Genomic DNA, 54,518 nt, shown 5'->3' with positions numbered 1-54,518 from the left:
ACTTGAAATATACAAGAACAAAAAAAGAGAATATTACAACACCTATAATGAAGCCGCTGACGAATTTTTCGCGAAAAAAATCCGAGAAAAAATAAAAAGGGAAAAAGAAGAAACATGGGAAGACAAAATAAAAAAATACGAAAAGAGGCTGAAAATACAAGAGGAAACCCTTAAAAATTACAAAAGGAAAGCCAAAGAATCCTCCCTAAAGGGCGACCTAATCTACTCAAATTATAAACTAATCCAAAACCTACTCAAAACCATATCAAAGGCCAGAAAAGAATACCCATACGAGGAAATACTTAAAAGACTGAAAAAGGGTAAAAAAGAGGGCATACCAGAAGCCCGGCTAATAGAATCACTCGACAGAAAAGGCAAGATCACAATAAGAATAGAAGACAAGACAATAACCCTAGACGCGACAAAAAGCCTCGAAGAGAACGCCGAATCATACTATGAAAAGGCCAAAAAGGCCAAGAAGAAAATAGGCGGAGTCGAGGATGCTATCCGCCAAACTAAGGATAAAATAGAGGAGATCAAGGAAAAGAGGGAGATAACACTCAAGAAGATAAGCCTACCAGAAAAGAGAGTGAAAAAGAAACTTAAATGGTTTGAAAAATTCAGATGGTTCATCTCATCCCAAGGATTCCTAGTATTGGCTGGTAGAGACGCCACAACCAATGAGATACTCGTGAAAAAATACATGGAAGACAAGGACCTCTACCTCCACTCAGACATCCACGGCGCCCCATCAGTCATAATAAAAAGCAAAGGCGAGAAAATACCGGAAAATACGATAAAAGAAGCAGCAATATTCGCAGCATCATTTTCTAACGCGTGGAAACAAGGCTACAGTCACCTTGACGTTTATTGGGTTCACCCCAATCAAGTGACAAAGACACCACCACCAGGAGAATACGTACCAAAGGGGGCCTTCGTAATAAAAGGTCGACGAAACTATATAAGGAGCGTCCCACTTGAAATAGCAGTTGGCATAATAGACTATGAAGGTCCAAGGATCATGAGCGGCCCTATAAACGCCCTTAAAAAACACACTAGAAGATATGTTATAATAAAACCCGGTTACACTAAAAAAGAGGCCATAGCCAGGGAGATACTTAAAAGGATAGACCCTGATCAGCTTTTCACCCTTGAGGATATTATGAGGGTTCTCCCACCTGGGAAGTGCGATCTCGTCTAGGATCTTTTTTTCAAGTGCTTTTTCAGGAGGAAATTTAAGTCTATAACATATTTTCCTTCTTCATCTGATACTATTATGGAATCGTCCTCGAGCAGAGGCGTCAAATTAACCTCGTAGATGCCATTTTCATGTATCATTATAGTTTCTATGGAACCGTCTGGACTTTTATTCTCCTGCCTCTTCTTGTGGGTGTACTTGAAGTATCTGCCACCACACTTGGGGCATCCATCTGAGAGCTCTGCAACATTTTTATACTTGGCACCGCAGTTAATGCACTGATGCACTAGAATCACCAATCTTCGCAATCATGGAAAGGAAATTAGACCTCTTTTTCACTGTTTTCATGACATTGGCTGGGCCGATTATGGTGAGTCCGACTGTCTTCTTCTTTGAGAAGCCAAAGAGTGTCTTTTCATCCTTTTCCAGAGTGTGTATATCTATTCCCACGAAGTTTTCTATGTCTATTTCCCTCATTGTAGTTTCGATGAGCTCAGCCTCTTCTGAGGGTGTGAGGCTCCCTTCTAGTACGAGGATGTCACCATCCTTCACTCGTTCTATGATCATTGAAACCTTTTCAATGCTACTTTTATCCTCAAGGGCCTTTGATGATAAAAAATCCATCCTTAAGCCTTCCATTTTTTTAACCTCTACCTAAATTTTTTCACCATTTCCATGTATAATTCCTCTATGTTTTCCTTGTGTAATGCTGATATTGGCACGACGGTATGTTGTGGGAAAACTGCTGATATTCTATCTGCTGATGATTCTGGCAAGTCTATCTTATTTGCTATTATAAGGAATGGTATCTTCCTCGCCTCCAAGTTCCCTATTATTGTTATGTTCGCTTGTGTTAGCGGATCCTCTGTGGAGTCCATAACTAGAAGAACCCCTGTAACGTCGTCCAACCATTTTATGGCCTCTATTATACCCTTCGTGGCCTCTTTAGCCCTTTCTTTGGCTTCTCTCTCTGACAGTCCATATTTTAGGAAATTCTTGTAGTCGACTTTTGTAGCCACTCCTGGAGTGTCTATAATGTCAAAGTATAATTTGGCCCCGTCTTTTTCGATTACGACTTCCTCCTGTTTATAGACAGACCTTGTCTCATGTGGTATGTCCGATATCACCCCTAGGGGTCTTCCAATCCAATCTTCACAGATTGTATTTGCTAGTGTAGTTTTGCCTGAGTTGGGATGCCCGTATAAGCCTATTTTAACTTTCCTCTTCCTTCGAAGCAGCTTGTCTAATAATCTTCTGAAAAAAGTATTCATCATACTCAACTCTATTTTTTGTATGTTTCACCAGGCTTTAATATTATAACTTTTATGGGTGTTTCCTCTTCTAGAATTTCCTTGAATATGCTAGGGTCCTGTTCTATGACTGGGAAGGTATTATAGTGCATTGGGATGACCTCCTTGGGGGATATCCATTTGGCTGCTATTATAGCATCCTCTGGTCCCATGGTATAGCGGTCGCCTATTGGTAGGAGTGCAATATCTGGCTTGTAGATTTCTCCGATAACTGTTTTCATGTCGGTGAATAGGCCCGTGTCCCCTGCATGGTATATTTTTTGACCGTCTTCTAATTGGAATATGAACCCGCAAGCGCTGCCCCCTGGGATTATTTCATCCGTGAAGTCTATGTCAGAGGTGTGTTTGGCATCTACCATGGTTACTTTAATGTTATCGAATTTTAGGGATCCTCCAATGTTCATGCCTTCACTTTCGAGTCCCTGTTTCGAGAAGAAGACTGAGATTTCGTGCGTGCCTACGAGCAGCGCCTTACTTCGGTTGGCTATCTCCATGGCATCGCCTAGGTGGTCTAAGTGTCCATGTGTTACAAAGATTAGGTCAGCTTCTAAATCCTCTACTGGTATGTCGCAGTTTGGGTTGTTGCTTATGAATGGGTCTATGAGTATTTTGGTTCCTTCTTCCGATACTATCTCAAATGCTGAATGGCCAAACCATCTAAGTTTCATTGGTTACCCCCCTTATTGGTATTTGTTTGGAGAGGCTCCAAGCCTTTTCGAATAACTTTTCTATTTCTTTGATTGATCTTTTATCATTGTATATTACACCCACTTCAAAGCTGTCATATATGGGGTCTGTGGAGATTATAAGACCTTTTTTATCATCTACGACAGCTGCGACGGTATGGACGTGTGGCATTGTCCTCACATCCACGTTATTGTCCATTAGGAGTTTTATGAGTTCTACTGAGGCTTCATCGTCTAGGCTGGCCTCTTGGATTATCAGTTTGCTTTTTGTGTCCATACATTTCTTTAATATTGAGACGTCTAGGTTGCGGATCCAAGGGTACATTAGGATTATGCTTTCTTTGGCTCCTGTTAGTATATCCTGCATGGTGTTTTGGACGTCAAGGGCATCGAATGACCATATTATGGTACTTCTCATTTTGCCAAGAACTCCTTTAATTGGGGTTAGACGCTCTTCTATAACTTCATCAATGCCCTCAATATCTCCTACATACTTTCTTTTAAGGGATTGTAGGCGTTTTATAACAAAATCAGAATCCTTACCTTTTGGCTTTTTAGGGGGTTTTTCATCGGTTTTTTCGCTGGATGGCTCCTTTTTTGGTTTTATTTCGGTTTTCGGTTTTTCTGTGGGCTGGGGCTTCTTTATGGGTTTGATTGGAGTTGGTGCTTTAGTGGGCTTGCTTGGGGTTTCCTTCTCTTTTTCGGTTTTTAGCTTTTCTCCCATGCTTGGACGCGGCTTTCTAGCAGTTTTTTGTGTTTTGTCTTTTTTTGGTTCTTTGGGCAGTTCTTGGGTGGGGGTCTCTACTTTTTTAAGTTTTGGTTTGGTGGGAGGTTCTTCAACCACTTTTTCGGGTTCTATTTCAGTTTTTAGTTTTTCCATGATGCCCTTTCGAGGCCTCCTCACGGACTTTGGAATTGCTTTCGTCTTTTTGGATGTTTTTCTTTTAGGGATTGGGGCTGTTTCGACTTTTAGTGATTGTAGGTCTATGCTCCCTGCGAATAGCACTATCATAAGCATTCCAGTGACGAATAAGCATAATCCCAAAAAGAACAAACCAAAACTAGGAGGTATGCCAAAGCCAAAGGTCATAAGATAAACTCCAATAATCAACAGGCCCATTCCTCCAAGGGTAATTAAGAAATAAATCAATTCGAATAACCTCCCCATAACATTTTATTCTACCCTATAATTATCCTTGATAATAAATTTATACTCTATCTAGTAATTAAACTCTAATATATCTGGAGGTTTTTGATTATGATATTTGATGAGAAGGGTCAGGGTGCAGCGGAATATGTTTTATTATTTGCGGCCGTTATAGTCTTCGCAATCTTAGCATTATGGATCTATTATTCATATTTCCAAGATCAGAATATTTTTTCAACTTCTGAGGACTTAAACAGTGTAAGAGAGAATCTCTCAGCCGAAAACTAGTAATGATCTCTCACCTTGAAATAATTTACAAGATCCTTGAATTCATCTAGTGAACCTTTTTCATTGCTTAGTGCCCAGGACAATCTCCTAATTATTTTCTCTTTATTCTTAGGATCTAAGAGGAATATTTCATGTATCATCCTGTCAAAAAGGGTATAATCTTTTATGCCTGCGACCACCATCTTCGCCTTGAAGAGCGCTTTAAGCTTCTTATACGCCCTCTCAGCTCCCACAACATCCTCAGAGTCTATCCTCTTAAACAACATAAATATCTCAAACGGATCCTTTTTCACGAGACTAAAAACTATACCATCAGATTTTATGGATTGTATCCTTTTAACATCATTATAAACACTAAGATCATAATCTACGACTTGTATCCTCCTATCTTCTAGGAGTTTCATCAACGCCTCATTAATGCTCTTATCAGATACCGGCCTATTCAAGGTTTCCCTGATCTTCTCAGCTATATCCTGCCTTGAAAGATCATGATCAGCGAGTAATCTGAGTATGATCTGGTCGATATTGTATTTCCTCGGCACCCTAGACCCCCTATCGTTATGTGAAAATATACACAATACACTATAAATATATTGTGAAAAAACTTTCATGTTAGAAAAGTTTTTATAATGAAACAAACTGTATTAATAGTTAGTAATATGGGAGGTGTAATTTGATGAGATTCTTAAAGGATGAGAAAGGACAAGGAGCAGCAGAATACATACTACTATTCGGTGGCGTAATCGTCATAGCAATAGTAGCACTAATATTATACAGAAGCTACTTCCAAGGTCAAAACCTCAGTAGTAAAGAAGACATACAAAAGGTAAGAACCAACCTCAGCGGCGGTACAGTATAATTATTAAGAGCATAGGGAAATGTTAGAGGAAGAGGCCCAGGTCAGCGCTGAGATGATATTGATCATCGGTGCACTACTGATCATAGTAATAGTTGTAGGTGTGTACGTCAGAGGTATTGCTGGTTCTATCGCCGGTAACATCACTGATGTAATTAACGGGGCCCGTGATTCCACCATCCAAAAACTATAATTAACATTTTTTCTTTCTTTTTTTTGACTTTATCTGAGTGATAATGGGTTTTATGTGGTAGTATATGTTGTTGGGATGTTCAGCTTAGTTTCTTTACTTTTTGTCGGTTGCTCTTGCAGTATCTGTAACTGAATAGTGTCCCCCCTATACTGATAGGATTTTCCCAGGTTTCATTTTATTTCACGGCCCAGATTGTGGTGGAGTTGTTTTTGTAGATCGGTTTGATGTGTTTTGTCTCTTCTTTGAGTATTACAAGTTTTACAAAGAGTGAATCTTGAAAACTTCTATCTAATATTATAGCCCAATTCTTATCTAAGAGTACTATTATGGAAAAATTACTTTTATCATCACCGGCTATTATCCTCTTGGAGTCTCCATTTTTTATTATGGTATTGTATGGTTTCTTGTTTTGCCATAACCCACCATCCTCTAGGTTTAGTGTAACATTATTGGTGTAGTGTCTTATTTGGCCAGTATCATTTGATAAACCTACAGAATAGGTATAGTTGTAACCTTGGGATTTGTTAAAGTCCCAGAAGCCATAATAGACGCACCACTTTCCGGCTAATATCATATCATCACATGTTAGTATGATGAATGGTTTATTGGTGGGGTGGGTATATGAGAGAAGTTCCTTGGTGAAGTTTGGATCCATTTTATATTTTTCTTGGAGTATTTTTTCTGCTTCTTTTTTGTCAACACCAAGTATATCATCTAGGATAGTTACTGTTAAGCTTGTGTTCTTGGTTTTCTTGTCGAGTAATTCTATGGCTTTGTTTCCACTTGTAGATAGCATGCTGAAGATGCCGATGGATAAACTTTCATTGTCTACTGCAAATGCATGATCAACCCAATAACTTCTAGGATTGCCTTGCCTCGTGTTATCGATAAGTACTGGTCTTTGGGAAAGCGCCGCAAGTGGGCTTCCATAACTCCATTCTGTAATTACAACAGTGGATGGAGATGTCTCATTTTTTATCCAAGCACATGCAAGTAGAAAATCATCATCTAAACAAGGTTTGAAGCAGGTCCCAGATACTTGTAAAATGGAAAGTGTGAATAATAAAATTACCACAAAAGATATAAGAACCTTTCTATACTGATTTAATCGCCTAAATGGCGAATGTTTAAGGTAGGAATTCATGATTCCAATGAGTAATCCGACAAGTATCATGGCTGGTGGTATGGCCAGTAATGCGAAACGTGCGCTTAAAAAATATGCTATACTACCCAAAATAATCCATGTTAGGATCAAAATGAAGAAATACCAGCTAAAATGTGGAAGATGAACCCTTCTGACCTTTTCTCTTAACATGATGCTCCCAAGGATTATGGCCCCAAATAATCCAAGGCCAATATTCAATAACCCCTCAAAGCCTGGAGCTTGTAACTCCGACACTGATTTATAAGCGTTTGGCCAATTACCAACATATTCCGGTTTAAAGACCATGTTGAAGAAACCTTGGAAAATTGGGATATAATCTGGTGGTCTAAGCAATGTCGTGAAAAGAGTAGAGATTATAATAAAAGCCATTACTTTTTTGGCGAAACCTACTATTTCTTCTCCCTTGATTTTGAGGAATATCATGTAGAATATGCTTGATATGATTATGATGCAGAATATGTATGGCCAGCCGTTCCATGCGAGTGAGAATATTGCAAGTGAGATAGATGATAAAATAATCGGCCCTATATAGTTTTTGTTTGTTTCGGTGGCTTTGCAAAAGAAGAAAACGATAAGAACTGGGAATAGGATGTTGAACATGTCGGTATCAAAAAATCCTGGTAATGTTCTGGAGAAATAGAATGGCGCCAAAACCAATAATATTCCCGCCAGCAAACCTGGAAGGTCACCAACATATCTTCTAACTATGAAGAAGGTTGGGATTCCAGCTAGGGGTCCTATGATCGCGGGTAGCCAAAAACAAGCTTCCATAAAATCAATGGAGGTGAATATGTTCAGTAATTTGTAGAATATGATCGAGATCCATAGTATTAGTGGGGGATAATCGACTGGCCCTCCTGGAGGGTAGCATGAATGGAGGTCCCATGGTTCGCCGTTTATTATCTTGTCCCCGGGGTGTCCGTGGTTTAATATGTTGGCCGCGAGGCGGTAGTTGTAGTAGGAGTCTGGTTCGTACATGTATGGTAGGCCTTTTTCGTCTGTGAAGTGCGCCTTTTCTGTGCTGTTCATACACTTAAGTTCTACTGTTTCCAAACGCGTGAAGAAACCCGTGAAAAATATTATTAGGATTATTGTGTAGATTTTCAGCCTTTCATCCACGATTTCACCCTATCTTGTAGAGTTTTGGGTTTAGGCGGGGTATCATGGCCATTAGTATACATTGTTCTGTGTTTTCTGTCCGGTCTAGTAGGCCCTTGGTGAGGTGGTATATTGCGCCTGTTTTTTCTCCAAGGTTTTGTATTCCTGTGATTTTGTCCATTATATCTCCTACTTCTTTTCCCCCTTCTAGTACTTCTTTTATGACCTTTGGTGGGTACTCAAATCCTGCGCTTACTCCTAATGTGATTGTTTTGCCATTGTAGGTTGCACACCATTGTAGGTCAATGTAACCGGTGAGAGTGTAAGGTGCTTCGAGCAGTCCGGATTCTATTCCTATACTCAAGTCACAGTCCTGGTATGCTCTCCGGGCCCTGTTTATGGCACCTTTTATTGTCTGTTCTAATCCTATTGGTTGGCTTGGGACTCCTGGGTCTACTTTCACTCCTTCGACTTGGACTTTTGTGTAGATTTTTTCTAGGACATTTTTTGTTGCTTTTATTTTAACTGGGTTTTGTGACCCGACTTTGACCTTCATCTTATCACTTGAGTATTTTGCCTTTTTTGTCTATTTCTCCTCTTCTAATCCTTGTGGATGATATTGGTTGGCCGTCTTCTGCTTTTACCATTTTTATTGTTATTATGTCCATTGGGGGTAGGTTTTTTTCTTCTCGGATTTTGTTTATTTTCTCTGCTCGTGGTTGTGTTTCTTCACTTACTATTATGGCTTCGAATTTTTTGTCATTGATGGTGGGCCCGTAGGGGTCTTCTAGTTTTTCTATGTAGAAGTTTTCGTATCCTTTCTTTTCAAGGTATTTTTTCAGGTTTTCTATTCTGGTTTGGCAAGGTTCTATTGGGTCTTTTTGGGCTGCGAATTTGTCTGATGTTACTCCTATGGCTACTGTCTCCGCTACTTTGAATGCTTTTTCTAGTAGGGTCTGGTGGCCTTTGTGGAATTTGTCGAATGTCCCCCCTACTGCTACTAGTTTATATTTTTTTGTCAAGGTTTCCACCCTATAGGTTAATTAGGGTTGTGGTGATATAATAGGTTTTGATATGTTGCGTGAGTATAATGTTGTTGTGAAGGATCCGCGTTTTGTGGATGTGCGGGTGGCTAGTGTCTATCCTAGTTTTTATAGGGTGGCTATGTCATCGTTGGGTTATCATATTATCTATGATTTTTTGAATTCTCGGGAGGATGTTTGGTGTGAGAGGTTTATTTACCCTTATCGTGGGAGTTTTGAATCTTCTAGTCTTCTCGGGGATTTTGATATTATAAGTTTTTCGATACATTATGAGGAGGATTATTTTAGGGTTCTTGAGATGTTGCATCAGGGTGGTTTAGAACCTCGTAAGAGTAGGAGGCGTGGGGGGCCTTTGGTGGTTGTTGGGGGTCCGACCGTAACTGCTAATCCTCTTCCTTTGGCGGATTTTGTTGATCTTTTTGTTATTGGGGAGGCCGAGCCTGTTTTGGATGAGCTGGTGGATACTTTCATTGGCTTGGATGATCCTCGCGGAGAATTGGATGAGTTCAAGGATATAAAGGGCGTTTACGTGCCTGATAATCCTGTTGAGCGTGTCATAGTTGAGGATATGGATAATGCTTGTCATCCGATTCGTCAGATTGTCTCCGAATCTGATGATCCTAGTTTTGAGCCGGCTCTTGGCCGTTCATTCCTCTTGGGGGTTTCTAGGGGTTGTGTTCGTGGTTGCAGGTTTTGCATGTCAGGGTACCTTTATCGTCCGAAGCGTGAAACATCCCTTGGTAAACTTTTTGATGTTGCAAAGCGTGGCAAGAGGGCCACCGGCCTTGATAGCGTATCATTGATAGGTGCTGCTGCATCTGATTATTCTAGGATAGATGATTTGTGTGAGGGATTAGTTGATATGGGTTTCAGGGTTAGTATGCCATCTCTCAGGATAGAGTCTGTGACAGAGAATCTCCTGGAAGTTCTTGCAAGAAGCGGCTTAAAGACTGTGACTTTAGCCCCAGAATCTACCTGGAAGATTAGGAGGAGGTTGAACAAGCCCATCAGGGATGATAAGGTTTTTGAGGTTACCAGGATGGCTATTGAGAAGGGTTTGTCTGTTAAAATGTATTTTTTGATCGGGACCCCTGGGGAAACCTTGGAGGATCTTAAGGAGCTTGCAAATTTTATAAGAGGATTGTCTAGGTTGGGGCCTGTTAAATTTAGTATAAACCCCCTTGTACCTAAACCTCACACGCCACTCCAGTGGGAGGCTTTCAACCTAGATGATATAAAGAATAGGATGAGTTTTTTGAAATCAGAACTGCGGGGTTTACCTGTTAAAATGGGGAGCCCAAGGTTGGCCCTTATACAACATGTGCTCTCTACTGGCGGACATGAAGTTTCAAAGTTGATAGAGGCGGGTTGGCAGGGTAAAACAAGATTGAGGGATTGGATGTTAAAATCTCGGGGTCGTGAACTTGGAGAGGAATTGCCATGGAGTAAAATAGATGTTGGTCTTAGGGATGATCTTATAATGGAAGAATATTTAAAAATGAAGGAAGATAAGTTAACATCCTATTGTGAATCGGGCTCATGTTATAAGTGCCTTAAGAGGCCATGTGAGAGTTGATACTAATGTATGCTAGGAGATTGAAGGGTGTAAGTTTGTCAAGGATCCGTAAAATGTTCGAAGTCAAAGGAGAGGATATGATAAACCTTGGAATCGGAGAACCGGACTTCAACATCCCAGAAGATTCTAAGAAGGCTATAATGGACGCTTTGGAAGAAGGATTCACACACTACACCCCCAATAAGGGCATATTAGAGCTTAGGGAGGCTATAGCAGAAAAATTAAGGGTTGAAAATAATATCAATAGGGATCCTGAGGATATCATAGTAACTGTAGGGGCGAGTGAAGCACTCTACATGTGCACCCAAGCCCTAATAGATAAAGGAGACGAGGTCCTAATACCAGATCCAGGTTTTCTCTCATATGACGCTTGTGTGAAACTTGCAGAAGGCAAACCCATACCCGTACCCCTAGAAGGAAAAAACTTCAGGATGAACCCTGAAAGAGTGGAATCCTTAATAGGTGAGAATACAAAGGCCATAATATTAAATTCACCATCCAATCCCACAGGCGCGGTCATGGAAAAGGATGACACCAAGGCCATAGCAGAATTGGCAGAAGAAAAAAACATTATAATAATCTCAGATGAAGTCTATGAGAAGATAATCTATGAAAAGAAACATTACAGTCCAGGACAATTCACAGAAAATGCCATAATAGTGAATGGTTTCTCCAAAACATATGCAATGACAGGCTTGCGCATAGGCTATCTCACAGCCCCAACCGAGATCATAGAAGAACTCCTAAAAATCCACCAATATAACACCGCCTGCGCTCCATCAATATCCCAAGCAGCAGCCCTAGCAGCCCTAAAAGGCCCACAGGGGGCTGTTGATCGTATGGTGGCAGAATTCAGGAGACGTAGAGACTTAATGTTCAAGAGATTGAATAGCATGGGCATAGAATGTAACAAGCCAAGTGGGGCATTCTACATGTTCCCCCATGTAGGTGACGAGATAAAGTTTACAAATAAAGCCCTAAAAGCGGGTGTTGTTGTCGTCCCAGGGAGCGCATTCGGCCCTAATGGCAAAAACCATATAAGATTTTCATATGCAACATCCTATGAGAAGATAAAAGAGGCTATGGACAGAATCGAAAAAATATGGATGTGACTCCACATTGGATGATAAAAGAGCCGAACTCGGTAAAAAAGCAGCATACACTGGTATAATAGGTAACATCCTCCTTACCGTGTTAAATTTCATAGTTGGAATCATGGCTGGGAGTGTAGCCCTCATCGCAGAAGCCGCCCACACACTCTCCGACATACTAACATCCATCATAACATTCATAGGTTTCAGAATCGGTTTGAAGCCAGCTGACATCGAGCACCCTTATGGTCATGGGAGAGCAGAAGCACTAGCAGGCCTAGTCGTTGTACTCTTCCTAGGGATAGTAGCCTATGAGATACTATCAGAAGCTTACAAGAAATTGTTCATTGTATCAACACCACCTGATTATATTGCTGCGGTGATGGCACTGGTTGGTATAATCGCGAATTCTATCATGACACATTATATGATGAGTATAGGTAAAAAGATTAACAGTCCCGCTATTATAGCCGATGCACAGCACCAAAAGATCGATATATTCTCATGTACACTTATACTAGTAGGTGTCATAGGATCCAATCTTGGATTAAAATTCCTAGATCCGCTTGTAGCCATCCTAATAGCATTCATAGTTCTGAAAACGGCCTTTGATGTTGGACGTGAAAACATAAATAATATCATGGGTAAGGTCCCCTCAAGGAATATCATGGCGGAAATTAGGCGATCCGCAATGTCCATAAAGGGTGTTATGGGCATACACAACGTCCGTATAAACTATTTCGGACCCTATGCCGCTGTAGATCTTCACATAGAAGTTGATGGTGACATGAACCTCAGAGAAGCCCACTGCATATCCCACAAGGTCGAAAAAAAGATAATCGAGGACATAGACCTCATAAGGATAGTGAATGTCCATGCCTGCCCATTCAATGAAAAAAACCACTAAAAAGCTTATTTCTTTGTCAATTTGTAAGCTGCCAGAAGCCCTAATAACAGTATGGGTAATATTATATCAAAGTATAAAGGGGCTCCAACATTTCCAGGAGCATAATTTCCCCTGAACATATCCTGGATGTGTATATAGGCCGCGCCAAGATAAAAGACTGAAAAGCCTACTATGGTCGCAGTCCAAAAATCATCCCTAAACTTCAAGCATAAAAGTCCAAGAATCCCATAAGACAGGTTAGCTACTGCAACTTCTAATTGGAATGGACTACCAGCCGGCCAACCTATATAGGCCGCTATCTGACCCCCCATGAACGCATGGCCCATGAAAGCCCAGATAGAAGATAATCCAACCATTACCATGAGTAATGCTAAAAGTAGAGATTCTATAATATAATTTTTTGTCCTTGGTTTCCTATAGATTAAAATCAGAGCCAATATCAGGGTTAAAATTGGCCATATATACATTGTGTCCACTATAAGACCTCCCAGACAATTTTAAGATTTTTTTGAGCGCCGGGGACGGGATTTGAACCCGCGCGATCCCAAGGATCATTGGCTTAGCAGGCCAACGCCATACCAGACTAGGCGACCCCGGCAAGATGGGGTGGGCTTGTCCAAGAGTGGACAGTCCTCCTAGTTACTAGTGATCCAAGTGCCCAGCTCCACCCCGCTGACCCACAAGCATCAGCTGTCCACGGTAGGGCTGCTCCTTTCCAGGCCTGACCCGGTTCCCGTGGTTAAGATAGTTAACCCCAGCCCTCCAGCCGGGGCCCTATCACCGCTGATCCTGTGGGACGAGGCTTCTGCACTGAACACTTGGGCTAGTAGCTAGTTGGTCTGCCGCCTCTTGGACTTCGACCGCGCCATATAGGGGATTTGCGCTTACAGAGGACCCCTAACCCTCCGGTCTAGCCCATGTATATTATTGTTTTGATCTGATATTTTAAGCTTACCATTTTATAAACACTATGGTGGATAATATTATATATGGATTCTCTCCTCTTGGTAAGTGTCATTTTGGGTTTGTATTTTGCCTTTAATATAGCGGCTAATGATATTGGTAATTCTGTCGGTACTGCTGTGGGTAGCGGTGCTTTGAGTATGAGGAGGGCTCTTTTTTTAGGTGCTTTTTTCGCTTTCCTAGGGGCTCTATTCTTTGGTGGTAATGTTATAAGGACTATTGGTGAGGGTATAATACCCTCTGATAGTTTTAGTGTGATTGCAGGTTTTGCTGTTATTTTGACTGCTGCTCTTTGGATAACTGTGACATTGTTGCGTGGTATACCCATTTCTGGTTCTGATGCTATGGTTAGTGCTGTTATTGGTGTTGGTCTTGTGAGTGTTGGTTGGAGCAAATTGAACTTTAACACTGTAATTTATATAATTTTAAGCTGGATTCTCTCTCCTATGATAGGCTTTTTCTCGGGCTTTTTAACATATTCTGTTATAAAAGTAGGGGTTATCAGGCGTGTGAAGAGAATTTCTGTCAGGGACAGGTTGGAAAAGCTTTTCGCATACCTTCAAATGCTTAGTTCGTCTTTTTCCGCGTTTAATGTTGGCGCGCTAGATTTTGGCGTGGCTATGGGCGTTATTTTCACCCTATCAGGTGGGAGTTCAAGTTTTCTGAAGATTGTTGGGGCTCTGGGACTTGTTATGGGTATAATTTTTGTTGGCGATCGCGTGACCGAAACTATAGGTAGGCGCATTACTGAACTCGTACCCACCAGGGGTTTCTCGGCCCAGGTAGCAGCTTCTATTGTCTCTTTTGTCTTCATATCATATGGGATGCCAATCTCACCAACCCAGACCCTTGTCGGTTCTGTGATAGGGGTTGGCTTGGCCCGTGGGACTTCCACGTTAAAATTTGATGTTATAAAGGATATAGGGTATACTTGGATTTTAACGATACCAGCATGTCTAATATTAGGGGTGGTAACCTATTCTGTCCTTAGAGTTCTTTCAGGACTTTTATGATGTCACCATCAGAGATTATGCCAACGATTTTATCATCTTCTAATACTACCAGTTGATTTATGATGCCCTCGTCTTCACCATATTCGGACATTTTCTCTATAGCATCCTTTAGGGTTTCATTGGGGGATATGGTGGCAACATCCTTTACCATGACTTCTTCTACCCTTGTGCCTAGCCTGTAATTGTCTAGTATGAGGTTGTGGCCTAGGTCTGTTGCTGTCACTATACCTAGGAGTTTTCCTTGGTCTTCAACTGGTAGTGCGCTTATTTTATGTTTCATCAGTTTTTCGAATGCGAAAACCACGTCCTCTGAGGGTTTGACTGTTATGGGATCTGGTGTCATGACATCTTTGATTTTTATTTTATCCAATTTCTTCGGCAACTTCTTTGCCTCCTTTGACTGTTGTCTTAGTAAGGGATTTTATGATTGAATCGATTGTGGTTACAACGTCAATGTTTTCGATGACGGGCACGTTATATTTCCTGGCCTGGGCCTCGAAGTACTTGTGGATCCTCCTTATAGCCCAGAAGTAGCTTATGTACCTTTTTAGGGGTCTTCTGGCCCATGTTTGTCTGCATCTTGAATAGAATCTCCCTTTGTGGATGTTTTCATCTGGTACTGTTAGAACGAACATGGCAACATTTTCTTTGTTCACGAGGTCTTCGCGTATGAATCCCGGTACGATGTGAACGCCCTCGATCACGATACTTATACCCTCTTTGAGGGCTCTCTCGATTACGGCTTCCACGCCAACGCTAACTGTATCTACATGGTCTCGGAATCCTATTAGAACCTCGTCGAGTTCTGGTGGGGGTGGTATTCTAAGTGATTGGTATGCTGTGTAACTTGACTCATATAGTGATGGGAGGAGATCCCTAGATACTATTTTACGCATTACTTCCCTTATCATGTCTGTGCTTATCATGTTCCTTATACCGAGGCGGTTGGCGACCTCGAATGCTATTGATGATGTGCCGACACCTGACGCCCCGCCTATGAGTATTATTAGGGGTTCTTTATGTTCCCTTATACGCCTCCATAGCATGTATTTTTCCGCTATCTCCTTGTCTTCTTTTTTAAGTTTATTGAACACTATCTCTACTAGTTCATCTATTGTTATAAGGTCTATGTTCTTTTTTTTAAGGTAAGCTTCTATCTTTGATGCGAAAGTATAAGCCTTGTTCGGGTCCATTTCGGCTCTGGTTAATGATCTTGCAAGAACTCCCTTAGAGAATGGTTCTGTATATTTTTTACCACTCACTTCTCCTTGGACCATTATCATATGATTTCACCCCTAATAATAAGAAAAAGGTACCCATATTCTGTGTGTGGGGATTTGAGATCCCCCCTCCTTCTTTATCCTCACAAGATTCTTTCCTGGTGGGATCATCCTAGTTTTATGAATTTTGTATCTATTTTATCATCTATTTTTATTAGGCATGCTTCTCCCTTGGAGGTTTCTCCAGGGTTTATTATGATGGTGTCCCCTATCCTGTCTTCTCCCCTGCCCTCGTGGATGTGGCCGCAGATGTTAAGTTTTGGTTGGTGTTCTTCTATTATCCTTCTTATGCTTTTGCTGCCTACATGTTCTCCATTTGGTAGTTTGTCTGCTTGTGTCCCATATGGGGGTGCGTGTGTTATGAGGATTGTTATATCATCTTTTATTGTGCCTTTGAGGATTTGGTATATTTCATCTTCTTCAAATTCTAGTGGGGTGTTGAATGGTGTTGGATTCGACCCTCCCAGGCCACAGAATGAGAGTCCTTTTATATTGGTGGTTTTGGCGTGGATGTTCAGTGCCTTGGAATTTTCTATATGGGAGTGTATACCATGGGGGTCGCAGTTTCCTGGTACTGCTAGTACTGGTATCTTATGGGCTGCTATGTCATCTAGGATGTCTCTTGCAAGTTCTGGTGGTCCGAAGTGTGTTATGTCCCCTGCTATTATTATCAGGTCTACTCTGTTTTCTTGGAGGTATTGGTGGAGCGTCTCTGGGTTTATTCCATGGAGGTCGCTAAGTGCAAGTATATTCATCTCGTTATCACCCCATAGAATTTTTATAAAGGTAAAATTGAAGCCCCCTAGGAGGTGTTCACTTGTGGAAGAAGGAGCCTATCTCCTTGAGAGCCTTCTTTATATTCTCTTTTTCTCCGTAGACTGCTATTAGGTCGTCTTCTTCGAATTCTATTATGAGTTTGTATTCTTCTGCTATTTCTTGGATTCTGTCCTCTGCTAGTGGCTCTTGGAGGTGGACCCTTGCAAGTGAGAATCCTGGTGGCGCCCCGATTATGAAGCGTGCTCTCGGCTCTGGCACCTTATATATTTCTTCCCCTAGTGAGGCCCTTTTAAGTTTTTCGATCCATTGTCCTTGGTAGTCTTTGTCGACAGATTCTGCGATCTCTAGTAGGGTCTCCTGGATCTCGTTTAGCATCTCGTTTATTCTTTTTAATTCTTTTATCATCTTGGGATTGGTCGTGTCTGTCTTATAAAAGTTTATTGATGCTTTTACTAGTCGCATTTCCTCGTTTATACTCTTAGGTACCTCCAATCCCCTCTTTTTCAAATCTGTTAATAATCCTAGGAGTACCATCCAGGTTTGTTCTACTGGTAGGGTCATATGTGTCCTTCCAGTATCTTTAATGTGGTGTAGTTTATCTTGGCACCTGCCTCTTTAAGTTCTTCTTTGATCTCATCTAGGCTATTATAAGATTCTAGGAATAGTACGTGGTAGCTGTTGGTGCCTACTATGTTGAGTACCGCTATTTCATCATCTTCTTTAATCTTCTTCTTTTTTAGTGCTGCGTGGAAGTCTGCAAATTTAACGTATTCTTCGGGCAATTCTGAGTATTTATAGATTCCGCGCAATGTTGCTATGAACAATATGGATACACCTCAAATTTAAAGTTTATATAAAAACTAGGAGTGTTTGTTATATAAGTAATTTTCTAAGAAAAAAATGGGAGAAAAAGATAAGATGGGGGATTTTCTATTCTCCCCCTATTGTGATATCTTTCTCGGCTAAAGATTCCTCTATCTTCCTTATCACTGGATCCACTTCAACGTTGTGAGCGTCTATGACTATGTCTCTTATGTCAAGATCCATTGCAAGTCCTAGCAGTTGCGCAAGGTGAAGTACTGGCATGTTATATTCTTCTCCGAATTTCTCCTTAATCTCTATCTGGCCCCTGTCGAATTGTAGGTGGCAGAATGGGCACACATTAACTATTACATCGGCTCCTGCTTCTTGCATGTTTATTATCTTTTCTCTTGTGAAGTCTAATGCCACTTCTAGGTCTCGTGATCTTACACCTCCACCTGCGCCGCAGCACATCATCTTATCCTTGTATGGTATTGATTTCGCGCCTGTAACCTCCACTAGCTCGTCTAAGATGGTTGGATTTTCTGGGTTGTCAATACCGATCTCTTCACTTGGTTTTAGGAAGTGGCAACCATAGTGTACTGCCACGTTTAAATTAAGAGGTTTTTTGATGAGTTCTGATAATTTGTCGAGTCCAACGTCATTATATAATACTTCAGCGAAGTGTCTTACGTTGACAGTTCCCTTGTATTCTCTGCCAACTTCTTTGAGTACTTCATTGACCTTGTTTCTCATTTCCTCGTTTTCTTTGAGTAAGTGGTTCGCCTCAAATAGTGAACCGAAGCACCCGTTACATTCTGTCATGAGGTCTGCGTCCATTCCCTCTGCGATTGTTATGTTCCTTGCTGCGATGGATGCCCATGTTGTCCTGTCGAATGATCCGAAGACTCCAGGGGCTGGGCAGCAGGATGCTCCTTCCATGTCCTTTAATTCTATTCCTAGTTTGTCGAATAATACGCGTGTTGCTTTTTCTATCCCAGGGTACCTGTTGTTCATTATGCAACCTAAAAAGTATGCGAATGCCATCTTTCTAGCCTCCCCCATTTTATTCTATTTCACCTGTTTCCCAATTGTATCCTATAAGTGAATCGAATCCTGTCGTTTTTATGATTTTCTGAACTTCTTCGAGGGCTTCTGGGAATGAATGTGTTGTTGGTGGCAGTTCTCCCAAGCCTACAGCGTCCCTTAATTGTTTTGTGGTGTCATCTATTGGCACTCCGTGGCCTGTTTTTATAACGAATGAGCCGACGGCCTTGTGTACTGGGGACATGTATCCTGCTTTGGCTGCTTCGTTTCTTATTAGTTTTACAACGTCAACTATTTTGACTTTCCTTGGGCATCTTTCCTGGCAGGAATAGCAGGTTGTGCACATCCATAGTGCTGGGTCTGATAAGAGCTGGTCTTTCAGTCCCATGTTTGCTTTTCTGATTATCTGCCGTACTTTGTAGGGTGTTCTCCTACCTGATGGGCAGGATCCTGTGCATGTTCCGCATTGGAAGCAGTATTCAAGGCTTTCTCCGCCAGCTGCTTTAACTTTTTCGGAGAATTCCATGTCTACATCACTTCTTCTTATAAGTTCTTCTTCTCCTTTTAACAGAGTCATTATATCACTCCTTTCAGGTTTTTCTTCTTTTTCAACTTTCTCTTCCTCGGTTTCTTCACTGACTTCCTCTTCTTTAACCTCTTCAGGTTTTTCTGGTTCTTCCTTAGCAACCTCTTCTTTAACCTCTTCAGGTTTTTCTGGTTCTTCCTTAGCAACCTCTTCTTTGGTTTCCTTTTCCTCTTTGGCTTTAACCTCTTCTTTCGCTGGTTTCTCTGTTTCTTTTTCTTCGGGTTTTTCTTCACCTATTAATAATCTTTTTAGGCGTTCTAGTATGGACATTGTTTTCACGCCCTACCATTAGGGGGGGTTGTCACTGGTTCCCGTATTTCGGGTCTGGAAGTGATCAGTATATATAGGTTACTAAAAATCACAAAAGTGTAACCTTTTAGGTTACACCCTTTGAGGTTATATGCCACTAAAAAAGATAAAAAAAATTATGGGGGGTTTATAGAGGATGAGAAAAATGAAAAAGTTTGAGATAAAAATCCATGATGGACCTGCCCGTCTAGGTATAATAGATGGAATAGAGACCCCAACAATCATAGACTATAGAAAAATAGACTTTGCAAGGGATCAGCCCACCCCCTATAATGTGCCCATTGAAATAGCCAAGTGGAGTGTGAAGGAAACAATAAAAAATGCCCAGCCTTCAAGGAACGAATATGCTGTAATCCATGGTGCGAAATACTTAGATTTGAGGGTTAAATGTGCGATGGAACTTGAAAACATAGGCTTTAAAAAGCTGATAATAGCAAATGGGGACGAATTACTCACAAAACCAATGGACCTTGTAAGATTAGTGGTTAAAATCCGTGAAAGCATAAAACCAGACACCATATTATGTTTTCCCTATGCAGAACCCCCATTCATACCAATATTAGTCTATATGGGTGTTGATCTTTTTACAGATGCAATATGCAGATTCTACAGTTACCTTAACATTCTAATGACACCTAACCACTCTTACCAATTAGACAAATATAAAATATATGAATTAGATGAGAGTGAACTCTACAACTACAATAAGGAAACCCTAGATTTTGTTATAAGGGAAGTAAGAGAGCACATAAAAATGGGAACCCTCAGGAACCTTGTAGAGGAAAAAGCAGCAACTTCACCAGCTAACATGACGGCCCTGCGCATACTAGATGATGAATTCCAAGAATATCTTCAAAAGTATACACGATTATACTGATCTCCTTGCCAATAGAAGATAATGGTATGGTCCAACATCCTCTAATTTTAACGTGTAAAAACCATAAACTTTTATAATATCAGAGGTTTCATCAGGATCTAGTCTTAAAGAGGGATGGGGTCCAACTCTGCTTCTTTTTTTGAATTCCACAATGGCTAGTGCACCATCAGGTTTCAGCACCCTCCTTATCTCCATCATAGCTGGTCTAATTCTCTTATTAGCTACTAAACCGTGTAGTACGTTAGCCATGAGATATATGTCTACAGTAGCCTCTGGGATTGGTAGTTTACCTGTTATATCCCCGACTATCGCCTCTATGTTTTCTATGTTTTTATCTTTTATTGTCTTTTTTAGGATGTTAATGGATTTTTCATAGATGTCAATGGCATAGATTTTACCGGTGCCAATGGCCTTTGAAGCTTCAATTGATATGAAACCGTCACCACAACCTGCGTCAACTAATATCATCCCATCTTTTATTTTCAAGGCTTCTATGACATTCTTTGCGTTTAGTATGTCCCTTGTTGTTTTACCAGCGTCTTGGTGTTTCATTTTATCACTTCAGTATGTCTGGTGGTGCTCCCCCTATTTCTATAAGATATTCTGCTTCAAGGAAGTGTAAAGTTGATGGGATGATCAGACAATGCAATGGTCTTCCAAAATCCTCCACTATTAACCTTTTTATCAAGTCGGCTCTTATCAACGGATCAGATGATCCTACCCTGGCTAATACAACAGCAAGGGTGTTCAAGTCGATTATGTTCTCTTTTCTCTCTTTTTCAACTCTTAGAAGATATTCTAGGCCCTCGTTTGCACTCATATACCTGTTTTCCTCAGCTTTTATATCTAAGAGTATGAGGGTGTGAGCGTTATATTCCAGATTATCTTTGATTGTGAGGTATGGTGAGTGTGGAAAATAGTTTTTTTCTGGGAATGGTATTGTTGTTGTTTTACCGAATTTGTATATTTGTAGGCCTGCTAGACCCGGGGCTGCTGAGAAAATGGATGATGAGTGTATGATCCTTGTTTTAATGTTCTTTTTACGCGCCTCTAATATGAGGTTGGAATGTGTTGTGGCGACTAGCGGATCCCCTGGCACTAATAATGCCACGTCTTCTCCTTGGGCGTATTTTAGTGGTGTCATATCCTCCTCTATCTCTTCCCTTGCAAGTATCTTAACATCCTTCCCGGTTTTCTCTCTTATTGTTGATAGTTTCTGATCTTTTAATTTTGCAGTGTAGAATTCTGCGAATATCCTATCGCATCTTTTTAGTGTTTTCATGCCCTTGATTGAAATGTCATCTTCATCATAGAGTCCTAGGCCTATAATATAGAGCATATGGGACCCGCCCTCCTGGTACAAGTTTAAATCCTATATTATATATTATTTGTAAGATTTAAGTTTGGGGAGGTTAATTATTTTGAAGGCTCTTAGGGTTCCTAAAAGGCACGCAAATACCATAATAAAAAGACTTGTCAAGGATTCTCTTATAAATACTAATTTTAAGATTAAAAGGGATGAAAAGTTCGTTTTCATACCACTAAAGGGACCCGTAGATCCTAAAATGATACATGATAGCGCTTCAATCATTGAAACGGAATTCAAAGAGAAGGAAAAGCGCCCACGAGACTTTAAGGAAATCTTAAAGGATAAAATAGAGGATGAACTCCTTGCGGATATAAGAAGATCATTCGATATTATAGGTGACATTGTAATTTTGGAAATCCCAGAAGAATTGGAAGAATACAAACACTTGATAGGAGAGGCCGCTTTAAAATTCACGAAAAAGCGAGGAGTATTCAGGAAAAAAAGCAAAGTTAAAGGCATTAAACGTATAAGGGAGTTCGAACATCTTGCAGGTGAACATTCAACTGAAACAATCCATGTGGAATACTCCACAAGGATAAAACTAGACATAAAGAAAGTCTATTTCAACCCTAGGCTCGCCAATGAAAGAGAAAGAATCGCAAGGCAAGTAAAAGAAGGAGAAATAGTACTTGACATGTTTGCAGGTGTCGGACCATTTTCCCTCGCCATCGCAAGATACAAAAAAGCCTCCAAGATCTATGCTGTTGATATCAATCCCACAGCAATAGAATACCTAAAAGAGAATATCAGATTAAACAAGGCCCATGAAATCATACCATGCCATGGTGACATAAGAGAGGTTGCAGAGAAAATCCCCGAGAAAGTTGATAGAATCATAATGAATCTCCCAGCAAGTGCAAAGGAATTCCTAGACCTAGCATTAAAACTGGTAAAAGATGGTGGAATAATACATTACTATGAATTTGCAAGGGACTTCGAAACCCCAATAAAAAATCTATTAGAGGCTGCGCAGCCATTTAAGGTTAAAATACTCCACAAAAGAATGGTCAAGTCAAAGAGTCCTGGGGTTTGGCAAATCGCAATCGATGCAAAAATCCAGAAAACCTAGAGGGGGTCTATTATACCATCCTCTGTGATTATAGCAGTTATAAGATCAGATGGTACAATATCAAATGCAGGATTAAAAACCTCAGTATCCTTTGGGGCTATCCTACAACCACCATAATATAATACCTCATCAGAGCCCCTCTCCTCAATGATAGTATCATATATACTATTTTCCTCATCAAAGGTACTCATAGGAGCCGCAACATAAAATGGCACCTTAAACCTTTTAGCAGCTAATGCAACCATCAATGAGCCTATCTTATTAACAACACCACCCTTGGCGATCCTATCAGCTCCAATAATCACCTTATCGATTTCTCCTTGTTGCATAAGGTAACCAGAGGCACTATCCACTATAAGCTTTACAGGGATGTTCTCCATTTGAAGCTCCCATACACTTAAACGGGCTCCTTGGCCCAATGGCCTTGTTTCATTACAAAATACTTTCACGCGTTTACCCTTGTTATGGGCTGCCCTTATAACTCCAAGGGCTGTTCCATAATCTACGCATGCAAGGGCTCCGGCGTTACAATGTGTGAGAATAGTATCTCCATCATCGATTAAAGCAGCCCCGTGCTCCCCAATAGCCCTTGTAGTCTCCATATCCTCCCTGTATATTCTGAGGGCTTCTTCTAGTGGGGAATCAGAGGATAGTGTTCTTTTAACTGCCCATTGGAGGTTTATTGCTGTTGGCCGTGAATTTCTAATCTCCTGGGCGGCCTTTTCAAGGTCTTCATTGGCGAGGTCTGCTAGTGCGACTGCGAAGGCGGCTGCCACTCCTATGGCTGGTGCTCCCCTCACCACCATATTTTTTATGGCGAATATAACATCCTTGTAATTTTCACATTTGAAATATTCGAGTTTGTCTGGTAGTTTGCGTTGGTCTATTAGTAGTAGATGGTTTTTTTCCCATTTAATGGTTTTCAAGGGGGATCACCATATTTAGTAGTGGCTTGCTGGTGTAATGTCTAAGTGTTTGTCTTTTTTGCCTGGTATACCATAGGCGTCTGCACGACATTGCATACAAGCCCTGAATACTGGTATTATCTTTTCTACTTCGGCTCTTGCTTTTTCTATCTGTGCACATGTTGGCCTGGGATAATCTTTCATCTCAGCTAGGGGTATTAGTGGTATTATGTTCATTAGGGATGCTCCCCTCTTTTTAACTTCTCGGGCTATATCAGTGATGTGTTTGTCATTTAATCCTGGTATGAGTACTGTGTTGACTTTGACTATGATACCGTTTTTGGCGGCCTTTTCTATGCCCTCGAGTTGATTTTTGGAGAGTATCTTGAAGGCTTCTCTTCCCTTGTAAACTTTCCCCTTGTATATGACATGTGAGTATATTTTCTCGCCTATTTCTGGGTCTATTGCATTTACTGTGACTGTTATTGTTTTTACGCCGAGTTTGGCTAGTTCATCCGCCTTTTCTGGGAGTAAGAGGCCGTTGGTGCTCATACACTTTATAAGGTCTGGGAATTTCTCATTGACTCGTTTGAAGAATTCGAATGTTTCTTCATTGGCTAGAGCGTCACCTGGACCGGCGACGCCTATTACAGATATCGGCATCTCCTTCGTGACCTTTTCAACGTGTTTTATGGCGTCGTCCACGCTCATGACCCTTGCTGTTACCCCTGGGCGCATTTCACACTCGCTTATCTCTCTGGTGCAAAATTTGCAATGTATGTTACATTTTGGGGCGATGGGTAGGTGTATTCTACCTACTTTGTCGTGGATTTTCTCATTGAAACATGGGTGGGCCTTTGTTATGTGGGCGAATCTTGTCTGGCGTGGTATTACCATCTTCTTTCAGCTCCCACTTTTTTGATCATGTTATCTGCTTTTTTTATCCATTCTTCTTGGAGTATTTCATCGGTGCATACCATTGCTATTATATTATCAGTGGAAATGTCCCTTATAACGCGGAAACCCTCTGGTATTATCCTGAATATTGCATCATATATTTTCTTTCTGAGGGTCTCTTGGGGGTCGTGGACAATCAGGCCTTCTAGTTTGACAGTAGGGTTTTCGATTATTATCTCAAATCTTGTTGGTTGTTGTATTTTTTCTCTTCCTTCTAGTCTCCAGAGCTTTTCAAGTAACTGGGGGAGGTATGTTTCATCTGTTATGCGTAGGTGGAGTTTGTTTTCTTCTTTGTCATATTCTGGTATTGCCATATCCTCTAGGTAAACTGGGGATGCTGCCTTGGCGAATTTGACCACTATTATAAATACTGGTTCTCTGGGGTCTGCGAATATTTGCAGGTCCTCTATTGCTCTTCCGAGTTGCAGGTCTTGGAGTACCTGTTTTACTACTAGTTCATATGCTTCGGCGCCTTCACGATCATAGCATTCCACTTTCATCTTTTTCCCCTATTCTGTTTTTGCCATGCCTGATACAAGTAGGGCGGCTCCAACCGCTCCTATGTATTGGGAATTTTCTGGTACTATTATGTCTATGCCTCCTAGGATGTCGCTCATGGCCTTTACTAGTCCTTCGATGAGTGATGTCCCACCTACTTGTATTACTGGTTCTCTCACGTCGATTTCTTGGAGTTGTTGTTCGTAGACTTGTTCTGCTACTGAATAGCATGCTGCCGCTGCCACGTCTTCTCTGGTGCTTCCTGCTGCTAGTGCTGTTACGAGGTCTTGGATTCCGAATACTATGCAGTAACTGTCTAAGGGTGTTCTACGGTAGTCTCCTTGGATGGCGAGTGAGCCCAGTTCTGTTATCTCTACTCCTAGTCTGCGTGCTGTTATCTCTAGGAATCTTCCTGAGGCTCCTGCGCAGATCCCCCCCATTGTGAAGTTGTCTGGTATGCTGTCATGTACTGTTATAACCTTATTGTCCATTCCTCCTATGTCTATGACTGTTGCTTCACCTTTCTGGTGGTTTGCTAGGAATACTGCGCCTTTGGAGTTCACACTTAACTCTTCTTGTATTAGGTCTGCGTTGAAGTGTCTTCCTATGGTGAGTCTACCGTATCCTGTGACTCCCATCCCTTCTATGTCTTCTAGTTTGTAGTCTGTTTCCTTGAAGGCTTCTTTCATTCCTTCTTCCGCGGAGCTTATAACGTCTGTTGTGGGTGTCCATCCTGTTCCTATGATTTCATTGTTCTCCATGAGCACTACCTTGGTTGTTGTTGAACCTGAGTCTATCCCTAGTGTGAGGCCTTCCTGTTTTTCCCTTGCTAATATGCTTTTTCTAGATACTATGGTTGAAAGTGCTTCCATTCTAATGAATAGTTCATCTGCTTTGGTTCTTTCTGTGAATGAGTAGGTTACAACTGGTAATCTTGTGTTTTGTTGGATGAATCTTCTTATCTCGTTTCTTACAAGGGCTCCTTCAGCGCATCTGAAACAGGTTGCTATGAATACGGCGTCTGCGTCTGTTCTTCCTTCCACGACTGACATCGCCCTTGCTATCATGAGTTTTATACCTGAACTTGCACATTCAAAGCCGAATTTTTCATAAGCTTCATCTATATAATCTAGATCCGTTTCTGGGATGACTATTTCGGCTCCAAAGGTCTCAGCCGCCCTTTCTATCTCCTTTTGAACGCCACTGTATTCTGTACCACATGATATTTGGGCTATTTTAACCATTTTCAGCCTCCAATTCGTCTAAAAACGTGTTTATCTTATTAACTACTTCTATTGTCTCTTCTCGAGTCCTCGGATATTTTAATTCTAGTATGGGTATCTTTTTTTGTTTTAAGTAGTATACGCATAATTCATTCGTCCTTGAACATCCCATGCAACCGAAACCGAATGGAGCGTCCTCCATGATTATGGCAGCGTCAGCTTTTTCGATTAGGGGGCCGAATATTGACATGCGGCCTCTCACGCCTGAGGGGACTTCTATTGCCGCGTATTTAAGCCCTTTGAGGGGGTCTTCTTGTGTTATGTTGAATGGTGGTGAGTCGATCTCGGGGTCTGTCACCTTCTTTCTTATCTCCTTTTGCAATACTAGTGGCTCATGGCCTTTTCTCTCCACGAGATCTGCTAGTATAAGGGAGTTTGGTGGGAATATAGCCACTTTCAACTCTTAATCCTCCTTTCCCCTAGTTGGTCTTCTCGAAATTTCCCTAACGTCGGTGAATATGCCTTTTGTTATGTCCACGATACCTATGGCCGCTATAACTTCCCCTTTTTCTTTTAGTGGGACTACGATGACTGGCGTGCCCTTGTATGATCCCGTCTCTGGGATTTCTCTTGCTGTTTTCCCTGTTTTCAGGACCTTTTCAAGTACTGGTCCTGTGTAATTGTAGTCCAATATTTTGCCCTCTTCTATTCTGAGGCCTTTTTTTTCTCTGCTTCTTATTGTGAGGGGTAGGCGTCCTACAAGTTCATGTATGCAAGTTGCGAGTTCTTCGAGTTCTTTACCGGTTGATGATGGGGTTATCTCCATTTTAAACCCTCATTATATTCTTGGCTATTTTCTTGAATGTGTTGATGTCTATTCTTTTTTTCTCATGGAGGCTTACCTTTTGTGGCTTGGAGAGGGCTTCGCTCACATATCCTAATAGTTTGAATTCTTTTTCGAGTTGGTGGAAGCCTTCTCTCGCACCACCCCTATGTGCCCTGCACCTTCTAGGGTCTCCTGGTGGGAATCCCCTCTCTTTTAGGAATATGTTGTTTGGGTCGAATTCTCTTATCTCTTTGGCGGCTCTTTCCACGAGTTCTTTTTCTCCGTGGATTAGCGCACCATAGCAGGTGGATTTTATTGTGAGGGGTAAACCCATCATATGTATTTTGTGGACGAGTTCGGCAGGGCTTAGGTTTGCATTCGGCCCTAGTATTATCATCCTCGTGGATTCATCTTGGCTTTTTTTCTCTAACATAGACTGTATCTCCTTCTTTGAATTTTTCAACATTTTCCAAGCCCTTTGTTATCCTCCCTATTATGTTGGTGGCGTTGAATGGTTCGCCTGTTGGGCCGAATTCGTCATTGTCTTCGAGTCTTACTCCTATTAGGCCCACGTGGTGGCGTGACATGTTAGTCACTCCTACTTCTCCTGCTTTGACACATCCTGTTGGGGTGTTTTCTGGTATTATGCCCTTGGCTTCGCTTTTATCGCCTTTGAACATTACTACTTTCATGCCTGGGAATGCGAAGTGGACTTCAATTGATCCTATTGGCGAGTCTATGAGCCCTGAGATTTTTTTGAAGTACCATGTTGAGCGTGGTGCTTTTTTATCCATTTCTATTTCTATTAATTTTTCTTCTTCGACGCCGAATGTTTTAACCTTCTTCTCTTTTAGGATGTCCATTGTGTATTTGGGGTCTTGTTTTACTATGATGGCTTTGTCGTCTTGTAGGCCGTCTCTTATCTGTTCTATGCCATGTTCTTCCAAGTATTTTTCCGCTTCTTTTTGTGTCATGTTAACTGTCATTATGCGGCCTGGTTCGCATTCTATTGTTATGTAGTCTCCTTGTCCTGCTATGTCTACTAGTTCCATCCCCTTTTGGACTGTTCCTATTAGGTTGTGTGATGGTGTTGAAACCCTGTCTTCCCTGTAGATGTATACGCGTCCAGCTCCTCGTCCCCTGTTTCTGAGGGTTACGCTCCCCCTTTTTCTCTGTTCTATGCGCTCCACGCCCTTCCTGATGCCTTCTAATGCGTAGAATCCTATGAAAGAATTTGATTCGTAGTCTACTTTGACTTTACCATCCTCTAGTAATGAGAAGAAGTGTTCGACCGATTCTGGGGAATCTCCGGTGGGCTTTACTTTGACGTAAGTGAATACTTGGTTTCCATCTTCTAGTATGGTGTCAAGGTCTGTTACGGCCGCGCTTTCCACTATGCTTCTGCGTTCTATTACTGGTTCGACTTCTTTGATGTAGTCGTCTTCTGTGAGTAGTAGTAATGTTCTTCTGCCTCCTGTTATCTTCGCGAAAACTCCCCTGTTGTATGGTGGTGCCCCGTATATGCTTGAGTGTTCATCTTTGCTGAATATTACGTGTGTGGATTCTGGGCTGAAACCTGAAAGGCTTAATATTACTTCATTTTTATCGTATTGGTGTTCTTGGTGTGTGGGTTCTAGGCTTGTTTTGATGGGGCCTATGGCTACCTCATCTGGTGTTGTCCATCTTATCCTCTGGCCTTTGAATTTTTTGTAATTTTCTCTCCATGCTTTTATGAGTGGGTTGATCTTTTCATCTTCTAGTATTTCGATTATGATGCTTCCTGCTGTTGTTTTGATCTTGTATTTGTTGATGTGTTTTTCGAATTCTTCTTTTCCTTTTATGATGCTTATGACCGAACCTTTTATGTGGGGGGCTTTTGTGGCTTTTATAGCATCTTTTACTGTGGAGCCTTCTGGTAGTTCGATTTCTTGGCCGTTGATTTTAATTAACAATTGTCCTCCCCCTTATTTTTGGGTTTCTTCTTGTATACCCATTATTAGGTCTTTTTCAAAATCAAATAGTGTCTTTTTTTCATCATCTAGGGTGATGTAAAGTTTTTTTTCGTTTATTATCTCCCCGGCGACGTTTGAAGTTATGTTAACTGATTCTAATAAGCTTATACATTCCCTTGTGTTTTCCGGTTTTGTTGTGAGGACGAAACCGGCGCCTGGGTATAATCGCAGCCAATCTTCCCATTTGATGCCCTTCTTCTTGGGGATCTTCTCTAATTCGATGGTCGCGCCAACATTTGACGCTTCCAGGAGCATTCCAAGGGTTCCTAGGGTCCCTGGGTTGCTTATGTCCTTGCCGGCTGTTAATAATTTTTTTGATGCGATTTCTTCCATTATTTTTATCTGGGCTCTTACAAGTTCTGGTTTCTTGTGGCTTGTGGTGTCCCAGTTGAGTGGGAAGCTTGGGTGTTGTCTGCCATCTAGGTCTATACCTATTATTATCTTATCCCCTGGTTTCGCATCACAGCTTGTTATGATGGCATCTTCAGAAACTAGGCCCGTTATTGAAACGTCTAGGGCGTTGTAGGGCGTGTCTGGGTGTACGTGGCCGCCTACCATTGGTACTCCGAATTTTTCCACGCCGTCTTTTATGCCCTCCATGACTTTCCTGCAGGTTTCTTTGTCCTTTACTGATAGTACGTTAACCATTCCAATGGGGGTGCCTCCCATGGCTGCGATGTCATTAACGTTGACTAGTACTGAGCAGTATCCTGCCCAGTATGGGTCTGCTTCCATTAGCCGCCCCCATATGCCATCAGCGGCTATTAGGAGTAGTTTACCGTCCCCGATGCGTATTGCAGATGCGTCATCTCCAAAACTAATATATGTTTTTCCTGATACCTTGTCAACGTCATTGAGTAGTGATACAACTTCTTTTATGGGTTTTTTACGTGTTATTCCCTCATAGTTTTTCACGGATTCTATAATTGAATCTAGATCCAATTGCCCACCTCAAAACCTATTATTTTATTTTTTTTATAAGGTAATCCACATCCATATTATCTATAATCTCTAATATCTTCTTTTTAAGATTTTCTATATCCTCTATTTCAATTGTATACTTCCTTTTAAAGATTTCATTGAAGATTTTGCGGCCTATTATATCATCTAATCCTTTTTCGAATTCTATTATCATGGACCCTTTTGTTTTGAAGCCTTTTTCCACCACTTTGTCAATGTCACCATCTGTGATCCCGATGATGGGCACGTCAAACCTGTAGAGTATGTCAGCGGCCACTAGGCTTGTGTCATCTCCTACTGTCACGACCAAATCTGAATCTTTTAGTTTGTATATGTCCTCTGCTGCATGATCTAGGAATGCTACTTTAAGTTTCTTTTTGGGTTTTCTTTTTTTGACTTTCCTTGGTTTGATGTTATCAGCTCTTCTGAGGAGTCCTGTTTTGACTATGGCCTCGTCCAGGTTTATTGGTCCAAGTTTTTCGACTCCATGTTTTTTTAGCTTGCCGCCGATGATCTTTTTTATTATTCCATCCTCTGCGACTAGTATGACATTTTCTGATGTTGCTTTGCCGATTACGATACCGTTTACGAAGATGTTTTCGTCTTTGGATACTCCTACTAGTTTCCTGTATACTCGTTTACCAGAGGTTTTCTCGTGGTTTTCGGGGGATAACTCCTTTATTATTTTTTCTGGTTTGATTAGTTGGAGGCCTATTTTGTCTGCGATTTCTTTTGCGAGTGGTTCCACTGCCTTGTGCCATGGGATTACTGTACCGTCTTTTTCACCGGGTCTTTCGATTTGTATGAGTTTTGGTTTTGTTTTTGTTTTCATGAAGACTTTGTAGCCGAATCCGTGGCCTGTGATTTTTGATTTCCCATAGTTGAGTAGGAAGATTATGTCGTGGTCTTCTTTTGCGAGTTTGTCTATTGATTGGCTTGGGAGTCTCTTTTTGGATATGTCGATTAGGTTTTCTAGGTGGGCGTCGTATACTGCTGTTCTTCCCATTGTGCCTCCGAGTAGTGCTTTGACTTTCCCATATTTTTCTAGGAATTTTATTATTTTGAGGGCGTATCCTGAGTCTACAATCTGTGGACCATGGACTACTACACCGATTTTCATGGTTTATCATTTCCTTTTCTTTTTTATGATTTTGGAGCCGCAGATTTCGCATTGTATGGAGGGGTGGTCTGGTGGGTATCTTTTTTTGCATCCTATACAGATTTTTTCCCATTGGTATATTTTATTTATGCCTTCTGTTATGACGCTTTTGAAGGGGATTTTTATTATTTTCATGATGTTTTGGATGGAGTAGTCGTCTGTGATCATCATCACTTTTTTATTTTCGTTTTTTAATTGTAGGGTTAATGCTATGATTTTTTTGTCGGTCTTTGACAATCTTAGGATGTCACCTGATTTTTCAGCGAGTTTTTCAGTCTTTTCGATGTATTCTTTTTTGGGGTTGATTATTTTAAGTTTGCCTTCTTCTAACGATTTTTCGAGGAGTATCCTTGATTTTAGGTCTTTTAGTTCTTCTGTGACTTCTGGTGTTGTATAATTTTTTTCATCGGATGGGGTGTATCCTCCTATGAATGCAGAAGAATCTAATATTTTATGATATTTTTTTAGTTTCATCTTTTCACACTATTATCAAATTTATGGTATCTTATTATAATATTTGGTGGGGTTTAAAGTTTTCATTTTATTGTTTGGCATTGTTATACCCTTTTTATTAGATTGGGCGAAAGGTTTTTAAATGCTTAAGAACATATACTTAGAATGGGTAGGGGTTAGGACATTCAAACTTATTTTGGTCGTCCAATTTGGAATCGAAGCCGCCTCCAATCCAAAGAAAAACCCTACCCCCACCATTTAAGGTAATTAAAGTATATTATTCCCTTCTTTTTGATAATAACCTTAATTATATCATGATAAAAAAGAGAATGAAAGGTTTTGAGCATGAGGAGTAGGACGATGGAGGAGCATAGGAGAATCGCACCATCCATGATAAAATGTGCTATAATAACCTTAAGTGATTCCCAGTCAAGGGAACATGGAACAGTTGAAAAACCACCATCCACTGACATTTCAGGCAAAATACTTTATGAAAATTTAAAGGATAAGTATCAGGTCATAGGATATAAGCTTATAGGTGATGATCCAGAGAATCTTATAGAAGCAGTGAATGATATGATCCGCAAGGGTGCTATGGTCATATTCACAACTGGTGGTACTGGGATCAGCAAAAAGGATATTACTATCGAAACTCTAAGAGGATTATTCGAGAAAGAATTGGAAGGTTTTGGGGAGATTTTTAGATACGAATCATATAAGGAATTAGGGGCTGGTGCGATCTTAACAAGGGCCACTGCAGGCATATACAAGGATTCTTTTATAATAGCACTTCCAGGTTCCCCTAATGCAGTTAAGATGGGGTTAAATATTATCATAGATGAGCTCGGACATATTATCAAACATGTGAAAGAACACCAAAACCGTTAAGTTTATATATGAGAACATTTTAAGATATGAATGCAACTTCACCCCCCCCAAAAAAACTATTTTTTTCTGCAAAAAAAAGGTGGCTTCCAGAGGGAGAGTTTTACACCTCCCCCCCATCAAATTAATTTTCACCCCCCCAAAAGACATGCTGGAAGCCACCACCACCCCCACACATATATAGTAAACAAGAACAAATATTATTCAACATGAAAACCCTAGTAGTATATTATTCGCGGACTGGGAATACCCAAAAGATCGCTAAAAAAATAGCATCAGAAATTGGATGCGACATCGAAGAAATAGAGGATACACAAAATCGTTCAGGGATAATAGGATTCTTAAGATCAGCCTACCAAGCTATAAGGGGAAAGGACACAAAATTGAAACCTTATAACAAAAACCCCCAAGACTATGACCTTGTAATCATAGGAACACCAATATGGGGTGGTAGACCATCAGTCCCCATAAGCACCTACCTAAAAGAGAACAAGGGAAAATTTAAGCATGTAGCTTTCTTCTGCACCTACGGTGGCACAGGATTCGAGAATACAATAGAGACCATGAAAAAGATAACAGACAAAGAACCAACAGCAACATTGGATATTAGGGAATCAGAGATCAAAAATGAAGCCTATGATCATAAAATAGAATCTTTCATAGAAAATATTAAAAAGGAAGATTAGGGCGAGTCTATATCCTTAAAGTATGGTTTTATGTCAATGACATAGGAACCATCAACAGCATCCAAACCCCACACAACAAGATCGCCATCATCCACCTTCTTCAATTCAACAAGGCATAAACCTATTGGATTAGGCCTTGAAGGGGCCCTAGTTGAGAAAACACCCCTCTTTTTCACACCACCCCTTGGTATGACCTTGAGAATGTTGCGCTCAGCCCGGTCTAACCAATATAGGATGAAAAAATGTTTATATCTTATTATGCCATCTAGTGCCTCCTGGAATTCTGGGAAAATATGGATGACACTCTCCTCCTTGGCATATATTCCTTGTGATGGAGCCTCTGAAACATCCTTATAAGGGGATCTCACAACACCCACTGGTTTTAAAACTATCTTCATACCAATCCACTTTATCCCTGGTAAATAATTCTGGAATTTATAGGGGCGCCTAAATAAACTAATATTTTATATCATGTTCATAATATTTTATTGGACTCTAAAAAAATTATGGGATGGTATTATATTGGTGGTTTTATTTGATATTGATAAAACATTGCTCATAGGTTCACATTGTCATTTCTATTCATTCAAACAAGCATTTAAAGACCTATATGGGGAGAATATCACATTAGACATTCCAAATCTTCAAGGCATGACAGATAAGCAGATAATATACCAGATCGCGAAGAAAAACGGTATAAGAATTAGCGATTTCGAGAATATCAGAGAGAGGATAGTTGACCATTATATAAAGAATGTGAAAAGAGAAAAAATAAAACCCCTCAGGGGGACCAGAGAAATACTGGACCTCCTAGAAGATATGAGGATCCCCAAGGGCATAGTCACAGGTAACATAGAGGATATAGCATGGATCAAACTCAAAAAGGCAAGATTCAATGACTATTTCGGCTTCGGAGCCTTTGGGGATGAAGGATGTCAAAGAAGCGCTCTACTAAGACTGGCCCTTAAAAGAGCGGAGAAAATCTACAATAAAATAAACCCCAAAGAAAGCATAATAGTAGGGGACACCCCAAGGGATATAAAAGCCGGGAAAAAAGTTGGCACAATCACAGTCGGCGTGGCCACAGGAGACTTTACCATCAAGGAATTAAAAGCAGCTGGGGCAGACCATGTGTTTAAAAGCCTAGAAGATAAAGAAAAATTCATAAGAATAATCCAAAAGAACATGATAACATGCGAATATTCATAACCGGCGCCACCGGCATGCTCGGCAGAGACATAGTAAAAACACTCACAGATGACCATAAACTAATCACAAAAAGGGTAGACATTACCATCCTAGAAGATCTATTAGATTTTATCAGCAGATCCAAACCAGACATGGTAATACACACAGCAGCATTCACAGACGTTGACGCCGCAGAATCAGCCAAAGACGATGCCTACAAAGTTAACGTCCTCGGTACAAGGAATGTTACAGTAGCCGCCTCCAAGGTCAAAGCTCCAATAGTTTACATATCAACGGATTATGTTTTTGATGGTGAAAAAAGAGAAGGCTATTATGAATTCGACAAGCCAAACCCTATAAACTTCTATGGGCTGACCAAATATCTCGGAGAAGTATGTGTAAGACACCTTACAAACAAATTCTACATCGTAAGAACATCATGGCTGTTCGGGAAACATGGAAAAAATTTCGTAAAAACAATCATAAACTTGGCCGAAGAAAAAGAAAGGATAAAAGTAGTTCATGACCAGATAGGATCCCCAACTTACACCCTAGACCTTGCGGAAGCCATAGGAGAACTCATCAAAAGACCAGCCTATGGAATTTACCATATAACCAACACTGGCCACTGTTCATGGTATGAATTTGCAAAAGAAGTGTTTGAAAAAGCTAACATAGAAATAAGCCTAGAACCCGTTGATAGTAACAACTTTAAAAGACCTGCCAAGAGGCCTAAATGTTCCATTCTAAAAAACTATAATTGGAAAATGGAAGGATTCCCTACCCTAAGGGATTATAGGTTGGCTCTCCAAGACTATCTTAGGGGGTTGAAATTTTGAAAGGTATAGTACTTGCTGGGGGGTCAGGCACTCGTCTTTATCCTATAACAAGGGCTGTTTCGAAACAACTACTCCCAGTATATGATAAGCCAATGGTTTATTATCCATTATCTGTTCTTATGCTTGCAGGTATAAGGGATATCCTTGTGATATCAACACCCCGTGATCTACCACTCTACAAGGATCTTCTAGGTGACGGTAGCCAATTTGGTGTTAAATTTTCATATAAGGTCCAAGAGGAGCCCAGGGGGATAGCGGACGCGTTCCTGGTAGGGGAAGATTTCATCGAGGACGAAAAGGTAGCCCTCATCCTCGGAGATAACATATTCTATGGTCATCGTTTCACCGAAATACTTGAAAGGGCCGCTTCACTCAAAGAAGGTGCTGTTATCTTCGGATACTATGTTAAGGACCCAAGGGCATTCGGCGTGGTTGAATTTGATGATGAGGGGAATGTCATATCATTAGAGGAGAAACCCAAAAAGCCGAGGTCAAATTATGTTGTCCCAGGTTTATACTTCTATGACAATCAAGTCGTTGAGATCGCCAAGGAAATAAGACCATCTGATAGGGGCGAACTAGAAATAACATCAGTTAACCAAGCATACCTCAAAATGGGGAAATTAAAGGTTGAAATACTTGGAAGAGGGATGGCTTGGTTAGACACTGGCACCCCAATTGGACTGCTCGAAGCAAGCAGTTTCGTTGAAACAATCCAGAGAAGACAAGGGTTCTATATAGCATGCCTAGAAGAAATAGCATACAACAAGGGGTGGATAGACGAAGAAAAAGTACTTGAACAATCAGAAAAGCTTAAAAATACTGATTATGGAAGATATTTAGCCGAGCTTGTGCAAGAAAAGTGATAAAATGGTAGGAAAGTTCAATTTCACCCAGATAAGACTTGAAGGCGCCCTTGTTATTGAACCATTAGTCTTTGAAGATGAAAGAGGATACTTCATGGAAACATATAATATGCGAGAATTCGAGGAGGCTGGACTAAAAGTAAAATTTGTCCAGGATAATGAATCAAAGTCAAAGAAGGGCGTATTAAGGGGTTTGCACTTCCAGTATAAGAAGCCCCAGGGCAAACTTGTAAGAGTCATAAAAGGGAAAATCTTCGATGTTGCAGTAGACCTCCGCAAAGACTCGCCAACATATGGGGAATGGGAAGCTGTCATATTATCCGAGGAGAATAAAAGACAATTTTACATACCTGAAGGGTTTGCACATGGCTTCCTAGTCCTCTCAGATTATGCAATAGTAAATTACAAGTGCACAAATCTTTACCATCCGGAATATGAGGGTGGCATACGCTGGGATGATCCCAGCCTGTCAATAAAATGGCCCATAAACCAAGTAGATGGGATCATATTATCAGAAAAGGACAAAAGTTGGAAGACCTTAAAGGAGAAGCCCATAAAGTTATAGGCTGATAAAATGAAGATTATAGTGACGGGTGGCGCAGGGTTCATAGGAAGTAACTTCATAAAATACATGCTAAAAAAGCACCCCAAATATGAAATAATAAACTTGGACGCTCTCACATACTGTGGAAACCTCGAAAACCTCCGAGAAATCGAGAATAATCCAAATTACAAGTTTGTGAAAGGCGATATCACAGACAGGAAATTAGTGGATGATCTCAGCCGGGGAGTTGATGCTATAATAAATTTCGCGGCGGAATCACACGTTGACAGGAGCATCCAAGATCCCACTAAATTCTTAAAAACTAATGTAATAGGGACACAAACATTACTAGAAGCCGCTAAAAAACATAATATACAAAAATATATACAAATATCAACAGATGAAGTTTACGGGTCCTGTGAAAAATGTTATTTCACAGAAGAAACACCACTAGCACCTAACAGTCCATATGCTGCGAGCAAAGCCTCAGCAGACCTCTTTGTGAGGGCCTACCATAAAACCTATAATCTCCCAGTGAATATCACACGTTCATCCAACAATTACGGCCCCTACCAATTCCCGGAAAAGTTCATACCCCTCATGATAACAAACGCCCTCGAAAACAAACCCCTACCAATCTATGGTGACGGGATGAACATAAGAGATTGGATCCATGTATATGATCATTGCAGGGCCATAGACCTGGTGCTTCACCATGGGAGCCCAGGAGAAATTTACAATATAAGCGGGGGTAACGAGAAAAGGAATATAGAAGTTGTAAAACTCATCCTAGAAATACTTGGAAAAGATGAATCCCTCATAAGATTCGTGGAGGACAGGCCAGGACATGACAGGAGATACGCCATGGACTCTAAAAAGATAAAAAGAGAACTAGGATGGAAGCCAAGATATAAGTTCAGGGAAGGACTAGAGAAAACAATAGAATGGTATATCCAGAATAGGAGATGGTGGGAGAATATCAAAACCGGCGAATACCAAGAATATTATGATAAAATGTATGGCAGACGGTTATATGGTTAAAGGGCCGATATTCACTGGGAGAACATGCCGAGAATACATTCATATGTTCAATTTAAACCTTAAAAGGTTAGAAGACAAGAATATATTAGATTGTGCCGCGGGTGCGAGCTCATTCACCCCAATCATGCACAAGCTAGGATTTGATGTGAAGGCAGTTGACATATCATATGACAAAAGTCCTAGGATACTCTACCAGATGTGCGCTGATCACCTAAAAGTCCTTAAAAGGGCCTTGTCAAAAGGAGGATCCTATATTTGGAAATTTTATAAGGATCCTGATGAAATGTTCAGGGAACGTTTAAAGGCTTGTAAAATTTTCATATCAGATTATAGGAGGGGGAGGGGTGAAAGGTATATAATGGCTGATGTCAGGCAGCTACCATTTCCAAGTGACAGTTTCCATCTTGTGCTCTGCTCTCACCTACTCTATATCTATGATCATAGACTTGACTGGAAATTCCACTTGGACAGTATCAATGAAATGTTAAGGGTCTCGAAGGGTGAAGTGAGGATATACCCTCTTGTGAAGGAAGATGGTAGAAAGTCCATCTATTTGGAGCGGACATTAGAGAATCTTCCTGAAAACGTTGATGCTAGACTAGAAAGGGTGGATTATATTTTCAGACCATCGGCAAATGAGATGCTACGCCTAGTTAAGTCTTTATCCGCTCTATGATGGCCTTATGCATCCTTTTTATGAATTCTATCCTTTCCTCATATTTTAGAACATCAAGATATCCTTGTGCGACTAGGTTGAATGCAAATGGTGAGGGTATCTTCGTGTCTATCTTTTCTATCTTCATGGTACCATCTCTTATCCATGTGAGGACCTTTTTAGCATTTTTTATATCCATGTAGTCTTCTAGGACTTCTCTCCTAGCCTCTTTTAAGATTGGGAAGTTTTCATCCAATTCCTTGACAAAATTTAATAATATTCTGCTTTTTACTTGTTGTCTCCCAACCGATTTTTCCTTACCTTTATATCGGCGGAGTATCATGAGTGAACGCGCGGCGCAGTGCCTGAACCTGCCTGTTAGGATCTCTGTCTTGTCAATGGCCTCTGTAAGGATCCTCCGCAAGTTTTCAGGGTCTAACTTTTGTAATGATTCTAGTCCACCCATTTTACCATCAGAGCTTAGATAGAACCCATTATCTGTCACTGATATCATAACGTCCCTCTTGTATTTTTTAGCGATGATATATGCTATGGCACGGGATAGTGCATCGTTAACTCGTCTTCCGAATAGACTATGGAATATTATGAATTTTCTCCCCCCAAATCCTTTATAGAATTCAACGAGTAAACGGCGCTTGCTAGGTATCTTTGCATAGAGGTATTGTTCCCTGAAGTACTGGTAGATTGCATGGGCTGCATTATAATCAAGGTGAAGGTAATCAGCTATGAAATCTATTATTTCATTTTTACTCTCCCCATAATGGAATTTGGCATCTATAATATCCCTAAAACGTTGTATGTCAACTGCTAAGTCAAATGAGAGTGGTAATTGTTCCGAGAACCATGATGGTATTGTTGGAGGTCCAGAGGCTGGGGTTACATTAACTGTCATGCCCCTGGTATAATTAAACCGGTAGATTTTCCCCCCTAATACGAATGTGTCCCCTTTTCGCAGCTTTTCAAGGAATTCTTCATCTATTCTACCAACAACTTTCCCTTTACATTTCACAACAGCTGAACTCCTGTCTGGTATTGTGCCAATGTTTGTGGAATAGAGCATCCTTGCAAGTTTTCCGCGACGTCCGAACTCCCTATTTTCATGGTCTAACCAGATCTTCGCATAGACATAACGTTCTTCAAGGTCCGCATATTCTCCTGCAAGATACTTTAAAACTTTCATATAGTCTTCCTTTGAAAGGTTCCGGTAACAGTAGCTTCTCCTCACGACTTTTAGGGCGTATTCGGCATCCCACTTGTGTTCTATGGCCATCCCATATAAGTGTTGGGCTAATACGTCCAAACAATTTTCTGGTATTTCTATTTCATCGATTTTTCCCTCGAGGCAATCCTTGAGTATCATAGCACATTCAACTAGATCATCCCTGTCAGTTACTATGATACGACCCTTCGATTTCTCGTGTAATCGATGCCCACTTCTTCCTATACGTTGCAGGGCCCTTGAAACCGACTTGGGAGAACTTAGGAGTATTACAAGATCGATGTATCCGATGTCTATGCCAAGTTCTAGTGATGTTGATGATACCACAGCCTTCAGTTCGCCCTTTTTTAATCTGTCTTCGGCTTCTAGTCTTAGTTCCCTTGATAGGGATGAATGGTGGGCCATTATATTATCATCCGAGTATTTGTTGGGGAAGCGACTTTTCAGGTTGTAGACTACGCTTTCTGTGCCGCTTCGGGTATTGGTAAATATCAAGGTTGTTTTATGTTCGCTTATAAGTTTGTCAAGTATGTCATAGATGGCGTTGGTAACTTCTTCGGGGTCTGCGGCCACTATATCATCTACTGGGCATATGAGTTCTAGGTCTAATTTTTTCTTGTAGTCTACGTCGATTATTAGGCAATCACGGGGTTTGCCTTCATTGTATCCTACGAGGAATTTCGCAATCCTCTTTAGTGGGTGTACTGTAGCTGATAATCCTATCCTTGTGAAGTCTCCTATAATATGCTGTAAACGTTCCAAGCTTAGTGAGAGGTGAACTCCCCTCTTGTTATTTGCTAGAGCGTGTATTTCATCAACTATAACATATTTTACATGGGATAGTTTTTTCCTGAACTTTGGGGCTACTAGTATGATTGAGAGGGTTTCAGGTGTTGTGATGAGTATGTGTGGGGGTTTCCTGAGCATTTTTGAACGTTCAGTTTGTGTTGTGTCACCTGTCCTCACAGCTTTTCTTATGCCAAGTTTTTTACCTGCTATTTTTTGGATCTCTTGTAGGGGTTCTTCGAGGTTCTTTTCTATATCATTGTCAAGGGCCTTGAGGGGGGATACATAGATGCAATAGATTTTGTCTTCTAGTTTTCCCTTTTCAGCCAGTCTAGTTAATTCACTTATTATTGATAGGAATGCTGTGAGTGTTTTCCCTGAGCCTGTTGGAGAAGATATTAGGACGTTTTTCCCTTGGTGTATTTCTTTTATTGCGTATTTTTGTGCTTCTGTGAAATCCTTGAATCGGCTCTTGAACCATTTCCTAACCCATGGATGGAGTATCCTATATATCTGTTTGGAGTTGTATTTTTTGTCTTGTTTTTTTATCATCTCCATCCCCTTGTCACTTGCTGTTCCATGATCTTAGTAATGTCCTCTACTGTCCTGAAATCGAATACTTTGAAGTTTTCCACTGCATATACCCTGAATTGTGATAGTCTTGTTTCTTTTAGAAAGGGTGAGATTATGGCTTCATGTAGTATGTCTGATCCTTCAGTTACAAAATTGAATGATGGCATAACAACTAATTCCCTGCCCCTGAATGGACCTTTAAGGTAGCATTTGATCTTTTCTATCCTTTCACCGCTCCTAAGGCCCACGCAAGGGTGTTCGTGGCCTATTATTATCGTTTGGGTTTCTATTTTTTCTGGGATGAAATGGCCATGGGTTATGAGATGATCTTGAAATTTCATAGAATCTGATATTTTAAAGTTTTTCAAGTGTGATATGTATGGTATGATGGGGTCGTGGTTGCCTTTTATTAGGGTGATTTCTTTGAAATTTTCTTCTAGATAATCTAGTAGTCCTTTAAGTTCCTTGTTTTCTTGGTAGGTGACCTTACCGAATTCGTGTTTTAGATCACCGTTTATTATAATATTCTTGGCACCTGATAATTCTCTTATTTTATTGATCCTGTCTATTATCTTCTTGAATTGGAAGCTGGGGAGCATGAACCCTTTCTTGTTGAGGTATTGTTCATATCCCAGGTGTAGGTCTGCGATTATCATTGTATCTTCTATTAAGAGTGCCAAGTCACAAATTTCGAGGTCTGTGGTTATCTTGAATGTGCCGGTCATATCCACCTATATAATATTATTAGGGGGGTAAATTTGTGAGATTCGGGAAATTTTTTGGAATCCACCCTTATATGGGGGGAATTTTTCTGGAATATAGTGTTTAGGTGATTTTGAGACTATTTATTATGAACTCGAAGTTCTTTTTTTCCTCTTCAAATTTTTCGATCTTACAACTGAATACTATCTGGTAATATTTTTCTCCTGGTATCTTCTCGATAAAGATAACTACATATTTATATTTACCACTATGTGATGTTGAGATTATCTGATATGCTCTCATCCCATTTATTGTCAGGGAATTTTCGGAGTCTATCTTGGAACCTTCATGGATTATCATTAATCCCGTGTTTGGCTTATAATAGGATGTTTTCCCGCTTCTAGCGCTCTTGTAGAAATTCACAAGTTCTTCTAGAGAACTTGCCGAGCCAACATCCAATACATCGAAACGGGTTTTTTTGTCATGGGTATCGCGCACGCTGAACATTGAATAATTTAACATTTCTCCTAGTTCTTCTGAGACATTTGTAACATTAGTTTCCCCCCAATCAGCCGGATAGGTGAGGGAGGGCGCTTCTTCCCAATCAGCAGGGTAAACAAAGGAAACATTATCCTTGGAGAATGTTTTAGGTTTATTATCCCCTGGGGGTTTAAAGAATATTATGAGAAAGATTATGATTAAACCAGCAGCTACTAGTAGATGTTTACGTGGCATTATTCCCCTCAGTTCATACTATCATAGGGCGGTATTTATGTATTTTTAGGATGATGGTGATAAATCCACCGATTGTTCAGCCTCGAAAATCAAGGCAGTAGAATCAGATCATGACTGTATTTTCCTTAAAGCTTGATTAACAGCCTTTTTAAACTCTTTATCCCCTTTCCTTCTCGCCTTTTTCATGGGTTCTATCCCCCGCTTATCTTTCAAGTCGCCGAGGGATCTTACAGCCGCAAGTTTCACACCCCAATCTTCATCCTCAAGGGCCTTTATGAGGGGTTCCACGGCCCTTTTATCGCCTAATTCTCCGAGAGCCCGTGCAGCGAATTTCCTAACACCCCAATCTTTATCTTCAAGTGCTTTGATAAAATGGTCTGTAACCTTAGGATCGCCTATCTTCTTAAGCGCATATACTATATACCTCCTTATAGGCCCCCTCTTCTCATCTAGTAATTTGATGAGCCTATCAATGGATATTTCGCCAAATTCGGCTAATTTTTCGGCCGCGGCAAATCTTACAGGATGACTTTCGTCTTCTAGAAGGTTGATAAGAATATTAACTGATTCGGGTGTGGCTGGAAGACTTTTGATCATGTTGATCTTATCATGTTTTTCATTAACCATGGGGAGATCCTCCCAGTTTAAATTTGATCCCATTAAAAAGAGAGGTTACATTATGATAGGTTATATAAATTTTCTCATATGAGGACATGAGGTACCACCCCCCCCTTTTTAGTGTGGATGTTCATCATAGATTTCTGGGCGTCTATTTTCTAATAGTGGTAATCTTCTCCTAACATTTTCCACTTGTGAAAGGTCTATCTCAACGTTTTTAATGGTTTCATCAGCCCCAGCCTCGTATATGATTGACCCCCAAGGATCCGCCACCATCGAATGGCCATAGGCCACATACTCTGCTTTTTTATCACGTGCAGGGGATGCTGCAACCACGAATACTTGGTTATCTATCGCCCTAGCCCTTATCAGCGTCTTCCAATGCGCAGGGCCTGTTACCATGTTGAAGGCTCCTGGGAATGCGAGTATACTGGCTCCTTTGAGCGTCATTATCCTTGAAAGTTCTGGGAATCTTATATCATAGCATATACCTACCCCTATCTTCACATTGCCTACTTTGATTATTGTTGGATTTTCTCCAGCTAGTAGTGTGTCTGATTCTCTGAATGTTATCTTACCTGGTATGTTAATATTGAATAGGTGGATCTTCCGGTGCCTTCCTATGATATCCCCCTCTGGGTTTATGATGAATGAAGTATTATATATGCCCTCTCCTGTTTTTTCAGGTATTGAACCTGCTATGATATGGACTTTGAGTTCTTTTGCGACTTCTTTTAGCCTAGTTATTGTGGGGCCGTCTTGTGTTTCGGCATATTCTTGGAATCTGCTGTTATCATATGGGCAGTTGAACATTTCTGGTAGTATTATGGTCTCGGATCCTTCCTCGGCGAGTTTTCTGATCATATTCTCTGCTTTTTTAATATTTTCCTCTTTTTTATTCACTACTTTCATTTGGCATATTCCTAGGTTCATTTTAAACCCCACGAGATGTCCCCGCCCAAAATATTGTAGGATACTAAGCACTTGTGGAGGGAACATTTTTTTGTGAAGTAAAATATTATAGGTGATGATTATATAACAATTAATCTGGGGTTAGATTGTATCCCCCATGTTTTTTTAGGAGTAGTGATTATGGATCCTTATGATGAGATGGAGAAGATAAGGGAGTCTCTGCGACGTGAAGGTTATATAGCTGATGATGATATCCTAGTTGTAATCTTTTTAGCATTTAATTTGAAGAAGCCCGTTCTAGTGGAAGGTCCTCCAGGCACTGGTAAGACTGAACTTGCAAAAAAGGTTGCCAGTGCATTTGGTTTGGACTTTTTTAGGATACAATGTTATGAGGGTATAACATTCGAGCAGATTGTTGGTGAATGGAATTATCAGAAACAGCTTTTAACGCTTGAGAAAGCTAGAATAACTGGTGTTGATGAGGATGTTTTCAAGGAGGATTTCTTTATCAAGAGGCCTCTACTTTCAGCTTTTATAAATGATAGGCCATCCCTTATACTTATAGATGAGATAGACAAAGCTGATGAGGAGGTTGAAAGTTTTCTACTCCAAGCTTTAGGCGAGAAACAGATTACAGTTAACGATCTTGGAACCTTTGATTTGAAGAATGATCTCATGGTATTTTTAACCTCTAATTCCCAGAGGAACCTTCTTGATGAGACCAGGGATCGTTGCCTTTACCTTTACATAGATTATCCAAGTCCAGAGAAGGAAATGGAAATAGTTAAGAGTCAAGTGCCCTCAGCACCCCCAAAACTTATAAAAGAGGTTGTTGAGGTTATCCATGAGATAAGGAAGTTGGATGTGATGAAAAAACCATCCATAAGGGCCACAGTAGATTGGGTTAAAACGTTAATGGTTCTTGGAATTGAAAAAATTAACCGTAAAACATTCGAAGACACCATTGGGGTTGTGTTCAAAAATCAACATGATAAAAAGAAGGCTATGGATTTAAATCTTCATGAATCAGATAAAATTGCATAGGTTAAACCGTTATAAACCTTATTTTGATAGTCCTCCCAACCTCAAATGAAAAAATTGGAATTTTTATACATAGTGATCTTCTCGCCCTATAGTGTACGGGGCCTTCCTCTAGCGCCTGAGATTTTAAAAAGATGGTGGATTTTATAAGGCGCGGGAAAGTATTTAATGGTCATCCTTTTTTTTATTCTATTATGGGGGGGTTTGTGTGGCCACGAGGTTTTTCAGAAAAAAGGTTGATAGGACTCCTCTTTTTGAATTCATAGATTGGGACTGTTGGTCTTTTCATTGAAAAATTTCACGACTTTCGGCTCTAGAATGTGTCAATTGCGGTATTAACTGCGTCTACTAGTTCATCAAGATTTTCACCGCCACTTTCAAATGGGAAAAACCCAACCGGAGCTAAAAAATTCATGGTATACCTTAAAGTCCGTATTCCCCTATCTTCTGTTATTTTTAACTTTTTAATCCATTTTATAGGATATTTCGCGTGTTTGAATTTCATTCCGGATCGGAAAAAAATTCGAGAAATTTACCATCAAATACTATCATTATTGGACTCTCTTTACTCATCATTCCTTCTACTTCAATCATTTTTTTAACCTCCCCCCCATAAGATCTATTATACTTTTATCTGAAGTATATTATTTTATTATTGGTCCCCATATTTTTGAGGATGAATACATATGGAAGGGCACAGTGAAATCTTATACTACTAGGTTTATAAGGGCGTTTAGTTTATCAAAGATGGATTGGAGTAATTTTTTTTTATCTAAACAGTGACTGTATTGGATATTTCAGTTAATGCTATCGAGTGATAGTCTCTAGATAACTGTAATAATGCAACTTCCAAATTTTTTTCTAATACTTTCAATTGTGGAATTTTGTGCTTTTTTTTGGCGCTGTGGTATAATGTCTGGAAAAAATTAGCGAGCATAAAATGTCCTTAAATGGAATATTATACGCCTCTAGCGTGGATTCTTGGATTCCCCCTAATGGAATAATCCGATACAAGGATTTTATATTCTCAGAATAGACATTATAATAGTGCTTCAAGTTATTAGCTTTGAAGGTTGGTAGTATCTAGAAAAGAAGGGGTTGAATTTCCATGAAGATATTGGAGCTTTCCCAAGCTCTCAGAAAAAAAGGAATCCCAGTCAGCATAAGGAGCACGAAACTAGCCTATTCAGTATATAACATTTTCAAGGGAGGATCTCATCTTAAATGGGCTCTTGCATCTGTTTATGTGAAGGATAAAAGACAATTAGAAGTTTTTGAAGAAGCTTTCGATGAAGTCTTCCATGGAATAGAAAAAGAGGAAGTAGAAGAGACAAAGTTAAAAGACAGGAAGGAATCAAAGATAAAAGTTGAAAACCCAAAGGAAATGGTCCTAATCGAAGAAGAGATAGACTTCCAGCCCCCAATTGAAGATCTTATCGATCTTGACCATGATGAAAGATCGCTACTTGAAATGGATGTTAGCAGACTAGACTTCTTTGACACTAGAATATTTGAATTATGCAAGAAACTTGGCCTTAAAATCGCTAATAGAAGATCTAGAAGATTTAAAGGTTCAAAGATGGGCCGGCCCGATATAAGGAAGAGCATTCGTAAAAACCTTAAATATGGTGGCGCGCTCATAGAACTCGTCAATAAAAAACCTTCGATTAAAAAGAGTCAGCATATCTTTCTATGTGATGTTAGCGGCTCCTGTGACTGGATAAGTAATTGGTTTTTTTGCATAATCTACGCAGCACAACACACATTCTATAATTCACGTTTCTTCGACTTTGATAATAAAATTGTTGAAACAACAAAAGCACTACAAGAGGACGATCTCCTAACAGCCTTCCAGAATTTGAGGGTTTCCAGACAACAGAATATGATGTTACATGGCATATCAAATATGTACACCGCATTTAAGGAGTTCAAGGAGAAGGTTGTGTTCCCACCACGCTCCTACATTATAATATTAAGTGACTGCCGGGACTGGGCCGGGCCACGTGAAGGTAACGTCCCATTGAGTGCCATGGTCTTGGAAGAAATTTGTCAGCGTTGTCGTAAAGTTCTAATACTGAATCCTGAGGATAAAAGTAAGTGGGATGTTGTTGACAGTTGCGTGTCATATTATATGGATGCAGGTGCTAGTGTAAAAGAGGTTAGGAGCCTCAGACAACTTGCAGAGACTATCGAGAAGATATAAAATCGTCCAATGTTATCTTATTGTCTTTTTTCAGTTCCTGTGGCGGTTCTAGGCTCTTGAATTCTAGTCCTTCTGCTTCTAGCAATTCCTTGGCGTCGTGTGTTATTGATGGAGCGACTAGAACACCCCTTACACCATGCTTATCGTTCTTGAAATCTTCTAAGTATCTTTTAAGTTGCCTCACGGCACTTACACCCGCTCTTCTGCTTTTCAATTCTAATACCATTAATGATCCGTTCTCGTCCTTCCCCAGTATGTCTATGAAACCATTTGATGTCTGGTATTCCCTTGCTATGGGCCTGAATCCCTTTTCGATAATATTTGGGGATTCTAGTATGAGCTGGCACATGTCTTCTTCATGGCCTGCCACTTCCAATTCATGGATGTCCCTGACGAGGTAATAGGAGAGTGTGTGAACCCTTTCTATTTCTACTGTGAGTTTCTCGGCTGGTTTCCTCCTTCTACTCTCAACTAGGATCTTCCCATCTTCTATTTTTACTTTTGCCTTCGATCCTGGTGGTTGCCAATTAACTGGTTCGACCTTCCGATCCTGGTGTATTAGAAATGACCCGTCAGGTTTTATTATTATTAGTCTTTCTCCAAGGCCTAGTCTGCTCTTGGCACGACCATAATAGTGTACCCTGCAACATGAGAATATGATGATCATGGCCCTTTTACGGAGGCCTTCTTTTATTATCTTGTAGGTTTCCTTGTTTGTGGGATTTTCTAAGCTTGTGAATCTCCTATTAGTCATTCAATCACTTTATATAATGTTTAGTACTTATATACTCTAAAGTTTTCCTTGGAGATATGATGTTAAGGGAGTTTATTATAAAAGTTGAGGTTGCGCCAGCATATTATGTGGATCTTTTAGAATTTATACTCAGATATTCTGATTTCAAGGATGCTAGGATAGTATATGATAGGCTGGTTTTCAGAGTGGAGTATCCCCTTGGGGTTATAAATGGTGATTTGCAGGTTGGAGAAAAAATTAAGATAAGCTTTAGTTATCCTCCCAGTCTAGAGGATAAGGTGGAGGAATTGTATGATGATATTTTTTTCCTTATACAATTATTTGAGGAAGAGTTAAGGAAGAGTACATTATATTTCGCGTGGGTTGAGGGACAAGATATAATCCCTGAGAAACCTTCATCATTAACTAGGAGGATATCCAAGGCGCTTTTTGGCAGCAACCTATTAGTTCTTTTCATTGTTTTCCTTGGTGTTAATATTTTATTGTTCATTTTATTGGGATTTTATGCTGTTATTATAATCTTGCTTATGCAGTTTTCCCTTATTCTATTCTCTGACAGGTTATATTCGATTATGGGTGAATGGCAGATAACCCCAGAGAACCCATTTGTCCATATACTCATGTATCAGTTACCAAGTAGAGATTTGAAGTTTTTCCAGGAAGTTTTCGGCGATCTTCTAATTAATATAAAAAAGGAGATTTATGATAAGTCCTTGGCATTGGGGGAGTCGCCAACTTGCGAGCTTGGCAGGGATGTTCTCAGAAGGTATGGTTTCGAGTGCACGCCTTTAAATGAAAAATCGAAGATTATCAATGTTTATGACCTTGTTAAATCCGCCGCTTCCAAATTCAAGATACCCACACCCAAAATAGTGATCTCTAATACCATGCTCCCTAACGCCGCTGCCACAGGCCCCAGCCCCCGTAGAGGCCTTATACTTTTAACAACGGGCCTTTTAACCCGTTTGGATGATGAGGAATTGCTTAGTGTTATAGGTCATGAGTTGGCCCATCTTATGGGTAGGGATCCAATAGTACTTTTCGGTATAATTTCTGGAGAATTTATATTAAGGTTGACAGTGCTTTTACCCCTTGTAGCCATGGCACCATTATTATACGTCCTTGTCATCTTTTGGCTTATATTCTTCGTGGCGAAGTTTTTCGAAGCTAGAGCGGACCTTTTATCCGCGGTTGTTATCGGCAAGCCTGAGAAGCTTGCAATGGCATTGCAGAAGATAGGATATAGGAGGTTTGAGAGGGGTGCTGATAGGATATTCTCATGGCTTTTCTGGGATCCTCATCCACCATTATATTTCAGGATAAGGCGGTTAAAGAATCTTAAAATTGGAAAGGTTAAAAGTCCATTATTGGAATCTGCGAGGGATGTTATACGTGGTTTCATAGATTCCATCAAATCCTCTTGAGGAGTTTTTCAATGTCTAGCTTATTAAGGTCCCATGAATCCTTCATCCCATATCTTTTGGCTATGAATTCAACATCCTCTCTGTTCAAGATCTTATAGAATAGATCTTCTGATTCCTCCACGCTAGGGTCTATAATCTTCTCTAGTTCAATTATAGCCTCTTTTAATATTCTATCGGATTCTGGACTTTTAAGGAGTCTTTTAATAGAATCTGATTTTATGGATGGTTTGTAGTTAAAGAATCCTCTTAGATGTTTCTGGTGAGAGATGAACTTGTATATGATGATCAGTTTATCCTGCAATTCCTTGGCTTTGTTTCTAGTTAACATTTTGGGAGTTTACCCCCCGGTTTCCTTTATTATTTTCTTATAACATAAATGAATTTATAAGGGATATGATGGGAGGTGGTATTATTGTATCTTTTGGAACTTGATCGTACAATGTGTGTTTCTTGTGGTACTTGTATTGATATTTGTCCTGAAGTTTTTGAATTTACCAATGACGGGCTCTCGTCGATAAAAGATGTTGAAATTTCTGACTTGCAGAAATTAGAAATGGATGATCCGTTATGCACTGAAGATGCCATGGAAAATTGCCCGAGCGGGGCTATAAAGGTTTATAGGGATTAAGATGATCAGACCTTCATATTTTGTCTTGCCAGAGTTCACCTTTGAATCTGGTGAAACACTAAAAAACCTTAAAGTAGAATATACTTGTATAGGGACGCCCAAGGTTGACCCTGAGGGTTTTATCATTAATGGTCTACTCCACATCCATGGGTGGAGTGGGGACTACCTATCAGTGAAAAGACTACTACCCTTAATAGGGGAAGGCAAACCCCTAGAGGAGTTCTTTATAATAGCCCCAACATCCTTAGGATCTCCTAGGTCGAGTTCACCGTCAACAACCGGTCTTGGAATAGAATTCCCCCAATATACCATTAAGGACATGGTTAATTTCCACTATGAATTTATTAGGAGAAAGTTCAAGATTCGGAAACTTAAAGGTGTTATCGGCGCGTCCATGGGGGGTTTCCAGGCCCTTGAATGGGGTGTATCTTATCCAGATTTCATGGATTTCCTGATATTACTTGTTACAACATTTAAGGTTAGGGGCATTAACTATGCCATCTTCGAATATATGAACAAGCTTATAAAAGCGGATCCGGCCTATAATGATGGAAGATACAGGGAAAATCCCAGTTTGGGGACTTGCCTCGCTTCAATGTTCATGTACTTTTATGGATTTTCCAGAGAATATTATAGTAGCTTAGATAATATGGAGCTTCTGGATTCAATGATAAAAGCTGGAGAAGAGGGCATGGAACTTGATGCAAATGATATCATATGGAGGAACAATGCTGCTATGAGATTCAACCTAGAAGGTCAATTAGGGAATATCCAAGCAGATACTCTAGTTGTGGGTATAAAAGAGGATCAATATTTTCCACCATCTATTGATACTATTCCGCTTTCAAAGATGATTAAAAATTCAAAGACTATAATCTATGATTCCATCTGCGGGCATCTTGGCGTGAATGAACTTGAAAAGATCCAAGGAGAACTTAGAAAGTTCATAGAACCCCACCTACCAGTGGAGGGGTGAATATGAAGGTTAAAATTGTCGATTTCGGCTTTGATAAGGGCAAATCCCTCAATTATATAAAATATATTGTATTCGGACTTGAAAGAAGCTTAATGGAAAAACTTGCAAGGAAACTTGAAGAGGAAATAGAAATACAAGACGACAGATTATTGATAACAGTTTATTACGAGGATAAATATTATCCTCTCGGCTCTGAGGAGGCTAAAACTCGCCTGGAGGATTTCATAGCAAGAGAAGAGATAGAAATGACAGTTTACCTTTCCAGCATCCTCGAAGATTAATCCTCCCAAATGGGGGGTGTTCACCCATGAAACTAGATGAAAGATATAACTTTGGCGATTATCTTTATGAAAGGGATCATTGGATTGTATTCTTGTCACCTAACCAGGGCAATCTTGGAAGCTGTGTTGTGGCCTTGAAGAGGAAGGAGGAATTCCTAGGTAACATAAAGGAGGATGAATGGATTGAATTACGCATTATCATAAAGGAGCTTGAAAAGGCCGTTAAAAAGGCTTTTGGCGCCACATTATTTAATTGGGGGTTCCTGATGAATACATTCTATCGGGAGAATAGTCCCCCACCATGGCTTCACTGCCACTTCATCCCAAGATATGATCATAAAGTTGAACTCAATGGGGAGATATTCGAGGATCCATACTTTGGCTACATGAGACCTTGGGGTCCTATTAAAATATCTGAAAAAACCCGAAGGATTATAAAAGAAAAAATTCTGGAAAATATAGAATAATCTTATCCGAGTTTTTCTAGTTTTTCCTTAAATTCTTTCCTGTGCCTTTTTTCTTCATCTATTATATGTTTTAGAACCCCTACAACTTCTTCGTCATCTATTAACCGTATATGTTTCTCATATTCTTCTATACCCTCTGTTTCTTTTTGTATTTGCACCTTAAGGGCTCTTTTCACATCTTCTTCCATGTATTCTATTTTTCCGATTTCCATTGAAGGTCTACCGCCCCTTTTTGTTATTAGCTCAGCGAGCCACCACATATGTCTCATTTCATCCGCTGCAATACCCTCTGTCAATCTGCTTATCTCGCAGTCATCTATTACAAAAGCGTTATAAGTGTAGAGCATTGTAGCTTCAAGTTCTCCTTTAAAGTCAATATTTAGAAGTTTTATTATTTCATTATTATCCATTAAATCCCCACACACAATAATTTGATAGTATTTTTATCATCAAGCTTATATATAATTTATATCAAGTTATGGGGGGATAATTGGGAAATAATGTGGATGATAAAAAAAGGATAATATGGACTGGTGATCTATTATGGCCTCTAAGGTTTATTTCGCGGATTTAAGGGCTAGATCCGCCGATGAGAATAAAGGGAGTAAAATACAGAGACTTTTTGACAAAGTATATGATGGGATGTTCTCAGAAGATGATCTAGTAGCTGTGAAAGTCCATTTTGGCGAGAGGGGGAATGATTCTTTTGTAAACCCAATACTTCTAAGGTATATTGTTGACAAGGTTAAAGAAAGCGCCAAGAAGGTTTTCTTAACAGACACCAACACTTTATATTATGGTTCAAGGCATGATTCAGTTGAACATCTCGTTACTGCAATACTAAACGGCTTTGATTATGCTGTTGTTGGGGCGCCGATTATAATCGCAGATGGACTCCAAGGCAAAAATGAAAGGATTGTGAAAGTGGGCCAGAAAAATTTCGATGTGGTGAGGATAGCAGGAGACATTTATGAAGCTTCTGGGATGGTTGTAGTGTCACATTTTAAAGGTCATGGGATAAGTGGTTTTGGTGGTGCTCTTAAAAATCTTGCGATGGGCTGCGCGACCATAGAGGGGAAACTAGAACAGCACGAATGCGCAAAGCCTATAATAGATGGTGATTGTGATCTTTGTAGTGTTTGTGTGGATAATTGTCCTATTGGGGCTCTCAAACTCGCCGAGGATGGTGTGGAGATAGACTATGAGAAGTGTATAGCTTGTATGAATTGTATGGACACATGTCCAAACGAGGTTTATGATCTTAATTGGGAGAAGGACGTGCCAGTATTCATTGAGAGGATGATGGAGTATTCATTGGGTGCTGTTAAGGGTAAAGAGGCTAAAATTTTATATTTTAATTTTCTTACGAATATAACGCCTGATTGTGATTGTGTAGCTTGGAGTGATTATCCGATCGTGCCCGATATAGGGATTTTAGCATCTAAGGATCCTGTTGCAATAGATGCCGCAAGTTACGATCTTGTAAACAGTCAAATGGGTTTCAAAAATTCCATGCTTGAGAAGAATTTCGAGGAAAATGCTGATAAGTTCAGGGGAGTGTGGAGTGAAGTTGATGCAAGATACCAGCTAGTATATGCAGAAAAGATTGGCCTTGGATCCAGAGACTATCATCTTATAAAAATATGATCTTATGCTGATAATTCTAACATCCTTTCCACGGCCTTTCTAGCCCTTTTCGCTATATTATCTGGGACTTTGACCGCGTATTCTTCATTTAGGAGTGATTTTTTCACTTTGGGGAGTGTGTGTAATTTCATGGGTTCGCAAATAGCCTCCTTGAATAATGGTATGGGGTTTTTGTCTGGGAATTCCATTTTGATTCTGGTAGTCATGTCTACTTCTGTCCCTATTATGAAGTCTTGATTTGGGGATTCCCCAACTCTTCTCAGCATCCCCCCAGTACTTAATATTCTATCTGCTAGTTTTTGGACTTCTGGATCGCATTCTGGGTGTATTAACACTTCTGCATTTGGGTGTTCTTTTTTTAGTTTTTTGACCTGTTCTGTTGTGAACATTTTGTGAACGTAGCAGTGACCGTCTTCTGGTACTGGTATGATCTCCTTGTCGGTGTGTTGTGAAACATGCCATGCTAGATTTTTGTCGGGTCCGAATAATATCTTGTCCTCTTTTAGACTTTCGACCACTTGCACTGCATTTGCTGAAGTGCATAATATGTCTGCTTCAGCTTTTGCCTCAGCTAGGGTGTTAACATATAATACTACCGCGGCATCTGGGTGCTCCCTTTTGGCTTTTTTCAATTCCTTTAGGGTGAGCATATGGGCCATGGGACACTCTGCTTCTTTATCAGGGATTAATATTTTCTTATCAGGGTTTAAGATATTGGCTGTTTCGGCCATGAAATCCACACCACAGAATACTACTATAGGCTTGTGAATTTTTGAAGCCTCTATACATAATTCTAATGAGTCCCCTGAAAAATCCGCTATTTCCTGTATCTCCTTTTTCTGGTAATTGTGAGCTAATATTATAGCGTTCTTATCCTCTTTTAGTTTTATGATCTCTTTCTGTAATTGGTTCATGTACACTCCCCTATTAACTCAATTTTCCCCGTGATTTAATATCCTTTTTTGGTTTTATCCATTACTAAATAATTTTTTTACCATTCTTCTGGTAAAATTTCATAGGTAGCATGGTCCCTCACTTTCTTGGGGGGTTTATAATTGGACTAACTTTTTTAGGAGTATATTATAAATAGGGGTAAAATTTATATATTGGATGAAATAAAAAAAATTTTTGGTTATCTCCCACCACATGTTTTTGCAGTATTTTCTAATTTATTGTACTGGGTGG

Annotated in this window: 67 protein-coding genes, 1 tRNA gene and 1 other RNA gene (1 of these 69 running past the window's edge); 26 read left to right on the top strand and 43 right to left on the bottom strand. The window is 40.2% G+C overall.

Annotation, left to right across the window (positions count from 1 at the left end):
• Nucleotides 1-1,201, top strand: partial view of a ribosome rescue protein RqcH gene (gene rqcH, locus DPC56_RS00775; protein ID WP_112093156.1) — the 3' portion only. The gene continues 746 nt to the left of window position 1, outside the view; the window shows 1,201 of its 1,947 coding nt (coding positions 747-1,947); the start codon falls outside the window, past its left edge; its stop codon occupies nucleotides 1,199-1,201.
• Here rqcH and DPC56_RS00770 read toward each other — a convergent pair.
• The 5 genes from DPC56_RS00770 to DPC56_RS00750 are packed head-to-tail and all read right to left on the bottom strand — an operon-like array spanning nucleotide 1,198 to nucleotide 4,305.
• Nucleotides 1,198-1,485 carry a Zn-ribbon domain-containing protein gene (locus tag DPC56_RS00770; protein ID WP_112093155.1) on the bottom strand — a complete coding sequence of 96 codons (288 nt, stop codon included), beginning with the start codon at nucleotides 1,483-1,485 and terminating at the stop codon, nucleotides 1,198-1,200. The two genes, rqcH and DPC56_RS00770, sit on opposite strands and share 4 nt — an antisense overlap.
• A complete protein-coding gene (locus DPC56_RS00765) occupies nucleotides 1,469-1,837 on the bottom strand; it encodes a DUF2073 domain-containing protein (protein WP_112093154.1) in 369 nt (122 codons plus the stop codon). Before DPC56_RS00765 ends, DPC56_RS00770 begins: the two co-directional genes overlap by 17 nt.
• Nucleotides 1,838-1,848: 11 nt before the next feature.
• Nucleotides 1,849-2,469 (bottom strand): Era-like GTP-binding protein, encoded by a 621-nt coding sequence (locus DPC56_RS00760; protein ID WP_181454353.1) that lies wholly within the window; start codon nucleotides 2,467-2,469, stop codon nucleotides 1,849-1,851.
• 11 nt (nucleotides 2,470-2,480) lie between these two features.
• Nucleotides 2,481-3,176 (bottom strand): metal-dependent hydrolase, encoded by a 696-nt coding sequence (locus DPC56_RS00755; protein ID WP_112093152.1) that lies wholly within the window; start codon nucleotides 3,174-3,176, stop codon nucleotides 2,481-2,483.
• Nucleotides 3,166-4,305, bottom strand: a complete 1,140-nt coding sequence (locus DPC56_RS00750) for a hypothetical protein (RefSeq protein WP_394339518.1) — start codon at nucleotides 4,303-4,305, stop codon at nucleotides 3,166-3,168. The genes DPC56_RS00755 and DPC56_RS00750 overlap by 11 nt, the downstream gene beginning before the upstream one ends.
• A gap of 147 nt (nucleotides 4,306-4,452) precedes the next feature.
• Between DPC56_RS00750 and DPC56_RS00745 the strand changes: the two genes are divergently transcribed.
• Nucleotides 4,453-4,629 carry a class III signal peptide-containing protein gene (locus DPC56_RS00745; RefSeq protein ID WP_348638824.1) on the top strand — a complete coding sequence of 59 codons (177 nt, stop codon included), beginning with the start codon at nucleotides 4,453-4,455 and terminating at the stop codon, nucleotides 4,627-4,629.
• Here DPC56_RS00745 and DPC56_RS00740 read toward each other — a convergent pair.
• Entirely contained in the window at nucleotides 4,626-5,171 is a 546-nt protein-coding gene (locus DPC56_RS00740) for a hypothetical protein (protein ID WP_112093149.1), read from the bottom strand. The two genes, DPC56_RS00745 and DPC56_RS00740, sit on opposite strands and share 4 nt — an antisense overlap.
• A 134-nt stretch (nucleotides 5,172-5,305) precedes the next feature.
• Between DPC56_RS00740 and DPC56_RS00735 the strand changes: the two genes are divergently transcribed.
• A complete protein-coding gene (locus DPC56_RS00735) occupies nucleotides 5,306-5,488 on the top strand; it encodes a Flp family type IVb pilin (protein ID WP_112093148.1) in 183 nt (60 codons plus the stop codon).
• A gap of 19 nt (nucleotides 5,489-5,507) precedes the next feature.
• The gene (locus tag DPC56_RS00730; protein ID WP_112093147.1) at nucleotides 5,508-5,678 is read left to right on the top strand and encodes a class III signal peptide-containing protein; all 171 of its coding nucleotides are present in this window, start codon (nucleotides 5,508-5,510) and stop codon (nucleotides 5,676-5,678) included.
• Between the two features lie 175 nt (nucleotides 5,679-5,853).
• Here the strand turns inward: DPC56_RS00730 and DPC56_RS00725 are convergent, their stop codons facing one another.
• From DPC56_RS00725 to DPC56_RS00715, 3 genes are read right to left on the bottom strand one after another with little or no spacing between them, the layout of a single operon-like run.
• Nucleotides 5,854-7,962, bottom strand: a complete 2,109-nt coding sequence (locus tag DPC56_RS00725; RefSeq protein WP_112093146.1) for an STT3 domain-containing protein — start codon at nucleotides 7,960-7,962, stop codon at nucleotides 5,854-5,856.
• Between the two features lie 4 nt (nucleotides 7,963-7,966).
• On the bottom strand, nucleotides 7,967-8,497 hold the full coding sequence (yjjX, locus tag DPC56_RS00720; protein WP_112093145.1) for an inosine/xanthosine triphosphatase: 531 nt from the start codon (nucleotides 8,495-8,497) through the stop codon (nucleotides 7,967-7,969).
• Nucleotides 8,498-8,501: 4 nt separating this feature from the next.
• Entirely contained in the window at nucleotides 8,502-8,963 is a 462-nt protein-coding gene (locus tag DPC56_RS00715) for a phosphopantetheine adenylyltransferase (RefSeq protein ID WP_112093144.1), read from the bottom strand.
• A 52-nt stretch (nucleotides 8,964-9,015) separates the two neighbouring features.
• On the opposite strand from DPC56_RS00715, the gene DPC56_RS00710 reads away from it, so the two are divergent.
• From DPC56_RS00710 to DPC56_RS00700, 3 genes are read left to right on the top strand one after another with little or no spacing between them, the layout of a single operon-like run.
• A complete protein-coding gene (locus DPC56_RS00710; protein ID WP_112093143.1) occupies nucleotides 9,016-10,560 on the top strand; it encodes a radical SAM protein in 1,545 nt (514 codons plus the stop codon).
• Entirely contained in the window at nucleotides 10,560-11,672 is a 1,113-nt protein-coding gene (locus DPC56_RS00705) for a pyridoxal phosphate-dependent aminotransferase (protein ID WP_112093290.1), read from the top strand. Before DPC56_RS00710 ends, DPC56_RS00705 begins: the two co-directional genes overlap by 1 nt.
• A 7-nt stretch (nucleotides 11,673-11,679) precedes the next feature.
• Nucleotides 11,680-12,558, top strand: a complete 879-nt coding sequence (locus DPC56_RS00700; protein ID WP_112093142.1) for a cation diffusion facilitator family transporter — start codon at nucleotides 11,680-11,682, stop codon at nucleotides 12,556-12,558.
• A gap of 5 nt (nucleotides 12,559-12,563) precedes the next feature.
• On the opposite strand, the gene DPC56_RS00695 is transcribed toward DPC56_RS00700, so the two are convergent.
• From DPC56_RS00695 to ffs, 3 genes are all read right to left on the bottom strand, one after another.
• Nucleotides 12,564-13,025: a DUF6790 family protein gene (locus DPC56_RS00695; RefSeq protein WP_245923817.1), complete on the bottom strand. Its 462-nt coding sequence runs from the start codon at nucleotides 13,023-13,025 to the stop codon at nucleotides 12,564-12,566.
• 46 nt (nucleotides 13,026-13,071) lie between these two features.
• Nucleotides 13,072-13,156: transfer RNA gene (locus DPC56_RS00690), tRNA-Ser, on the bottom strand.
• 6 nt (nucleotides 13,157-13,162) lie between these two features.
• Nucleotides 13,163-13,479, bottom strand: an RNA gene (gene ffs / locus DPC56_RS00685) — signal recognition particle sRNA.
• A 68-nt stretch (nucleotides 13,480-13,547) separates the two neighbouring features.
• Between ffs and DPC56_RS08500 the strand changes: the two genes are divergently transcribed.
• The gene (locus DPC56_RS08500; protein ID WP_112093140.1) at nucleotides 13,548-14,534 is read left to right on the top strand and encodes an inorganic phosphate transporter; all 987 of its coding nucleotides are present in this window, start codon (nucleotides 13,548-13,550) and stop codon (nucleotides 14,532-14,534) included.
• On the opposite strand, the gene DPC56_RS00675 is transcribed toward DPC56_RS08500, so the two are convergent.
• The 7 genes from DPC56_RS00675 to hdrC form a co-directional block, all read right to left on the bottom strand.
• On the bottom strand, nucleotides 14,509-14,877 hold the full coding sequence (locus DPC56_RS00675; protein ID WP_112093289.1) for a CBS domain-containing protein: 369 nt from the start codon (nucleotides 14,875-14,877) through the stop codon (nucleotides 14,509-14,511). The genes DPC56_RS08500 and DPC56_RS00675 overlap by 26 nt on opposite strands.
• A 19-nt stretch (nucleotides 14,878-14,896) precedes the next feature.
• Nucleotides 14,897-15,817 carry a 2-phosphoglycerate kinase gene (locus DPC56_RS00670; protein ID WP_112093139.1) on the bottom strand — a complete coding sequence of 307 codons (921 nt, stop codon included), beginning with the start codon at nucleotides 15,815-15,817 and terminating at the stop codon, nucleotides 14,897-14,899.
• A gap of 104 nt (nucleotides 15,818-15,921) precedes the next feature.
• Nucleotides 15,922-16,569: a metallophosphoesterase gene (locus DPC56_RS00665; protein ID WP_112093138.1), complete on the bottom strand. Its 648-nt coding sequence runs from the start codon at nucleotides 16,567-16,569 to the stop codon at nucleotides 15,922-15,924.
• Between the two features lie 58 nt (nucleotides 16,570-16,627).
• Complete coding sequence (locus DPC56_RS00660; protein WP_112093137.1) at nucleotides 16,628-17,152, bottom strand: DUF2096 domain-containing protein; 525 nt, start codon at nucleotides 17,150-17,152, stop codon at nucleotides 16,628-16,630.
• A complete protein-coding gene (locus DPC56_RS00655) occupies nucleotides 17,149-17,415 on the bottom strand; it encodes a DUF749 domain-containing protein (protein WP_112093136.1) in 267 nt (88 codons plus the stop codon). The genes DPC56_RS00660 and DPC56_RS00655 overlap by 4 nt, the downstream gene beginning before the upstream one ends.
• A 106-nt stretch (nucleotides 17,416-17,521) precedes the next feature.
• Nucleotides 17,522-18,439: a CoB--CoM heterodisulfide reductase subunit B gene (gene hdrB / locus DPC56_RS00650; RefSeq protein ID WP_112093288.1), complete on the bottom strand. Its 918-nt coding sequence runs from the start codon at nucleotides 18,437-18,439 to the stop codon at nucleotides 17,522-17,524.
• 19 nt (nucleotides 18,440-18,458) lie between these two features.
• Nucleotides 18,459-19,295 (bottom strand): CoB--CoM heterodisulfide reductase subunit C, encoded by an 837-nt coding sequence (gene hdrC, locus DPC56_RS00645; RefSeq protein WP_112093135.1) that lies wholly within the window; start codon nucleotides 19,293-19,295, stop codon nucleotides 18,459-18,461.
• 175 nt (nucleotides 19,296-19,470) lie between these two features.
• On the opposite strand from hdrC, the gene DPC56_RS00640 reads away from it, so the two are divergent.
• Nucleotides 19,471-20,211, top strand: a complete 741-nt coding sequence (locus DPC56_RS00640; RefSeq protein ID WP_245923800.1) for an archaeosine tRNA-ribosyltransferase — start codon at nucleotides 19,471-19,473, stop codon at nucleotides 20,209-20,211.
• Here DPC56_RS00640 and DPC56_RS00635 read toward each other — a convergent pair.
• Nucleotides 20,203-20,763 (bottom strand): class I SAM-dependent methyltransferase, encoded by a 561-nt coding sequence (locus tag DPC56_RS00635; RefSeq protein WP_112093134.1) that lies wholly within the window; start codon nucleotides 20,761-20,763, stop codon nucleotides 20,203-20,205. The two genes, DPC56_RS00640 and DPC56_RS00635, sit on opposite strands and share 9 nt — an antisense overlap.
• Before the next feature lie 4 nt (nucleotides 20,764-20,767).
• Nucleotides 20,768-21,550 (bottom strand): diphthine synthase, encoded by a 783-nt coding sequence (gene dph5 / locus DPC56_RS00630; protein WP_112093133.1) that lies wholly within the window; start codon nucleotides 21,548-21,550, stop codon nucleotides 20,768-20,770.
• Between the two features lie 82 nt (nucleotides 21,551-21,632).
• Between dph5 and DPC56_RS00625 the strand changes: the two genes are divergently transcribed.
• Entirely contained in the window at nucleotides 21,633-22,649 is a 1,017-nt protein-coding gene (locus DPC56_RS00625; RefSeq protein ID WP_112093132.1) for a class I SAM-dependent methyltransferase, read from the top strand.
• On the opposite strand, the gene mtnA is transcribed toward DPC56_RS00625, so the two are convergent.
• The 11 genes from mtnA to DPC56_RS00570 are packed head-to-tail and all read right to left on the bottom strand — an operon-like array spanning nucleotide 22,646 to nucleotide 31,663.
• Nucleotides 22,646-23,575, bottom strand: coding sequence for an S-methyl-5-thioribose-1-phosphate isomerase (gene mtnA, locus DPC56_RS00620; RefSeq protein WP_112093131.1), 930 nt, complete (start codon nucleotides 23,573-23,575; stop codon nucleotides 22,646-22,648). The genes DPC56_RS00625 and mtnA overlap by 4 nt on opposite strands.
• A gap of 15 nt (nucleotides 23,576-23,590) precedes the next feature.
• Nucleotides 23,591-24,451, bottom strand: coding sequence for a FeMo cofactor biosynthesis protein NifB (gene nifB / locus DPC56_RS00615; protein WP_112093130.1), 861 nt, complete (start codon nucleotides 24,449-24,451; stop codon nucleotides 23,591-23,593).
• A complete protein-coding gene (locus DPC56_RS00610) occupies nucleotides 24,445-25,011 on the bottom strand; it encodes a methanogenesis marker 17 protein (protein WP_112093129.1) in 567 nt (188 codons plus the stop codon). The genes nifB and DPC56_RS00610 overlap by 7 nt, the downstream gene beginning before the upstream one ends.
• A gap of 9 nt (nucleotides 25,012-25,020) precedes the next feature.
• Nucleotides 25,021-26,253, bottom strand: coding sequence for a methanogenesis marker 15 protein (locus DPC56_RS00605; RefSeq protein WP_112093128.1), 1,233 nt, complete (start codon nucleotides 26,251-26,253; stop codon nucleotides 25,021-25,023).
• Nucleotides 26,246-26,692: a methanogenesis marker 5 protein gene (locus DPC56_RS00600; protein ID WP_112093127.1), complete on the bottom strand. Its 447-nt coding sequence runs from the start codon at nucleotides 26,690-26,692 to the stop codon at nucleotides 26,246-26,248. Before DPC56_RS00600 ends, DPC56_RS00605 begins: the two co-directional genes overlap by 8 nt.
• Before the next feature lie 3 nt (nucleotides 26,693-26,695).
• On the bottom strand, nucleotides 26,696-27,058 hold the full coding sequence (locus DPC56_RS00595; RefSeq protein WP_112093126.1) for a DUF2111 domain-containing protein: 363 nt from the start codon (nucleotides 27,056-27,058) through the stop codon (nucleotides 26,696-26,698).
• A 1-nt stretch (nucleotide 27,059) separates the two neighbouring features.
• Nucleotides 27,060-27,524, bottom strand: coding sequence for a methanogenesis marker 6 protein (locus DPC56_RS00590; protein WP_112093125.1), 465 nt, complete (start codon nucleotides 27,522-27,524; stop codon nucleotides 27,060-27,062).
• The gene (mmp3, locus tag DPC56_RS00585; RefSeq protein WP_112093124.1) at nucleotides 27,466-29,010 is read right to left on the bottom strand and encodes a methyl-coenzyme M reductase-associated protein Mmp3; all 1,545 of its coding nucleotides are present in this window, start codon (nucleotides 29,008-29,010) and stop codon (nucleotides 27,466-27,468) included. Before mmp3 ends, DPC56_RS00590 begins: the two co-directional genes overlap by 59 nt.
• A 12-nt stretch (nucleotides 29,011-29,022) precedes the next feature.
• Entirely contained in the window at nucleotides 29,023-30,012 is a 990-nt protein-coding gene (locus DPC56_RS00580) for a methanogenesis marker 2 protein (RefSeq protein WP_112093123.1), read from the bottom strand.
• 19 nt (nucleotides 30,013-30,031) lie between these two features.
• Nucleotides 30,032-31,150 carry a DUF2117 domain-containing protein gene (locus DPC56_RS00575; RefSeq protein WP_112093122.1) on the bottom strand — a complete coding sequence of 373 codons (1,119 nt, stop codon included), beginning with the start codon at nucleotides 31,148-31,150 and terminating at the stop codon, nucleotides 30,032-30,034.
• Between the two features lie 6 nt (nucleotides 31,151-31,156).
• Nucleotides 31,157-31,663, bottom strand: a complete 507-nt coding sequence (locus DPC56_RS00570; RefSeq protein WP_112093121.1) for an NOB1 family endonuclease — start codon at nucleotides 31,661-31,663, stop codon at nucleotides 31,157-31,159.
• A 324-nt stretch (nucleotides 31,664-31,987) separates the two neighbouring features.
• On the opposite strand from DPC56_RS00570, the gene DPC56_RS00565 reads away from it, so the two are divergent.
• Both DPC56_RS00565 and DPC56_RS00560 read left to right on the top strand, forming a co-directional pair.
• Nucleotides 31,988-32,530, top strand: a complete 543-nt coding sequence (locus DPC56_RS00565; RefSeq protein WP_112093120.1) for a MogA/MoaB family molybdenum cofactor biosynthesis protein — start codon at nucleotides 31,988-31,990, stop codon at nucleotides 32,528-32,530.
• A 206-nt stretch (nucleotides 32,531-32,736) separates the two neighbouring features.
• Nucleotides 32,737-33,213 (top strand): flavodoxin family protein, encoded by a 477-nt coding sequence (locus DPC56_RS00560; protein WP_112093119.1) that lies wholly within the window; start codon nucleotides 32,737-32,739, stop codon nucleotides 33,211-33,213.
• Here DPC56_RS00560 and tsaA read toward each other — a convergent pair.
• The gene (gene tsaA, locus DPC56_RS00555; RefSeq protein ID WP_112093118.1) at nucleotides 33,210-33,611 is read right to left on the bottom strand and encodes a tRNA (N6-threonylcarbamoyladenosine(37)-N6)-methyltransferase TrmO; all 402 of its coding nucleotides are present in this window, start codon (nucleotides 33,609-33,611) and stop codon (nucleotides 33,210-33,212) included. The genes DPC56_RS00560 and tsaA overlap by 4 nt on opposite strands.
• A 127-nt stretch (nucleotides 33,612-33,738) precedes the next feature.
• On the opposite strand from tsaA, the gene DPC56_RS00550 reads away from it, so the two are divergent.
• The 6 genes from DPC56_RS00550 to DPC56_RS00525 are packed head-to-tail and all read left to right on the top strand — an operon-like array spanning nucleotide 33,739 to nucleotide 38,367.
• A complete protein-coding gene (locus tag DPC56_RS00550) occupies nucleotides 33,739-34,422 on the top strand; it encodes an HAD family hydrolase (RefSeq protein ID WP_245923814.1) in 684 nt (227 codons plus the stop codon).
• Complete coding sequence (gene rfbD, locus DPC56_RS00545; protein ID WP_112093117.1) at nucleotides 34,407-35,240, top strand: dTDP-4-dehydrorhamnose reductase; 834 nt, start codon at nucleotides 34,407-34,409, stop codon at nucleotides 35,238-35,240. Before DPC56_RS00550 ends, rfbD begins: the two co-directional genes overlap by 16 nt.
• On the top strand, nucleotides 35,237-36,106 hold the full coding sequence (gene rfbA / locus DPC56_RS00540) for a glucose-1-phosphate thymidylyltransferase RfbA (RefSeq protein WP_112093116.1): 870 nt from the start codon (nucleotides 35,237-35,239) through the stop codon (nucleotides 36,104-36,106). Before rfbD ends, rfbA begins: the two co-directional genes overlap by 4 nt.
• Nucleotides 36,107-36,110: 4 nt before the next feature.
• Complete coding sequence (rfbC, locus tag DPC56_RS00535) at nucleotides 36,111-36,671, top strand: dTDP-4-dehydrorhamnose 3,5-epimerase (RefSeq protein WP_112093115.1); 561 nt, start codon at nucleotides 36,111-36,113, stop codon at nucleotides 36,669-36,671.
• 9 nt (nucleotides 36,672-36,680) lie between these two features.
• Nucleotides 36,681-37,691 carry a dTDP-glucose 4,6-dehydratase gene (gene rfbB, locus DPC56_RS00530; protein WP_112093114.1) on the top strand — a complete coding sequence of 337 codons (1,011 nt, stop codon included), beginning with the start codon at nucleotides 36,681-36,683 and terminating at the stop codon, nucleotides 37,689-37,691.
• A complete protein-coding gene (locus DPC56_RS00525) occupies nucleotides 37,657-38,367 on the top strand; it encodes a class I SAM-dependent methyltransferase (RefSeq protein ID WP_245923799.1) in 711 nt (236 codons plus the stop codon). Before rfbB ends, DPC56_RS00525 begins: the two co-directional genes overlap by 35 nt.
• Here the strand turns inward: DPC56_RS00525 and DPC56_RS00520 are convergent.
• The 5 genes from DPC56_RS00520 to DPC56_RS00500 form a co-directional block, all read right to left on the bottom strand.
• Nucleotides 38,345-40,924, bottom strand: a complete 2,580-nt coding sequence (locus DPC56_RS00520) for an ATP-dependent helicase (RefSeq protein WP_112093113.1) — start codon at nucleotides 40,922-40,924, stop codon at nucleotides 38,345-38,347. The two genes, DPC56_RS00525 and DPC56_RS00520, sit on opposite strands and share 23 nt — an antisense overlap.
• Nucleotides 40,921-41,670: a metallophosphoesterase gene (locus DPC56_RS00515; protein WP_112093112.1), complete on the bottom strand. Its 750-nt coding sequence runs from the start codon at nucleotides 41,668-41,670 to the stop codon at nucleotides 40,921-40,923. The genes DPC56_RS00520 and DPC56_RS00515 overlap by 4 nt, the downstream gene beginning before the upstream one ends.
• A gap of 100 nt (nucleotides 41,671-41,770) precedes the next feature.
• Nucleotides 41,771-42,382: a hypothetical protein gene (locus DPC56_RS00510; protein ID WP_112093111.1), complete on the bottom strand. Its 612-nt coding sequence runs from the start codon at nucleotides 42,380-42,382 to the stop codon at nucleotides 41,771-41,773.
• Nucleotides 42,383-42,490: 108 nt separating this feature from the next.
• Nucleotides 42,491-43,009, bottom strand: coding sequence for a HEAT repeat domain-containing protein (locus DPC56_RS00505; RefSeq protein WP_112093110.1), 519 nt, complete (start codon nucleotides 43,007-43,009; stop codon nucleotides 42,491-42,493).
• Between the two features lie 108 nt (nucleotides 43,010-43,117).
• The gene (locus DPC56_RS00500; RefSeq protein ID WP_112093109.1) at nucleotides 43,118-43,933 is read right to left on the bottom strand and encodes a carbon-nitrogen hydrolase family protein; all 816 of its coding nucleotides are present in this window, start codon (nucleotides 43,931-43,933) and stop codon (nucleotides 43,118-43,120) included.
• A 159-nt stretch (nucleotides 43,934-44,092) separates the two neighbouring features.
• On the opposite strand from DPC56_RS00500, the gene DPC56_RS00495 reads away from it, so the two are divergent.
• Complete coding sequence (locus DPC56_RS00495; protein ID WP_112093108.1) at nucleotides 44,093-44,956, top strand: AAA family ATPase; 864 nt, start codon at nucleotides 44,093-44,095, stop codon at nucleotides 44,954-44,956.
• Nucleotides 44,957-45,266: 310 nt separating this feature from the next.
• Here DPC56_RS00495 and DPC56_RS08145 read toward each other — a convergent pair whose 3' ends face one another.
• Nucleotides 45,267-45,458 carry a hypothetical protein gene (locus DPC56_RS08145; RefSeq protein WP_112093107.1) on the bottom strand — a complete coding sequence of 64 codons (192 nt, stop codon included), beginning with the start codon at nucleotides 45,456-45,458 and terminating at the stop codon, nucleotides 45,267-45,269.
• 603 nt (nucleotides 45,459-46,061) lie between these two features.
• Here DPC56_RS08145 and DPC56_RS00485 point away from each other — a divergent pair.
• On the top strand, nucleotides 46,062-47,156 hold the full coding sequence (locus DPC56_RS00485; RefSeq protein WP_112093106.1) for a vWA domain-containing protein: 1,095 nt from the start codon (nucleotides 46,062-46,064) through the stop codon (nucleotides 47,154-47,156).
• Here the strand turns inward: DPC56_RS00485 and nucS are convergent.
• Nucleotides 47,140-47,910, bottom strand: a complete 771-nt coding sequence (gene nucS, locus DPC56_RS00480; protein WP_112093105.1) for an endonuclease NucS — start codon at nucleotides 47,908-47,910, stop codon at nucleotides 47,140-47,142. The genes DPC56_RS00485 and nucS overlap by 17 nt on opposite strands.
• Before the next feature lie 59 nt (nucleotides 47,911-47,969).
• On the opposite strand from nucS, the gene DPC56_RS00475 reads away from it, so the two are divergent.
• On the top strand, nucleotides 47,970-49,334 hold the full coding sequence (locus DPC56_RS00475) for a M48 family metallopeptidase (RefSeq protein ID WP_112093104.1): 1,365 nt from the start codon (nucleotides 47,970-47,972) through the stop codon (nucleotides 49,332-49,334).
• On the opposite strand, the gene DPC56_RS00470 is transcribed toward DPC56_RS00475, so the two are convergent.
• Nucleotides 49,321-49,662 (bottom strand): hypothetical protein, encoded by a 342-nt coding sequence (locus tag DPC56_RS00470; RefSeq protein WP_112093103.1) that lies wholly within the window; start codon nucleotides 49,660-49,662, stop codon nucleotides 49,321-49,323. The genes DPC56_RS00475 and DPC56_RS00470 overlap by 14 nt on opposite strands.
• A 75-nt stretch (nucleotides 49,663-49,737) precedes the next feature.
• Here DPC56_RS00470 and DPC56_RS00465 point away from each other — a divergent pair, with 75 nt between their 5' ends.
• Genes DPC56_RS00465 through DPC56_RS00450 form a run of 4 tightly spaced genes read left to right on the top strand, consistent with a single transcriptional unit; the run spans nucleotide 49,738 to nucleotide 51,686 of the window.
• Nucleotides 49,738-49,962: a ferredoxin gene (locus tag DPC56_RS00465; protein ID WP_245923798.1), complete on the top strand. Its 225-nt coding sequence runs from the start codon at nucleotides 49,738-49,740 to the stop codon at nucleotides 49,960-49,962.
• A 1-nt stretch (nucleotide 49,963) separates the two neighbouring features.
• Nucleotides 49,964-50,938 carry an alpha/beta fold hydrolase gene (locus DPC56_RS00460; RefSeq protein ID WP_112093101.1) on the top strand — a complete coding sequence of 325 codons (975 nt, stop codon included), beginning with the start codon at nucleotides 49,964-49,966 and terminating at the stop codon, nucleotides 50,936-50,938.
• A 2-nt stretch (nucleotides 50,939-50,940) separates the two neighbouring features.
• The gene (locus DPC56_RS00455; protein WP_112093100.1) at nucleotides 50,941-51,219 is read left to right on the top strand and encodes a DUF5750 family protein; all 279 of its coding nucleotides are present in this window, start codon (nucleotides 50,941-50,943) and stop codon (nucleotides 51,217-51,219) included.
• A gap of 26 nt (nucleotides 51,220-51,245) precedes the next feature.
• Nucleotides 51,246-51,686: an HIT family protein gene (locus DPC56_RS00450; protein WP_112093099.1), complete on the top strand. Its 441-nt coding sequence runs from the start codon at nucleotides 51,246-51,248 to the stop codon at nucleotides 51,684-51,686.
• Nucleotides 51,687-51,688: 2 nt separating this feature from the next.
• Here the strand turns inward: DPC56_RS00450 and DPC56_RS00445 are convergent, their stop codons facing one another.
• Nucleotides 51,689-52,096 (bottom strand): ferritin-like domain-containing protein, encoded by a 408-nt coding sequence (locus DPC56_RS00445; RefSeq protein WP_112093098.1) that lies wholly within the window; start codon nucleotides 52,094-52,096, stop codon nucleotides 51,689-51,691.
• A 133-nt stretch (nucleotides 52,097-52,229) separates the two neighbouring features.
• Between DPC56_RS00445 and DPC56_RS00440 the strand changes: the two genes are divergently transcribed.
• Entirely contained in the window at nucleotides 52,230-53,333 is a 1,104-nt protein-coding gene (locus tag DPC56_RS00440) for a DUF362 domain-containing protein (protein ID WP_112093097.1), read from the top strand.
• Nucleotides 53,334-53,335: 2 nt separating this feature from the next.
• Here the strand turns inward: DPC56_RS00440 and nadA are convergent, their stop codons facing one another.
• The gene (nadA, locus tag DPC56_RS00435) at nucleotides 53,336-54,247 is read right to left on the bottom strand and encodes a quinolinate synthase NadA (RefSeq protein ID WP_112093096.1); all 912 of its coding nucleotides are present in this window, start codon (nucleotides 54,245-54,247) and stop codon (nucleotides 53,336-53,338) included.
• Between the last annotated feature and the right edge of the window lie 271 nt (nucleotides 54,248-54,518).

This window comes from Methanothermobacter tenebrarum (assembly GCF_003264935.1).
Classification (GTDB): domain Archaea; phylum Methanobacteriota; class Methanobacteria; order Methanobacteriales; family DSM-23052; genus Methanothermobacter_A; species Methanothermobacter_A tenebrarum_A.
This window is presented reverse-complemented; position numbering and strand designations above follow the sequence as displayed.

Excerpts from the sequence above, each read along its gene's own strand:
- nucS (WP_112093105.1), bottom strand. The coding sequence starts at position 47,910 with ATGACTAATAGGAGATTCACAAGCTTAGAAAATCCCACAAACAAGGAA.
- rfbB (WP_112093114.1), top strand. The coding sequence starts at position 36,681 with ATGAAGATTATAGTGACGGGTGGCGCAGGGTTCATAGGAAGTAACTTC.
- DPC56_RS00525 (WP_245923799.1), top strand. The coding sequence starts at position 37,657 with ATGATAAAATGTATGGCAGACGGTTATATGGTTAAAGGGCCGATATTC.
- DPC56_RS00675 (WP_112093289.1), bottom strand. The coding sequence starts at position 14,877 with ATGACACCAGATCCCATAACAGTCAAACCCTCAGAGGACGTGGTTTTC.
- DPC56_RS08145 (WP_112093107.1), bottom strand. The coding sequence starts at position 45,458 with ATGAAATTCAAACACGCGAAATATCCTATAAAATGGATTAAAAAGTTA.
- DPC56_RS00500 (WP_112093109.1), bottom strand. The coding sequence starts at position 43,933 with ATGAACCTAGGAATATGCCAAATGAAAGTAGTGAATAAAAAAGAGGAA.
- DPC56_RS00565 (WP_112093120.1), top strand. The coding sequence starts at position 31,988 with ATGAGGAGTAGGACGATGGAGGAGCATAGGAGAATCGCACCATCCATG.
- DPC56_RS00505 (WP_112093110.1), bottom strand. The coding sequence starts at position 43,009 with ATGGTTAATGAAAAACATGATAAGATCAACATGATCAAAAGTCTTCCA.
- DPC56_RS00520 (WP_112093113.1), bottom strand. The coding sequence starts at position 40,924 with ATGATAAAAAAACAAGACAAAAAATACAACTCCAAACAGATATATAGG.
- DPC56_RS00710 (WP_112093143.1), top strand. The coding sequence starts at position 9,016 with ATGTTGCGTGAGTATAATGTTGTTGTGAAGGATCCGCGTTTTGTGGAT.
- DPC56_RS00595 (WP_112093126.1), bottom strand. The coding sequence starts at position 27,058 with ATGGAGATAACCCCATCATCAACCGGTAAAGAACTCGAAGAACTCGCA.
- DPC56_RS00735 (WP_112093148.1), top strand. The coding sequence starts at position 5,306 with ATGAGATTCTTAAAGGATGAGAAAGGACAAGGAGCAGCAGAATACATA.
- DPC56_RS00510 (WP_112093111.1), bottom strand. The coding sequence starts at position 42,382 with ATGCCACGTAAACATCTACTAGTAGCTGCTGGTTTAATCATAATCTTT.
- DPC56_RS00590 (WP_112093125.1), bottom strand. The coding sequence starts at position 27,524 with ATGTTGAAAAATTCAAAGAAGGAGATACAGTCTATGTTAGAGAAAAAA.
- DPC56_RS00575 (WP_112093122.1), bottom strand. The coding sequence starts at position 31,150 with ATGAAAATCGGTGTAGTAGTCCATGGTCCACAGATTGTAGACTCAGGA.
- hdrC (WP_112093135.1), bottom strand. The coding sequence starts at position 19,295 with ATGTCCATACTAGAACGCCTAAAAAGATTATTAATAGGTGAAGAAAAA.
- yjjX (WP_112093145.1), bottom strand. The coding sequence starts at position 8,497 with ATGAAGGTCAAAGTCGGGTCACAAAACCCAGTTAAAATAAAAGCAACA.
- DPC56_RS00730 (WP_112093147.1), top strand. The coding sequence starts at position 5,508 with ATGTTAGAGGAAGAGGCCCAGGTCAGCGCTGAGATGATATTGATCATC.
- DPC56_RS00560 (WP_112093119.1), top strand. The coding sequence starts at position 32,737 with ATGAAAACCCTAGTAGTATATTATTCGCGGACTGGGAATACCCAAAAG.
- DPC56_RS00485 (WP_112093106.1), top strand. The coding sequence starts at position 46,062 with ATGAAGATATTGGAGCTTTCCCAAGCTCTCAGAAAAAAAGGAATCCCA.
- dph5 (WP_112093133.1), bottom strand. The coding sequence starts at position 21,550 with ATGCTCTATATTATAGGCCTAGGACTCTATGATGAAGATGACATTTCA.
- DPC56_RS00605 (WP_112093128.1), bottom strand. The coding sequence starts at position 26,253 with ATGGTTAAAATAGCCCAAATATCATGTGGTACAGAATACAGTGGCGTT.
- DPC56_RS00440 (WP_112093097.1), top strand. The coding sequence starts at position 52,230 with ATGGCCTCTAAGGTTTATTTCGCGGATTTAAGGGCTAGATCCGCCGAT.
- rfbD (WP_112093117.1), top strand. The coding sequence starts at position 34,407 with ATGCGAATATTCATAACCGGCGCCACCGGCATGCTCGGCAGAGACATA.
- DPC56_RS00695 (WP_245923817.1), bottom strand. The coding sequence starts at position 13,025 with ATGTATATATGGCCAATTTTAACCCTGATATTGGCTCTGATTTTAATC.
- hdrB (WP_112093288.1), bottom strand. The coding sequence starts at position 18,439 with ATGGCATTCGCATACTTTTTAGGTTGCATAATGAACAACAGGTACCCT.
- DPC56_RS08500 (WP_112093140.1), top strand. The coding sequence starts at position 13,548 with ATGGATTCTCTCCTCTTGGTAAGTGTCATTTTGGGTTTGTATTTTGCC.
- DPC56_RS00670 (WP_112093139.1), bottom strand. The coding sequence starts at position 15,817 with ATGATAATGGTCCAAGGAGAAGTGAGTGGTAAAAAATATACAGAACCA.
- DPC56_RS00570 (WP_112093121.1), bottom strand. The coding sequence starts at position 31,663 with ATGAAACTAAAAAAATATCATAAAATATTAGATTCTTCTGCATTCATA.
- DPC56_RS00745 (WP_348638824.1), top strand. The coding sequence starts at position 4,453 with ATGATATTTGATGAGAAGGGTCAGGGTGCAGCGGAATATGTTTTATTA.
- DPC56_RS00445 (WP_112093098.1), bottom strand. The coding sequence starts at position 52,096 with ATGGATAATAATGAAATAATAAAACTTCTAAATATTGACTTTAAAGGA.
- DPC56_RS00755 (WP_112093152.1), bottom strand. The coding sequence starts at position 3,176 with ATGAAACTTAGATGGTTTGGCCATTCAGCATTTGAGATAGTATCGGAA.
- DPC56_RS00470 (WP_112093103.1), bottom strand. The coding sequence starts at position 49,662 with ATGTTAACTAGAAACAAAGCCAAGGAATTGCAGGATAAACTGATCATC.
- DPC56_RS00610 (WP_112093129.1), bottom strand. The coding sequence starts at position 25,011 with ATGAAAGTGGAATGCTATGATCGTGAAGGCGCCGAAGCATATGAACTA.
- DPC56_RS00765 (WP_112093154.1), bottom strand. The coding sequence starts at position 1,837 with ATGGAAGGCTTAAGGATGGATTTTTTATCATCAAAGGCCCTTGAGGAT.
- DPC56_RS00640 (WP_245923800.1), top strand. The coding sequence starts at position 19,471 with ATGAGAAAAATGAAAAAGTTTGAGATAAAAATCCATGATGGACCTGCC.
- DPC56_RS00460 (WP_112093101.1), top strand. The coding sequence starts at position 49,964 with ATGATCAGACCTTCATATTTTGTCTTGCCAGAGTTCACCTTTGAATCT.
- DPC56_RS00665 (WP_112093138.1), bottom strand. The coding sequence starts at position 16,569 with ATGAATATACTTGCACTTAGCGACCTCCATGGAATAAACCCAGAGACG.
- DPC56_RS00635 (WP_112093134.1), bottom strand. The coding sequence starts at position 20,763 with ATGAAACACCAAGACGCTGGTAAAACAACAAGGGACATACTAAACGCA.
- nadA (WP_112093096.1), bottom strand. The coding sequence starts at position 54,247 with ATGAACCAATTACAGAAAGAGATCATAAAACTAAAAGAGGATAAGAAC.
- DPC56_RS00660 (WP_112093137.1), bottom strand. The coding sequence starts at position 17,152 with ATGACCCTACCAGTAGAACAAACCTGGATGGTACTCCTAGGATTATTA.
- DPC56_RS00760 (WP_181454353.1), bottom strand. The coding sequence starts at position 2,469 with ATGAATACTTTTTTCAGAAGATTATTAGACAAGCTGCTTCGAAGGAAG.
- rfbC (WP_112093115.1), top strand. The coding sequence starts at position 36,111 with ATGGTAGGAAAGTTCAATTTCACCCAGATAAGACTTGAAGGCGCCCTT.
- tsaA (WP_112093118.1), bottom strand. The coding sequence starts at position 33,611 with ATGAAGATAGTTTTAAAACCAGTGGGTGTTGTGAGATCCCCTTATAAG.
- DPC56_RS00450 (WP_112093099.1), top strand. The coding sequence starts at position 51,246 with ATGAAACTAGATGAAAGATATAACTTTGGCGATTATCTTTATGAAAGG.
- DPC56_RS00455 (WP_112093100.1), top strand. The coding sequence starts at position 50,941 with ATGAAGGTTAAAATTGTCGATTTCGGCTTTGATAAGGGCAAATCCCTC.
- DPC56_RS00515 (WP_112093112.1), bottom strand. The coding sequence starts at position 41,670 with ATGACCGGCACATTCAAGATAACCACAGACCTCGAAATTTGTGACTTG.
- DPC56_RS00475 (WP_112093104.1), top strand. The coding sequence starts at position 47,970 with ATGTTAAGGGAGTTTATTATAAAAGTTGAGGTTGCGCCAGCATATTAT.
- DPC56_RS00495 (WP_112093108.1), top strand. The coding sequence starts at position 44,093 with ATGGATCCTTATGATGAGATGGAGAAGATAAGGGAGTCTCTGCGACGT.
- nifB (WP_112093130.1), bottom strand. The coding sequence starts at position 24,451 with ATGGTAATACCACGCCAGACAAGATTCGCCCACATAACAAAGGCCCAC.